Raw genomic sequence first — 57,671 nt, 5'->3', positions numbered from 1 at the left:
GCAGAGGCGGCTGGTGTGACGATGTACCTCACGGGCACCCGCCACTTCGCTCACTGACCGGAAGTGCTCGCGTCCTGAGCGCCCGGTTCCCTTCCCAACGAGGCCTAAGCTCCTTCGCTTTGAGGCCGCTCAAAGCGAAGAAACTTAGGCCTCGTTGAGGTTGAGGACGCGGGCACCGAGCGTCACGGGCTGACCGTGGTCGTCGTAGAGTCCGGGTTTCCAGCCGGCCTCGTGCAGGATCGGGGACACTGTCGCGACCATCCGGCTCCGGATGTCCCTGGCCGTGAACCGGAGGACGCGGGCTCCACCCGCCGACATCAGGTCGTTCTGGCGGCTCCGGTCCCGGAACACGGCCTCGGGGGTGCTGTGCACATCGGCGCCGTCTATCTCGACGAGCAGCCACGTGCCGTCCGGTAGCCGCCACGCGAGGTCGATCCGGCCGAGGTGCTTGCCCGCCGGATCCCGGACGACCAGCTGCAGGGCATCCGGCGGAATCCCGGCATCGAGGCACGCCATTCGCGCGGCGGACTCGAGCGGCGACTCCGCTCGGCCGGTCGCCATCCGCCACCAGGGATGCGTCGTGTCGACACCCCGGTGCCCACGTGCCAGGTCGTGCGCGCGGGCGAGGTCGTCAACCGTGGCGGTCCGCGTGTGGAGCAGATCGTCCATCACAGCGACGGCGTCGTCCCGGCCCATCTGCGCGACGCCGAGAGCGAGGGCATCGGTGATGCTCGCGATCCGGAAGTCACCACTGAACCGACCGGTCACCATGCCGCCGAGCTTCCGGAACACGATGCCGTCCCGGGCCGGCCGCCATCTGCCACCCGGCGCCACCACCTCGGGCCGGATGGTGCGCGGCAGACCCTTGACCCTGTACAGCGCGAGGGCGCACAAGCCGACCGCTGTCGAACCAGGGCCGCCCGCGAGCAGGCCGACCCACGCCGGTCGGCGGCGCAGATGGTCCAGGAGGTCGGTGCGTGACCGCTGGTCCGGAGGGACGAGATCGATGTCGTACACACCGTGCGTGACCCGGATCAGACGGCACTGGCGGACGAGGCGGTGCCGCCAGGCGGCGTCGACCCCCATCTCGTCGAGCTGTACGGAGGACACCAGGCCCTCTTGCCGGGACGTGACAATGGCGAGCTGGGGAGGCAGTGGCTTCAGCGGTCGCATGCGCCAATATCACCACCCAACCGGCACCAACACAGATGAAACCACATGGTCCTGTGGATAACGTCCCCGTCCGCGCTTTTCGAGGTCTAAGTTTCTTCGCTTTGAGGGGCCTCAAAGCGAAGAAACTTAGACCTCGTTGACGAGGTCGGACGAGGTCGGCTCGGCCCCCAGGGGAGGGGATCAGACCACGGCGTCCTTGAGCTTGATCGTCGGGTCCAGGGACCGGGTCAGGTCCAGCCTGAGGGGCTCGTCGCGGTTCATCAGCTTGCGGACCTGCCCCACCTCGCGCGGGGAGTCGACGAGCAGCGCCGCCCGGACGGTCACCACCCGGTGGCCGTCCGGGGTGCGGCGCGGGTGCCGGTCCAGCGCGTTCTCCAGGTAGAGCGCGGCCCAGCCGCCCGACGCCGCCGGGTCGCCCCGCAGCACCACCTCGTCGAACGGGGACGGCACGCCGAACAGCGCCAGGTCGTGCGCCAGCTGCTGGGAGAAGACGTACGGCGCGTGCGCCGGGATGGGTGCGAGCCCGAGCCGCGCCCGCACGTGCTCGGGTTCCGCCGCGCGCTCGTCGAGGCCGAGGAGGGCCCGCACGGTGACGTCGGGGTCGTGCAGCGCCGCAGACCAGTGACCGCCGGGGACCGCCCCGAACACTGGGTGCTCCCGCGTCGCGAGGTCGCCCACCACCCAGACGCGCCGGAGGGCGTCGAGGTGCAGCCTGCCCGCCGGGTCGGTGGGGTGGCGCACTCCCATGAACCGGCCGGCGCGGTTGACCCGCAGCCCGCCGTTCGCCTCGCGCGGCAGGGAGCCGGCGAGCCAGCCCGACGCCGGCCGCGCGCCCACTGCGGCCAGCACCAGGTCGGCCTCCAGCACCCTGCCGTCGGCGAGTGTCACGCGCGCGCCGTCCGGCGAGCCCTCGTGCGAACCGGGCAGCACCTGGTCGACGGCGACGTCCGTGACCAGGGTGACCCCGGCGGCGTCGTACCAGGGGGCGAGGAGGCTGCCCACCCTGCGGCCGAGCTGCCGCTCCAGCGGCACCGGACCCGCTTCGACGACCGTGACGCGTGCGCCGGCGCCTGCCGCGACCCCTGCGACCTCCGCGCCGATCCAGCCGGCGCCCACCACGACGAGCCGCATGCCCGGCACGAGGGCGGCGCGCAGCCGCTCCGCGTCGGCGGCCGTGTGCAGCGTGACGGCGGAGTCCCAGCCTGCCGGGCGGACGGGTTCGCTGCCGGAGGCGAGCACCACGGCGTCGGCCACGACGTCGTCGCCCGACGCCGTCCGCACCACCACGCGCTCCCTGTCCACCTCGAGGCGGACCGCCGGGTCGGCGAGCCGCAGGTCGTCGACGAGGGCGGGCAGGTCGACGCCGAGGTCGTCGGAGAGCCATACCGGCTCGGTCCGTTTGAGCAGCTCCTTGGACAGCGGCGGGCGGTCGTAGGGCGGCAGTCCTTCCGCACCGAGCACCGTCACCCGGCCCTCGAAACCGTGCTTGCGCAGCGCCGCGGCGGTTTGCGCTCCCGCGAGTCCAGCACCCACGACGACGACGCTGCTGAGGACCTGTGCTGAGGGCGTGGGCATGGACCTCACGGTAGCTCGCAGGCCGCCAACCTGGGAACGTGCTGGTATTCAGGTTGCAAGCAGGTCACGGCCCTCCAGGATCGCGACGTTTCGGCTGTACCCTCATCCCGTGGACCTCAGTGAGACGCGGACTGCCCCCGGCGCACCGGGTGGCGCTACGACGCTCCTCGAGCCGGGCTCGGCCGGAACGGCTACGCTCGAACGCACCAGAGAGGCCCGTCTGACCACGGCCACAACGACGACCAGCCAGGAGCTCGACCGCAGTGAGCCACTCAGCGGCGAGGGCCCCGACATGATCCCGGAGCTGCAGCGCAGCAACCTCGCCATCTGGCTCGTTCTTGTCGGCGTCGTCATCTCGGTCCTGCTCGGCATGACCGTGGGCGCGCGGGCGGGTGCGATCGGGATCGGTGTGGTCCTGGTGGTCTGCGCGATCTTCCGCGCGGTGCTCGACCGCCCGGTAGGTCTCGTCATCCGGACAAGGACGGTGGACATCGTGCTGTACGGCGCCACGGCGGTCATGATCGGCGTGCTCGCCGTGGCGACGCCCAGCATCTGACGGCGGGTCGCCGTCAGCGCTCCGCGCCCTCGAGGGAGCCCGTCACCGGCTCCTCCGACTCGACGACGCACAGGACGCGCCGGTCGCCGTCGGCCCAGCTCTGCTCCGACGGCGCGATCGGCCAGTACTGCAGCTCGGACCTGGCCCAGCGCATACCGACGAACTTCGTGAACTGCGGGTAGCAGTACGCGTCGGCCGCGTCCCACAGCTCCTGCTGGGTGGGTGTCTCGCCGTTCTTCGCGAGGCTGTCCGGCGCCGTCGTCTCCGCGTAGATCTCGCCGCCGTGCGCCGTGGTGCATGCCACCACCGGGATCCGGTACAGCGTGGTCTGGCCCGCCGTCGCCGCCGTGTCGAAGCAGTCGCCCACCTCCAGGTCGGGGATCTCCGCCCCGGCCGTGGCCGGGTCCGACGGAGAGGTCGGATCGTCGGACGGCTCCGTGTGGTCCCCGATCTCCGGCCTCGGCAACGCGATCGGGCCGTCAGCCTCCACCTCCGGCTCCGGGGCTTCCGGGTCGGCGGTCGCATACGGTTCGTCGCTCGGGGTGGGGGACGACGTCGGTGCGGTGAGCTCGGCGCCGTCGTCGGGCTGCGTGATGCCGAGCGGCCCCGCCAGGGCCGGCGGGACGAAGGACCTGACCGTCGAGACGAACCCCGCGGGGAGCGATGACGCGTACGTCGGCGCGGCCGCGATGCCGACCGCGAGCCCGACGACGCCGACCGCGCCGAGGACGACGGCGCCAAGGGCGAAGTCGAGGGCATGCACCGAAGACTTCTTCGCGCGCCGCGTGTTCCCCGTGCCGTTGGCCTCGGCCGTGCGCATCGACAGCACAAGTGCGGGGATGGCGAGCGGCCAGAAGAACAGGAACGCGGCGACCACCCAGCCCACCCGGGTCGGATAGGGGCCGGCTGGTGCGTCGTCGGCGGCGTCGGCGGAGTCAGAGTCAGAGTCGGAGTCAGGCTCAGAGTCAGAGTCGGGCTCGGAGTCGGCTGACTCAGGCGCGTCGTCCGCGTCGGCTGACTCAGGGTCGCCGTCCGGCTCCTCGGGGGTGGCCTTGTCGGCCTCCGGGGCAGTCTTCTCGGATGCTGATCCGGTGGCCGGCTCCGCTGTGATCGCAACGGGTTCCGGTTCCTCCCCGGGTGTCTGTTTCGTGTCGGCCATGATGCGGGATCGTATCGCCGCGGGGTGGCGCTCCGGCAAACGGTGGCCGATCAGCGCACGGTCTACGCAAGCGGGACACAGCGCCCGCACGACGTCGGGGCCGCACCTCCCGTACGGAAGGTGCGGCCCCGACGTCGTGCGGACGCTTGCCGGCGGTCAGGCCTTGTCGCCGGTCTTCTTCGCGGTCTTGGGCTCGACAGCCGCATCGGGGCCCGCGACGGTCGAGGCCGGCTCCGTGGACTCGGCCTCGGCGGTCTTGACGTCGGCGGTGCCGGCCTCGGGGGTCGACGCAACGGGGGTCGACGCGACGGCGGCGGGTGCCTTCTCGTCGTCCTCGTCCTCGTCCTCGTCGTCATCGTCATCGTCCTCGTCGAGGTCCTCGAGCTCCTCGGCCTCGGAGGCGAACGCGCGGTAGAACAGGGCTGCGAGGGCGGCGCCGATCAGCGGGGCGAGCCAGAACAGCCAGAGCTGGCGGCCCGAGCCGTCGCTGCCCCAGTCGTTGGCGAAGATCGCGGCCGCGGTCGAGCGGGCCGGGTTCATGCCGGCGTTGGTGACGAACCACGACACCAGGGTCAGCGCGGCGATGGCGCTACCGACGGCGACGGGGCCGTAGCCGGTCCTGCGGCGAGAGTCGTACGCACCCAGGTACACGCCCACGAGCACCGCGGAGATGATGATCTCGACGAGCAGCGCGGGCAGCCAGTCGAACTGCGCGCCACCCTGCGTCTGCAGGTAGAGCGGAGACTTCTCCGAGAAGCCGTTCACGGCGGAGTCGAAGACGTCCGAGACGTTCTGCAGGGCCGGGTTCTGGCCCTGCAGCAGAGTGACGAGCGTCCTGGGGAAGGTCGCGAAGAGCACGGCGCCGGCCAGGAGGGCGCCGACGAGCTGTGCGCCCCAGTAGCTGAACATGCTGCTGACCGAGATACGCCCACCGAGCCAGGTGCCCAGCGAGATCGCCGGGTTGAAGTGCGCGCCGGAGACACGGCCGACCGCTGCGGCGGCAGCGATGTACGCAAAGGCGCCACCGAGTGCGACGCCGAGCGCCTGAGCCGAGTTCAGCGGGCTGTAGACGAGCATCCCCACGATCACGAGCGTCAGCAGGAACGTGCCGAAGGTCTCGGCGAGCAGGCGGGAGAGCAGGCTCGAAGACCGCTCTTCGACCTCGGAGACGCCGCGGGTCGCGGCGAGGTCCTGGGACATGAAGTCAGATCCTTTCAGTGGCGCACCATTCGGCGCGCGTGGTGGCGGCATGCGTACGATGTCGCGCACATCCTGCCATTACCTGGCTGAGCAAAACCTGAATACGCGCGGGTAGTTTCTTCACCGTACTCGCGCTGATGTCGATGGCATTGTCTTGGACCGGTCTTCGCTGGTCGCAGGGGCCCTGTGCACGGATATCGCGTAGGGGCTGGGCGAGGCGGGCCGGTCGATGCAAGAGTGGGCCCATGACTGAACCCGTAACCGTCACCGTCACCGGAGCCGCTGGCCAGATCGGGTACGCGCTGCTCTTCCGCATAGCCGCGGGCGAGATGCTCGGCGCGGACACGCCAGTACGGCTCCGCCTCCTCGAGATCCCCCAGGCCGTCGCCGCCGCAGAAGGTACGGCGATGGAGCTCGACGACTGCGCCTTCCCCACCCTGGCCGGCGTCGAGATCTTCGACGACCCGGTCAAGGCCTTCGACGGGGTCAACGTAGCGCTCCTCGTCGGTGCCCGCCCGCGCGGCCCTGGCATGGAGCGCGCCGACCTCCTGGAGGCGAACGGCGGCATCTTCGGCCCGCAGGGCCGCGCCATCAACGACGGCGCCGCCGCCGACGTCCGGGTGCTCGTGGTCGGCAACCCGGCCAACACCAACGCGCTGATCGCGGCGTCGAACGCGCCGGACGTGCCGGCCACCCGGTTCACCGCGATGACCCGCCTGGACCACAACCGCGCACTCTCGCAGGTCGCCGCAAAGACGGGGACCGCCGTCGCGGACATCAAGAAGCTCACCATCTGGGGCAACCACTCCGCCTCGCAGTACCCCGACCTGTTCCACGCGGAGGTCGGCGGCCGTCCCGGTGCCGAGATCGCGGCGGACACTGCCTGGCTCACCGACGACTTCATCCCGACCGTGGCCAAGCGCGGGGCGGCGATCATCCAGGCGCGCGGGGCCTCGTCGGCGGCGTCGGCCGCTAGCGCGGCGATCGCGCACGTGCGCGACTGGACGCTCGGCACGCCCGAGGGGGACTGGACGTCCGCCGGGCTCTGGTCGTCGGGCGAGTACGGGGTTCCGGAGGGGCTCGTCTCCTCCTTCCCCGTGACGTCGGACGGCAGCGGCGAGTGGAAGGTCGTCGAGGGCCTCGAGATCGACGAGTTCTCCCGCGGCCGGATCGACGCGAGCGTCGCCGAGCTGTCGGAGGAGCGCGACGCGGTCCGCACCCTGGGCCTCATCTAACCCGCCCCCTTGGTCGTGGGCGTGACCGGTGCGCCTAGAACGGGCGTGCAGTCGCAACGGTCGCGCTCACAACCAGGGGGTGGTTCTCGCGATTCTGGAGGGTGCGGGGGTCTCAGGTATCTTGATGTCGAGAGATCGGCACATTTCCAACACCCGGGGAGTCAGCCACACCCATGTCCAAGATCATCTATACCCATACGGACGAAGCCCCGCTTCTTGCGACGTACTCGTTCCTGCCGATCGTCTCGGCGTACGCGGCCAAGGCCGGTGTGGACGTCGAGACCCGCGACATCTCGCTCGCCGGCCGCATCATCGCTCAGTTCCCGGAGCGGCTCACGGCAGAGCAGCGTCAGCCTGACGCCCTCGCCGAGCTGGGCGAGCTGGCGCACGACCCGTCGGCCAACATCATCAAGCTGCCCAACGTCTCCGCGTCGCTGCCGCAGCTGAAGGCTGCCGTCGCGGAGCTGCGGAGCCTCGGCTACGACCTCCCGGACGTCCCGGAGAGCGTCAAGACCGACGCCGAGAAGGACGCGCGCGAGCGGTACGGCCGCGTCATGGGCTCCGCCGTGAACCCGGTGCTGCGCCAGGGCAACTCCGACCGCCGTGCCCCGGCGTCGGTCAAGAACTACGCGAAGGCGCACCCGCACCGCATGGGCGCATGGTCGCCGGAGTCGAAGACGGCCGTCGCGACGATGGGCCACGACGACTTCTTCTCCAACGAGAAGTCCTTGGTCATGGCAGCCGACGACACCCTGCGCATCGAGCACGTCGCCGCTGACGGCACCGTGACCGTGCTCAAGGAGTCGCTGCCCGTCCTCGCGGGCGAGGTGGTGGACGGCACGTTCATCGACGGCGCCGCGCTGGACGCGTTCCTGCTCGAGTCGATCGAGCGGGCGAAGGCGGAGGGTGTGCTGTTCTCCGTGCACCTCAAGGCGACGATGATGAAGGTCTCCGACCCGATCATCTTCGGCCACGTCGTGCGGGCCTTCTTCAAGCCGGTCTTCGAGAAGTACGGCCAGGACCTGGCTGCTGCCGGCCTTTCGGCGAACGACGGCCTCGGCGGCATCTTCGCCGGCCTCGCGTCCCTGCCGAACGGCACCGAGATCCGCGCCGCGTTCGACGCCGCGCTGGCGGACGGCCCGAAGATGGCCATGGTGAACTCCGACAAGGGCATCACCAACCTGCACGTGCCGTCCGACGTCATCGTCGATGCCTCGATGCCCGCCATGATCCGCATCGGCGGCCACATGTGGGGGCCGGAGGGCGAAGAGGCCGACACCCTCGCGGTGATCCCGGACTCGTCCTACGCAGGCATCTACCAGACCGTCATCGACGACTGCCGCGCCAACGGCGCCCTCGACCCGGCCACGATGGGCTCCGTGCCGAACGTGGGCCTCATGGCGCAGGCCGCCGAGGAGTACGGCTCGCACGACAAGACGTTCGAGATCTCCGCTGATGGCACCGTCCGGATCGTCAACGGCGCCGGCGACGTCGTCATGGAGCACGCGGTCAGCGTCGGCGACGTCTGGCGTGCCTGCCAGACCAAGGACGCCCCGATCCGCGACTGGATCAAGCTGGCCGTCACCCGTGCCCGCGCCTCCGCGACCCCGGCCGTGTTCTGGCTGAACTCGCGCCGCGAGCACGACGCCAACCTGATCCAGAAGATCGAGCAGTACCTGCCGGAGCACGACACCGAGGGCCTCGAGATCCTCGTCATGGACCCGGCGGAGGCGACGGCGTACTCGCTGGCCCGCATCCGCAAGGGGCTGGACACCATCTCGGTGACCGGCAACGTGCTGCGCGACTACAACACCGACCTCTTCCCGATCCTCGAGGTCGGCACGTCGGCGAAGATGCTGTCGATCGTGCCGCTGATGAACGGTGGCGGCCTGTTCGAGACGGGCGCCGGCGGCTCGGCGCCGAAGCACGTGCAGCAGCTCGTCGAGGAGGACTACCTGCGCTGGGACTCGCTCGGTGAGTTCTTCGCGCTGGCCGCGTCCTTCGAGCACCTCGCGACCAGCGAGGGCAACGCGCGCGCCCAGGTCCTTGCCGACACGCTCGACCGCGCGACCGGGACGTTCCTCGCCGAGGACCGCTCCCCGGGCCGCAAGCTCGGCACCATCGACAACCGCGGCTCGCACTTCTACCTCGCCCTGTACTGGGCCCGCGAGCTGGCCACGCAGTCCGACGACGCCGAGCTGGCCGCCACCTTCAAGCCGCTCGCCGAGGCGCTGACCACGGGCGAGCAGGCGATCGTGGAGGAGCTGCTCGCGGTCCAGGGCAAGCCTGCCGAGATCGGCGGGTACTACCGTCCGGACGACGCCAAGGCGACCGCGGTGATGCGCCCGAGCAAGACGTTCAACGAGGCGCTCGCGTCCCTCTGACGTCCCCCTGATGCGTCAGACCCCCAGCTCACCGGAGTGACCTGGGGGTCTGACCTGTCCTGGGCAAGGCGTGAGGTTGGTCGCTCCGTGGAAAAAGAGGCGGGGACTGTCGGTGTCTCGACGTAGCCTCAGAAAACGATGATCGACGCACCGCAGACCCCCGAGACAGCGCCCGTTCCTGAGGCGTTGCCTCGCCCTGCACACCTCCTGACGGACGACCCGGCACGCCGGCTCGACTGGCGCAGGCTGCGTGGTCCGGCCGCCGTCGTGGCCCTCCTTGCCCTCACCGCTGGCGCCATCGGCCAGGCCCTCGGCACGGTCGCGGCCGGGCAGCTGGCGGCGGGCGCCACCGTCGTCGGGCTGATGCTGCTCGCCGCGTGCGTGGTGGGCGGCGCGCTGTTCGACGGTGTCGGTCAGGTGGTCTGGGCCAGTGTCGTGGACCGCGCCGAGGGCAGGCTCCGGAGCGACCTGCTCAGCGCGGCACTGCGCCAGCCGCTGGCGACGCTCTCCGAGCAGGCGGTCGGCGAGGTCCTCGACCGGGTCGACGACGACACGCACGCGGTCGGCACCCTGGTGCGCCGCCAGCTGTGGGGCGCCGGACGCACGGTCGTCGGTGTCGTTCCCATGTGGATCATCGCGGGCATCACCTGGTGGCCGGCCTGGTTCCTGTTCCCCGTGCTCGGCGGGGTCGTCGCACTGCTCACCCGGCCGCTGCTCGGCGAGATCTCGCGCCGCAAGGTCATCGAGGAGGCCGCGTGGACCGACCACGCCGCTGCCTTCGAGGAGGCCGTGGCCGCCCGGAACGACCTGCGTACCAGCCTGGGGCAGGCGTTCGCCGTGCGCCGGGTGGCGCAGCTCTCGGCGATCGTGCACGACAAGTTCCGTGCGGTGGTGCGCGTCGAGGAGCGCCTGCTGCGGCGGGCCGGACTGGTGATGTACGCCCTGCTGGCCGGGACCGTCGTCGTCTGCGCGGTGGTCGCTGCGGACGGTGGCCTGTCGGTGGATCAGCTCGTCACGCTGTTCCTGGTCACCGCGATGTTCGTGGGGCAGATGGACAACCTGGTGCATCACCTGCCGGACATCCAGGAGGGCCTCGGCGCCGTGCTGCGCATCCGGCAGATGCTGGCCGTCGAGCCGGAGCCCGACGGCGGCGACGACCTGCCGGACGGGCCGCTCGGACTCGAGCTGCGCGACCTGACCTTCGCCTACGCGGAGGGCACGTTCGCCCTGAGCGACGTCGACCTGACGGTCCCCGCCGGCGAGACGATCGCGCTCGTCGGCCGCACAGGATCGGGCAAGTCGACGCTCGCCGCGCTGCTGTCGCGCGCGGTCGAGCCGGAGCGCGGGTCGGTGTTCCTCGGCGGAGCCGACGTGCGCGACCTGGACCTGCAGAAGCTGCGCGGCGCCGTCGGCGTGGTGACGCAGCGCACCGAGATCATCGCGGGGACGCTCGCGGAGAACATCGCACTGTTCTCCGACGTCCCGCGCTCGGACATCGAAGCCGCCGTGCGCGAGCTCGGGCTGACCGACTGGGCAGCCGGCATGCCCGACGGCCTCGACACGCTCCTCGGCCCTGGCGGCACCACGCTGTCGGCGGGTGAGGAGCAGCTCGTCGCGTTCGCGCGCCTCCTCGTGCGGCACGTGCAGCTCGTGGTGCTCGACGAGGCGACCGCGCGGATGGACCCCCTCACCGAGGCGCGTGTCGTCGCGGCGTCGGACCGGCTGCTCAGCGGACGCACGGGCGTACTGATCGCACATCGGCTCGGCACCATCGAGCGGGCAGGCCTCGTGGCGGTCCTCGACCACGGCCGCGTGGTGCAGCAGGGCTCGCGCGCGGCCCTTGCCCGCATGCGGGGCCCCTTCCGCACACTGCTGGAGGCCGGCGCGAGCGACGGGTCGCTGGACGACGCGGCGGTCGGGCCGGGAACCAGCGACGCGGCCGAGGCACGTGCCCAGTCGGTGACGGCTCCCGCCGCGGACCGGTCAGCGGCTGCCGAGCGCGGCGCCACGGAACTTGGCACCACCGAACGAGGCACCACCGAGCCCGATGCGGTCGGCGGCCGTCGTCGGTCCGGGACTCCGCCCGACCTGACCCCGCCCGGCGACGGGCCGAGCCTCGCGCGTGCCGTGCTGCACGCACTGTTCGTGCGCCCGAAGTGGGGCCTGTTCGGCGCGGTCCTCTTCCTCCTGGCGAGCCTCGTCGCCGCCCAGGGTGCGGTCAGCGGGTTCCTGTGGGGTCGCACGGTCGAGGAGGTAGGCACGGGCGAGCTGCCCGTCGGGCTGCTCGTCGCGCTCGCGGTGCTGCTGCTGATGCAGCCGCTGTTCATCTCCCGCGCGCTGGGCGTGTACCCGCGCTGGTGGGTCGAGGTGCTGCTGCGGATCCGGATGTCGGTCATGCACGGGCAGACCCGGCAGTACCGGCTGCCCGCCACGCCGCCCGGCGAGGTGGTGGCCCGGTCGATGGACGCCGACCGGTTCGTGCGGTACGCGGACCGCTGGGTCGACTTCGTCAACGGGCTCGCGATCGTCGCGGTCACGGCCCTGATCAGCGGGACCTGGACCGCGGGTGCGGTCCTGCTGGCGGTCATGGTGGTGTCGGCGGCGGCCTCGGCGATCGGCCGGCCGATCGCGGGCCGCTCGGCCGCCGGCTCCTCGGCGGCACGCGCCCGGTTCGGCCGCGCCCTGGTCTCCGCGCTCGACTCGGCCCGCACGGTGAAGCTGGCCGCGCGGACCCCCGACGTACGCAGGCACCTCGGCGAGGTCGACTCCGGTCGCGTCAAGGCTGCGATCTTCGAGCACCGGGTGCAGGCGGTGCTCGACTCGGTGCCGCTGGTGGCCCTTTACGTGGGCGTCGTCGCCGCGTGGGCGTTCTTCCTGACCGAGAGGTGGGACCTGGCCACGACGCTGCTCGTCTCGAGCGCCGTGATGGGTTTCGCGTGGTTCGGTGTCGTCGCGGGCGCAGTGGTCACCGAGGCACCCGGAACCCGGGCCTGGCAGGTCGCCACGGCCCGCTTTGCGGGCGGCGTCGACCTCGTCTCGCGAGAGCCCGGCGTGGACCTCGTGGAGGGCACTGCCCCCGCACCCGAGTCGACCCGACGTGAGCCCTTGGACAGCCTGGAGCTGCGTAACCTGACCGCCGTGCACGACGACGGCACGATCGGCGTCTCGGACGTCGACCTCGAGATCCGTCGTGGCGAGCTGGTGCTCCTGCTCGGGCAGGTCGGGTCGGGCAAGTCGTCGCTGCTGTCCGCGCTGGCCGGGCTCATGGAGCACACCGGAGAGGTCCGCTGGAACGGGACCGAGGTGACCGATGCCCAGGCGTTCCTGCGTCCCGGCCAGGTGGCCCACGTGGCCCAGGTGCCGCGGGTGCTGTCGGGCTCGTTCGCCGACAACGTCCGGCTCGACCACGCGCGCGACATCGTCGGCCCGGTGCAGGGCGCACGCCTCGCGCAGGACATGGAGGAGGCCGGCGGCCCGCACGCGCTCGTGGGGCACCGCGGCGTACGCCTGTCCGGCGGCCAGGTGCAGCGGCTCGCGCTCGCCAGGGCGCTCGCCGCGGACACGGAGCTCCTGCTGGCGGACGACGTCTCCAGCGCGCTCGACGCCTCGACCGAGATCGAGCTGTGGGCCGCCCTGCGCGAGCGGGGCACCACGGTGGTGGGCGCGACGTCGAAGCGCGCGGCACTCGCGCGCGCCGACCGCGTCGTCGTGCTGGTGGACGGCAAGGTGGCCGACGTCGGTCCGTGGGCCGTCATCGCGCCGAGGTGGAGCCACCTGGCCGGCTGACGATCTCTGCCGGCCGGCGAGGTTCGCCGGCCGGCGATCGATGAGTTTGCCGCGCGCCCGTGGTCAGAACCGGGTAGAACCGAGCGACAACACTCCAGGGAGATCATCATGGCCAAGCTCAGCTCCAGCATGTTCATCTCGCTCGACGGCGTCGTCGAGGTCGGCGAGGGCGAGTGGCACTTCCCGTACTTCGACGAGCCCATGGGCGAGGCGGTGACCCGGACGCACGCACCCCCGCGGATGATCTTCGGGCGCGTGACGTACGACAGCTTCGCCGGCGCCTGGCCCGAACGCGAGCAGGCCGGCGAGGACGACGCGCAGATGGCAAAGGACCTCGGCGACAAGCGCAAGTACGTGCTGTCCCGCTCACCGCTCGAGTTCACCTGGCGCAACTCCGAGCAGCTCACGGGCGACTTCGTCGACGCGGTCACGGCGCTCAAGCAGGAGGAGGGCGACATCTTCCTGTCGGGATCACCGTCGGTGGTGCGCCAGCTCCTGCGGCACGGCCTGCTGGACGAGCTCAACCTGTTCGTCCACCCGGTGCTGGCGGGCAAGGGCGAGCGGCTCTTCCCTGTTGACGGCCCTACGACGCACCTGAAGCTGGTGTCGTCGGAGGCGTTCCCCAGGGGTGTGCAGCTCATGGTGTTCGAGCCGACCGAGGGTGCACCCGACGAGGTGGCCTACGAGGAGGTCAGGGAGCACCTCGCCAACGACTGATCCGGCGGACGGCGTCGACGACATCCGGCGGACGCCGTCGACAGGGCCCCACGCGATCGACCTGGCCCCGCGCGGGGCCAGGTCAGTCGAGGTGGCGCAGCTCCGGCCACAGCGTGGCCCAGCCGCCGACGGGGTCCCGGCACACGAGGATCGACACGCCCTGCTCCTCGTTGTCGACGCCGACTCCGTTGTCGAGCTGCCCCTTGGCCGTGCACTCGGCGAAGCGGTCGTCCCAGGCGCCAGGGCTCTCCGTGAGCACCAGGGCTACGGTGGCCGAGTCCGGCGGCGGCCCGTACTCCCACAGCTGGTTGTGCCCGGAGTACGCGGGAGGAAGCCCGAGGTCAGGGCCGAACCGGTCGACAGCGCCGGCCTCGCCGTAGTTCTGGGTCAGGATCACCGACTGCTCCCGGTCGGCCTCCGGGAGCGCGGCGTGCACGTCGGTGATCTGCCGCACGTACTCGGGCCAGCCGACGGCGTCCTGGGCCGAGGAGTTGATGTCGGCGATCGGCGTCCTGCCCAGCAGGCCGACCGGTACCAGCGGCAGGCTGATGACGAGGCAGGCCACGGCGTTGCCCAGCACGACGGCGATGATCGTGCCCCGCCGGACGCGGTTGGCCACCGGCACGCACCCCGCCGCGAACAGCACCGACAGCAGGCCGGTCGTGTAGTACGTCTGGGACCCGGCCGCGTAGGTGAACAGGAGCAGCACCGGGTACGCGACCACCAGGAACCGCAGCGTCGGCCGACGTCGCCAGACCCACACCAGCCCGACGACCCAGACCAGAGCCAACGGCGGGCCGAGCGTGAGCAGCTGGAAGAGCCACATCTCGGAACGGACGTCGGCGGCGTTGTTCTCGCCGAGGGCCGCGCCCATCGCGAGCTGCGGCCACCCGTTCGTGGCCTGGTAGACCAGGTTCGGCAGCCCCACCAGCAGCGCGAGCACCACGCCGGCCCAGGGCCAGGGCGTCGCGAGCGGCCACCGGGTGGCGGCAGCCGAGGCGCGCAGCGCCCGCCACGGCCAGGCCACCAGCAGGCCCAGCAGGATCCCGGCGAGCAGCGCCACCACGAGCAGCTTGTTGTACAGCGCGACGCCCGTGACCAGCCCGGCCGCGAGCCACCAGCGGGGGTCGCGCTGCACGGCCCGGATCATGCACAGCAGCACCGCTGGCCACACCACCAGGTCGAGGCTCGCGGTGAGGAACGTGTGCCCGAACGCCAGCGGGATCGCCGCCGTCCCGTAGCCCCAGGCCGCCAGTGCCTGCGCTCCGGCGCGTCCGCCCAGCTCACGGGCGACGAGCGCGATCACGACGATCGCGGCCAGGTGGGCCAGCGTCGCCGGGACCCGCATGACCAGCAGCGTGTCGCCGAACAGCTCGGCGAACGTCCGTGCCAGCCAGGGGGTCAGCGGCGGCTGGTCCACGTACCCCCAGGCGGGGTCGAGCATGCGGAAGTACAGCTCGTCCCGGTGGTATCCGTACCGGGTGCTGGTCGCCGTGAGCAGCATGCCAAGGACCAGCACCGCTGCGCCCACCGGACCCCACGCGACGGCTGGCCGGGCGTCGGCGAGCTTGCCGTCGGCACGGTGCGCCGACGTCAGGTCAGGGTCGGGTGGTGCGGACGTCTCCGCCATGGTCCGGAAGGTATCGGCCGCTCGCGGTGGTGCGCCAGGGGAGGTGCGGGTGGATTCTTGAGCCCGCTGTCCCGGCATCGAGGTCGACGTCGTCGAACGGATCGCCTTCGACGGGCCGCTGCGCCATGTCGAGGCGTTGGCGCTCGACTTCCGCCGTGACGTGCTCGCGGCTCGGTTGAAACACTTCGACGAGCTCCCCGAGCATCCCGGATCCGCTGCTGGCGGTGGCCGGGCTGAATGTCGGCTCCGCCCGGCGTCGGGCGCGGCCACGGACGTCGTGCTGGACGGCGAGCACGACGAGGGAACTGATGACCAGCACAGTCACCACCGTGACGAGCAGGTTCTCCATCCGTGCAGGCTAGCCGATGCCTCCGACCCCTCTACCGCGCCGGGGCCGCCCGCCGCGGCAGCGCGAAGACCAGCAGGAACGCCGCCACCGAGAGCGCGGCGCTGGTGCCCATCGCCATGGTCGCCGCGTGGGCGAAGGCGTCGGCGACCACCTCCGGCGTCGGGCGGCCGGGCGGGAACGACAGCGACCCGAAGAGCACGGAGCCGATGACGGCGATCCCCGCGGCCGACCCGATCCGCTGCATGGTGCCGATCACGCCGGAGGCCGCCCCCGCCTCGGCTCGATCGACGGTGGCGACGATGAACTGGGCGTTGGGCGCGATGAACAGGCCGCTGCCGACGCCGCCGACCAGGAGCGGTGCTGCCAGGGTCCAGTGCGTCAGGTCGCCGGCCGGCACCAGCCAGAGCACGAGCCACAGCGACACGAGGCCGACGGCGACCATGCCGGTGCCGATCACGAGCACGAGCCGGCCCAGGCGGTGGGCCAGGCGCTCGCTCTGCGTCGCGCCGACGATCGACCCGATGGCGAACGGCACCGACACGATCCCGGATGCCAGCGCCGAGTGACCGAGCCCGGACTGCCAGAAGATCGAGATGGTGAAGAAGATGCTGGTGAACGCCGCGAAATAGACCAGCGCGAGGATGACGCCGCCGGTGAAGGCCGCGTGCGAGAACAGGTGCGGCGGGACGAGCGGGCTGTTGCCGCGCGCCACGACACGGCGCTCCCAGAACGCGAACGCGACGAGCAGCAGCAGGCCAGCCACCAGGGACACCCAGGTCCACCACGGCCAGCCGGCGTCCTCGCCCTCGATGAGCGGTACCAGCACGGCGACGAGCGCGACGGTGACCAGCAGCAGCCCTACGCCGTCGACCCCGCGCGAGGTGGCCCCGACGACGATCCTCGGCAGCAGCACGACCGCCGCGGCGACGGCGATCACCCCGAACGGCAGGTTGACGAAGAAGATCGAGCGCCAGCCCTCTGTCTCGCCGAACGCCTCGATGAGGAGCCCGCCGACGATCGGCCCGAGGGCCGTGGAGAACCCGATGGCGGCGCCCATCACGGCGAACGCCTTGCCGCGCGTGCGGCCGGCGAACATCAGCTGGATCAGCGCCGTAACGGCCGGGAAGAAGATGCCGCCGCAGAGGCCCTGGGCCACGCGGGCGACGATCAGCTCGGTGGAGCCGTCCGCGAGGCCGCACCAGAGGCTGGCGAGCGTGAACCCGGCCAGGCCCACGACGAAGACCCACTTGTGGCCCACGCGGTCACCTATCCGGCCGGCGGGGATGAGGGCCAGGCCGTAGGCGAGCGCGTAGCCGGAGATGATCCAGGACAGGGTGCTCTCGGACGCGTCGAGCGACGTGCGGATGGTCGGCAGCGCGACGTTGACGATGGTCGTGTCGAGGAGGGCCATCGAGACACCGAGGATGAGCACCGCGAGCGCGATCCACGAGCTGCGCGGGGTGGCGTCCGGGGTGGCGGGCGCGGGGGAGCTGGTCACAGAAAGTGCGCCTCTCGGGGGACGGGTGAACCCCAAGATCGTATGCGCACCAACCAGGGGGTTGCTCCTTAGGGTGAGCGCATGGACCTGATCTTTCGCGAGGCGAACCTCGACGACCTCGAACGCGTTGTCGAGCTCATCGCCGACGACGCCGTCGCCGCCCGCCGCACCGGCACGTACGGCGAGCCGCACCTGCGAGCCTTCGAGGCCATTACCGCGAGCCCGGACACCGAGCTGGTCGTCGCGGAGTCAGACGGTGTGGTGATCGGCGTGATGCAGCTGACGTTCATCCCCGGCATCTCGCGCAACGGCGCCTCCCGTCTGCTCGTCGAGGCGGTGCGCGTGAGCAGCGAGCTGCGCGGCCAGGGCATAGGCCGGCTCCTTATGGAGCACGCCCACGAGCGCGGCCGGGAACGGGGCTGCGTGCTGGCCCAGCTCACGTCGGACAAGCAGCGGCCGAAGGCGCACCGGTTCTACCGCGGCCTGGGCTACGACCAGTCGCACGAGGGCTTCAAGCTCCCGCTCTGACTCTCGCACCGCGAAGGTCCGCCTCCACCAAGCACGTGCGCCTGCTCCCGGGCCGCGCAGCAGGCCCAACGGCATGGTGGAAGCGGACCTTTCCGCTGCGCCGCCTGGTGGCGGCAGATTCGACCTCGGTGACCCTTGCTGCAATGTTCTGCAAGCGTTACAGTCGCGTTCGGCTCACACTGGGTTCCGGACGACGAAGGGGTCATCCATGTCTCGCACCGCGCGCCCGCGCCCCACACAGCTCGGCGCGGCCGTCGTCTCGATCGCGCTCGCGGCCTCGGTCGGGCTCGCCGCTTCGGCGTCGGCGGCGCCCGGCACGACCGGCACGCCCGTACCCGCCGCGACCGCGAACGAGGCGCAGGATCGCACCGCCGCCCTCGTGGGCAGCCTCCAGGACGAGCTCGGCTGCGCCGCCGACTGGGACCCGGCCTGCGCGGACACCGAGCTGGTCGCCCAGGGTGACGGCACGTTCAGCGCGGAGCTCGAGCTGCCGGCCGGCACCTACGAGTACAAGGTGGCGCTGAACGACTCGTGGGACGAGGCCTACGGCCGCGACGGCGGCCAGGACAACGCCCCGCTCCACCTCGAAGCTCCGGCCACCGTCCGTGTCACCTACGACGACACCACCCACCGCACCGCCCTGACCCCCCTGACGCTCGCCGGCGAGTACACGGAGCCGGACGAAGCCCTGGTGCACGAGCCCGTCCGCCAGCCCGGCAGCGACGAGCGCTTCTACTTCGTGATGACCGACCGGTTCGCCAACGGCGACCCGTCCAACGACGAAGGAGGCCTGACGGGCGACCGGCTCGACACCGGCTTCGACCCGGAGGACAAGGGCTTCTACCAGGGCGGCGACCTCGCCGGCCTGCGCCAGAACCTCGACTACATCGAGGACCTGGGCACGACGGCGATCTGGCTCACCCCGAGCTTCCTCAACCGGCCGGTGCAGGGCTCCGGCGCCGACGTGAGTGCCGGGTACCACGGCTACTGGATCACCGACTTCACGCAGATCGACCCGCACCTGGGTACCAACGCCGAGCTCGAGGCCCTGATCGACGACGCCCACGCGCGCGGCCTCAAGGTCTACTTCGACATCATCACCAACCACACCGCCGACGTCGTCGACTACGCCGAAGGCACCTACGACTACGTGGACCAGGCCACCAGCCCGTACCAGGACGCCGCAGGCAACCCGTTCGACCCGGCCGACCACGCCGGGACGGGCAGCTTCCCCGAGCTCGACGCCGCGACCAGCTTTCCGTACACGCCGGTCATCGACCCGGCCGATCAGGACGTGAAGGTCCCGGCCTGGCTCAACGACCCGACGCTGTACCACAACAGGGGCAACTCGACGTGGGCCGGCGAGTCTGTCACCTACGGCGACTTCAGCGGCCTGGACGACCTCATGACCGAGCACGGAGACGTGGTCGACGGCTTCGAGGAGATCTACAAGGCCTGGATCGACCTCGGCATCGACGGATTCCGCATCGACACGGTCAAGCACGTGAACTTCGAGTTCTGGGAGGAGTGGTCGGCCGAGATCGAGGAGTACGCGCACGCTCAGGGCAAGGACGAGTTCTTCACGTTCGGCGAGGTGTACGACGCCGACGCCGCCAAGACCTCCCCGTACGTGCGGCGCACCGCCATGAGCTCCGTGCTCGACTTCTCGTTCCAGGCCGCCGCCACGAGCTACGCGAGCGGCAACAGCGCGCAGCGGCTCGCCGACCTGTACGCCTCCGACGACCTGTACACGACGCCGCGCAGCAGCGGCTCGGCCCTGCCGACGTTCCTCGGCAACCACGACATGGGCCGCGTGGGCTACCTGCTGGCCGGCTCCGACGACCCGCTCGCCCGCGACGAGCTCGCGCACGAGCTGATGTACCTCACGCGCGGCCAGCCGGTGGTCTACTACGGCGACGAGCAGGGCTTCGCGGGCACCGGCGGCGACAAGGACGCCCGGCAGACCCTGTTCGCCACCCAGGTCGACGAGTATGCGGACCAGCCGCTGGTGACGGGCGAGCAGGCCGGGAGCGTGGACCGGTACGGCACCGACGCGCCGCTCTACGAGCACATCGCGGCGCTCGCCGACCTCCGCGAGGCCCACCCCGCCCTCGCCACGGGCGCCCAGATCGAGCGCCACGCGGACGACGGCGCGGGCGTGTACGCCTTCTCCCGCGTGCACCGCGACGAGCAGGTCGAGCACCTGGTCGCCACCAACAACGCGGGCGCCGGGCGGACCGTCACCCTCGACACCCTCACCCCTGGCGCGACGTTCGCCCCGCTGTACGGCACCGACACCCCGCTGACGGCCGACGACGACGGCGCGGTCACGCTCACCGTCCCGGCGCGCTCCGCGATCGTGCTGGTCGCCGACCGCACTGTAGGAGCCGACACCGCTGGCACCGTCACCGTCGTCCCGGGCACGAGCGCCCGGCCGGGCGCCGCGGTGTCCGGCGTGGCCCCGGTGGCCGCGGGGATCGACGACGCGTGGGCGGAGACCTCGTTCGCCTGGCGTGCGGTCGGCACCGACGAGTGGCACCACCTCGGCACCGCCGAGGACACGTCCCCGCGGGTGTTCCACGACGTGAGCGCCAACGGCGCCGACCTGCCCGACGGCACGCTGGTCGAGTACCGCACGGTCACCCAGGACGCCGACGGCGACCGCGCCGCCGCCAGCTCGTACGCGTCGGTGGGCATCGACGTGAGCGGCGTGGTCTCCGATGGCACCGATCCCGACATCGAGATGGTCACCGTCGCCGGTTCGCACAACAGCGAGATGGGCTGCGCCGGCGACTGGACGCCGGACTGCGAGGCCGCGCGCCTCACCCTGGCCGACGACGGTACCTACACCGGCACGTTCGAGCTGCCCGCCGGTTCGTACGAGTTCAAGGTGGCCCTCAACGGCTCCTGGGCGGAGAACTACGGGGCCGACGGCGCCCGCGACGGCGCCAACGTCCCGTACTCCACCGGCGGCGGCCCCGTCACGTTCACCTGGGACCCGGAGAGCAAGGTGCCCAGCGTGCAGGTCGGATCGCCCGGCACACCAGGGGAGGGCCAGCAGGCCGCGCACTGGGTACGCGGGGACCTGATCCTGGTGCCGGCCGACGGCTTCGGCGCCGGCGACCGCTGGGCGCTCGAGACCGGCTCCGCGGAGGCCCCGACGTCGTACCAGCTGGTCCCGGGCGAGGTGCCCGCCGACGTTGCCGAGAGCTTCCCTCACCTGGCGGGCCATCTCGCCCTGGAGGTCGAGGGCCTGGACCGGGCCGCGGCGACGTCGGCCCTGCAGGGAGCGCTCCGGCTGACCCGGTATGACGGCGAGACGCTCACCGCCGCAACGGGCGTGCAGATCCCCGGCGTGCTGGACGACCTGTTCGCCACGGACCGGGCGCTGGGCGTGACGTGGCAGGGCAGCAAGCGGGCGTCGTTCGCGCTGTGGGCGCCTACGGCCCGTGCGGTGACCCTGCAGGCCTGGCCTGCGCGGACGCCGCTCGATGCCGAGCCCCGAACCTTCGAGATGGCCCGGCAGGACGACGGAGCCTGGACGCTCGACGGGGGGCAGGTCGCCAAGAAGCTGGGTGGCCCGAGGGACGGCTGGCAGGGCGCGCGCTACCGGTACGCCGTCGAGGTGTACGTGCCGAGCACGGGCCAGGTCGAGACCAACGTCGTGACCGACCCCTACTCGGTGGGCCTCACGCTCGACTCGACGCACTCCGTGGCGGTGGGCCTCGACGCTCGCGCCTGGCGGCCGAGGGTCTGGCGGACCACCCCCGCGCCGGTCGTGGAGCGGGCGGTCGACCAGACGATCTACGAGCTGCACGTGCGGGACTTCTCGATCGCCGACGAGACGGTGCCCGAACGGCTGCGCGGCACCTACGGCGCGTTCGGCGCCAGCCGCTCGGACGGGATGAAGCACCTGCGCTCGCTGGCCGACGCCGGGCTCACCACCGTGCACCTGCTGCCCACGTTCGACATCGCCACGATCCCCGAGAGCCGTGCGGAGCAGGCCACGACCGCCGACCTGTCGGGCCTCGCGCCCGACAGCGAGGAGCAGCAGGCCGCCGTCGCGGAGGTCCAGGGGAAGGACGGCTTCAACTGGGGCTACGACCCGTACCACTTCATGGCGCCGGAGGGCTCCTACGCGATCCAGGCCGATGGCGGAGAGCGTGTCGCAGAGTTCCGCTCGATGGTCGGCAACCTCCACCGGTCCGGGCTGCAGGTGGTGCTGGACCAGGTGTTCAACCACACGGCGGCGTCGGGCCAGGACCCCAAGTCGGTGCTGGACCGTGTGGTCCCTGGGTACTACCACCGGCAGAACCCGACCAGCGGCGACGTCGAGACCAGCACCTGCTGCCAGAACGTCGCCACGGAGCATGCCATGGCGCAGAAGCTGATGGTCGACTCGGTGGTCACCTGGGCCCGCGACTACCACGTGGACGGGTTCCGGTTCGACCTCATGGGCCACCACTCCCGCGCCAACCTGGAGGCGGTCCGGGCGGCGCTGGACTCCCTGACCCTGGAGGAGGACGGCGTCGACGGGTCGAGCGTGTACCTGTACGGCGAGGGCTGGGACTTCGGTGAGGTGGCCGGCAACGCTCGCTTCGAGCAGGCCACGCAGGGCCAGCTCGGCGGCACGGGCATCGGAACGTTCAGCGACCGCCTGCGCGACGCCGTCCACGGCGGCTCGCCCGTCGACGGCGCGTCGCTGTTCACGCAGGGCTTCGGTACGGGGCTGTTCACCGACCCGAACGGCAGGGAGGCGCGGCTCGGCGACCCGGCGTCGGTCAACGACGGCGGAGCCGACGAGGCGGCGGACCTGGCCCACCAGAGCGATCTCGTGAAGCTCGGGCTGGCCGGGAACCTGCGCTCCTACGAGGTCACCACCTCATCGGGGGAGCAGGTCAGGGGCGACGAGCTGGACTACCGGGGCTCGCCAGCGGGGTACGCGGACTCGCCCGAGGAGGTAGTCACCTACGTCGACGCGCACGACAACGAGACGCTGTTCGACCTGCTGACGCTCAAGCTGCCCGCGGACACCCCGATGACCGACCGGGTCCGGATGAACACGGTGTCGCTCGCGACGGCCGCACTGTCGCAGTCGCCGTCGTTCTGGCACGCCGGAACGGACCTGCTGCGCTCCAAGTCGCTGGACCGCAACTCGTACGACTCCGGGGACTGGTTCAACGCCATCGACTGGTCGGGGCAGGACAACGGGTTCGGGCGCGGCCTGCCGATGGCGGCGGACAACGAGGACAAGTGGCCGCTCCAGGGCCCGCTCCTGGCCGACGCCGCGCTCAAGCCGAGCCCTGACGACATCAGGTTCGCCGCGGACCAGGCGGCCGAGCTGCTGGAGCTGCGGCACTCTACCGAGCTGTTCCGGCTGGGGTCCGCCGAGCTCATCCGGGAGAAGGTGACCTTCCCCGGCTCGGGTCCGGACGCGTCGCCTGGCGTGATCACCATGTCGGTCGACGACCGGGCGGGCGCCACCGACGTCGACCGGAAGCTCGACGGCGTGCTCGTGGTCTTCAACGCGTCGCCGGAGCAGGCCACCGTCCAGGTTCCTGAGCTCGCGGGCCGTGGCTACGCGCTCTCGCCGGTGCAGGCGCGCGGGGCGGACGCCGTCGTGCGGCAGACCACCTGGGACCGCGCGGCCGGGACAGTCACGGTACCGGGACGCACGGTAGCGGTCCTGGCCGACTCCCAGGGTTGATGCCCCGCCAGGGTTGATTGCCGACTGCAGACTTGGTTGCTGTCGCCAGCTCCGAGTGCAGAGCTGGTTGCGATGAGAAGGGCTCTAACCGCACCAGCTCTGCACTCGGCGGATCAGGCCGCGACCAAGTCTGCAGTCGTGAACAGGGTGCCCCGGTGGTCGTCAGGAGCCGACAAACTGACAGCGCTGACAAATGGTCCGGACAGTCTCTTGACTCGGGCCCGCCAGGGGTGAATCGTGTGCCTCAGCTTGTCCGGCAATGTTGCCGGGCTTCGCACGACGCAAGGGAGCTTCATGCGCACGGCACGATTCCTCATCGCACCCGTCACGGCAGCGGCGCTCGCCCTCTCGCTCGGTGCCTGCGGCTCCGGCGACGGTGGGTCCGACGACGCCACGATCAAGGTGGCCTACCAGAAGTTCGGCAACTTCACGCAGGCCGACGAGCTGTTCAAGGACGTCAAGGTCGACTTCGAGGAGGCGAACCCCGGCGTCACCGTCGAGCTGGTACCCATCGAGGCGCAGCAGAACGACTACTTCACGAAGCTCGCCCTGATGAACCGGTCGCCCAGCACCGCACCTGACGTCATGTACGAGGACACGTACATGATCAAGTCCGACGTCGAGGCCGGGTACCTGCAGCCGCTGGACGACTACCTCGCCGAGTGGGACGAGTGGGACCAGTTCGTCGACAGCGCCAAGGAGGCCGGTGCGGGCGACGACGGCAAGACCTACGGCGTCTCCATGGGTACTGACACCCGCGGCCTCTGGTTCAACAAGGACGTGCTCGCCAAGGCGGACCTGCCGGAGGACTGGGCGCCGACGTCGTGGGACGAGCTGCTCGAGGGGGCCCGGGCGATCAAGGAGTCCGACCCCGACGTCATCCCGTTCAACATGTACTCCGGCAAGCCCCAGGGCGAGGCGGCAGTGATGCAGGGCTTCGAGATGCTGCTGTACGGCACCGGCGACACGCTCTACGAGGACGGCAAGTGGGTGCTCGGCTCGCAGGGCTTCGTCGAGTCCCTCGAGTTCATCGAGACGGTGTTCACCGAGGGCCTCGCGCCCACCCCGCAGCAGGCGCTCGACACCAACATCGGCAACACGGTGCAGGCCGAGTGGCTGCCTGAGGGCAAGGTCGGCATCGCGCTCGACGGCTCGTGGGTGGCGGGCAACTGGCTCGAGTCCGGCGTCGCGCCCTGGCCCGAGTGGTCCGAGACGATGGGCACGGCTCCGATGCCCACCCAGGAGGGCCAGGAGCCGGGTGCCGTGAGCATGTCCGGCGGCTGGACCCTCGCCATGGGCGCCGGCTCCGAGAACCCGGACGCCGCGTTCGAGTTCATCTCCATGGCCCTGAACCGGGAGAACTCCCTCTGGTTCGACGTCGCGAACAGCCAGATCGCCGTACGGACCGACGTCGCCGAGGACCCCGAGTACACCAAGTCGAACCCGACCACCGAGTTCTTCACCGACCTGGTCGACGTGACCCACTTCCGGCCCGCGACCTCGGACTACCCGAAGGTCTCCAACGAGATCATGGTCGCGATGGAGTCCGTGATGACCGGGCAGCAGACGCCGGAGGAGGCGGCCGCCGTCTACGACGAAGCAGTAGCAGGCATCGTCGGCGACGAGAACACGATCCAGGGCTGACTCGATGGCTGTCACATCCCGCGGCGCGGCGCGGGTGGTTCCACTCGCGCCCGCCGTCGTCCTTCTTGCGCTCTTCATGCTGGGTCCCGTGGTCTGGTCGTTCTACGGCTCGTTCACGAATGCCGCGCTCACGGGGCCCGCCGCCCTGAACCCCGAGTGGATCGGGCTCGACAACTACACGGCACTGTTCGGCGACCCCGACTTCCCGAAGTCGCTCTGGCTCACGGTCGTCTTCGTGTTCCTCTCCGCCGTCGTGGGGCAGAACGTGATGGGTATCCTGCTGGCCGGCCTGCTGCGCTCGGCGGTCAAGCCGGTGCGGTCCATCGCCTCGACCGTCGTGGTCGCCGCCTGGGTGCTGCCCGAGATCGTCGCAGCGTTCGCCGCGTACGCGTTCTTCCACTCCGAGGGCACGCTCAACACCATGCTCGCCGGGGTCGGGATCGCCGGGCCCGACTGGCTGTACTCGACCCCGATGCTCGCGGTGATTCTCGCCAACATCTGGCGCGGCACGGCCTTCTCGATGATGGTCTACTCGGCGGCGCTCGCCGAGGTGCCGCCGGAGCTCACCGAGGCCGCCCAGCTCGACGGTGCGAACGGGTTCCAGCGGCTGGCGTGGGTGACCATCCCGGTCATCCGGCGCAGCATCTCGACCAACCTCATGCTCACCACGCTGCAGACCCTGTCCGTGTTCACGCTGATCTACGTGATGACCGGCGGTGGCCCGGGCACGGACAGCTCGACGCTGCCGATCCTGGCCTACCAGGAGGCGTTCAAGTTCGCGCAGGTCGGCTACGGCACGGCCATCGCGACGGTGATGATCATCGTGGGTGCGGTCTTCTCCGTGATCTACATCCGCGCGCTCCGACCGGAGGTGGACTGATGGCCGGCCAGATGACGGCGCCCGCCGTGCAGACGAGACGTGCCGGGACGGCCGGCCAGCTGGCAGGACCGCGCATCAAGCCGACCAAGATGGCGGCGAACCTGGTGCTGCTCGTGATCGCGCTGCTGTTCGTGCTCCCGATGGCGTGGGTGGTCGTCGCTTCGTTCGACGCGCAGGCCACCCTCTCGTTCGGGGTGCCCGACGCGCTGACGACGGACAACTTCGCCGCGATCATGACGCCCGAGCTGACGTGGCTGCCGCTGTGGAACGCGTTCGTGCTGTCCTTCGGCGCGGGAGCCATCACGGTGGTGGTCGCGGTGCTCGCGGCGTACCCGCTGTCGCGGTACCGCATGCGGTTCGGCAAGTACTTCCTGTACTCGGTGCTGTTCGGGACGTGCCTGCCGATCACCGCGATCATGGTCCCGGTGTACTCGCTGTTCGTGCAGCTCAACCTGCTGGACTCGCTGCCGGGGACCATCTTCTTCATGGCGGCGACGTCGCTGCCCATGGCGATCTGGATGACGAAGAACTTCATGGACTCCGTGCCGATCTCGCTGGAGGAGGCGGCCTGGACCGAGGGGGCGTCGGCCATGCAGGCGCTGCGGCAGGTGGTGCTTCCGCTCATGCGGCCGGGGATCGCTGTCGTGTTCATCTTCGTGTTCGTGCAGGCGTGGGGGAACTTCTTCGTCCCGTTCGTGCTGCTGCTCTCGCCGGAGAAGCAGCCGGCCGCCGTGAGCATCTTCGCGTTCTTCGGGCAGTACGGGTCGGTCGCCTACGGGCAGCTCGCCGCGTACTCCCTGCTCTACGCGGCGCCGGTGCTGGGCCTGTACGTGCTGGTCACGAGGATCTCGGGCTCGGCCTTCGCGCTGGCGGGTGCCGTGAAGGGCTGACGGCAGACCGCTAGTGGTCGGCAGAACGTCAGGTGGTCGGTAGCTCGGACTACCGACCACCTGACGTTCTGCCGACCACTCGGGGCTCGGCCGGTGCTCAGCGGAAGACGACCGTGCGGCGCCCGTCCAGGAGCACCCGGCGCTCCGCGTGCCAGCGGACGGCGCGGGCGAGCGTGCGCCGCTCGACGTCCTCGCCGATACCCACCAGGTCCTCGACCGTGCGGGAGTGGTCCACGCGCTCGACGTCCTGCTCGATGATCGGCCCCTCGTCGAGGTCGCCGGTCACGTAGTGGGAGGTGGCGCCGATGATCTTCACGCCGCGTTCGTGGGCTTGCCGGTACGGCCCGGCGCCCTTGAACGACGGCAGGAACGAGTGGTGGATGTTGATGATCTGCCCGCTCAGGTCGCGGCACAGCTCGTCGGACAGGATCTGCATGTACCGGGCCAGCACCACTACCTCGACGTCCAGCTCCTTGACCAGGCCGCGGAGCGTCGCCTCCGCCTCGGCCTTGGTGTCCTTGGTGACCGGGACGTGGTGGAACGGCTTGCCGTAGAACGTGGCGATGTCCTCGAGGTCGCGGTGGTTGCCCACTACCCCCACGACCTCGATCGGCAGGCGCTGCGAGCGCTCGCGGAACAGCAGGTCGACGAGGCAGTGCGCCGCCTTGGACACCATGACCAGCGTGCGGATGCGCCGGCCGACGACGTCGAGCGTCCAGGTCATCCCGAACCGGTCCGCCACCTTCGACATCGCGGTGGTGAGCTCGTCGCTGGACGCCGCCGACTCGACCTGCACGCGCATGAAGAACAGGCCGGACGTCGGATCGCCGAACTGCTGCGACTCGGTGATGTTCCCGCCGTGCTCCGCGAGCATCCCCGCGACCGCGTGCACGATGCCCGGCTGGTCCGGGCAGGACATGGTGAGGATCCAGTGGGTGGCTTCGGTCGCGGCGTTCACGCCGTCAGGCTAACCCGCCGGGTCGCCTGAGCTCTCCCGCGGCACGAGCTCGCGCCGCATCACCCAGCGCCGTCGGCCGCCGCTCACCCCGGCGGTCTCCGCCGCGCGGTGGAAGCCCGCGGCCTCGAACATGCCCACTGTTCCGACATACCCGCTGGTCGTGTCGACACGGTCGGGGCCGACGTCGGCCGGGTAGCCCTCGACCACCTCGGCGCCGTGCGCCCGAGCGTGCTCAACGGCTCCGGCGAGGAGATGATGCATGAGGCCGCGCTTGCGGTACCCGGCGCGGACCACGAAGCACACCGCTACCCACGCGTCCCGGTCGTCCACGAACGGGATGGTGCGGGTGTTCACGAGCCGGCGGTACGTGGACCGGGGCGCTATCGAGCACCAGCCCACCACGACGTCGTCCAGGTAGACGAGCACGCCGGGGCCGGGGTCGGTGGCGCAGAGATCGCGCATGTAGCCGGGGCGGCTCTCGACGGGGACACGGCTGTCCCGGTAGCTCATGCACCAGCAGCCCTTGCCGCCGGGCTTCTTGACCCCCACCACCTCGTAGAAGTCGTCGTACCGCCCGACGGCGGGCCGCACCTCGATTCGCTCACCGATCTCGGCCGGCCGGCGGGCTCCCTGGTCCTCCATGCTCCGAACCTACGCGCCCCCTCTGACACGCCCGTCCGGACCACGACCGCCGTCGACCTGGGCACGCCACCTCTGCGACCATGGACTCATGAGCAACTCCACCACGACGATCGCGCTGGTCGAGGACGACCATGCGGGCGAGCTTCTCACGCTGCGGCGCGCGGCGTTCGTGACCGAGGCCCAGCTGTACGACGACCCGCACATCCCGCCGCTCACCCAGACGCTCGCGGAGCTGCGGGACGACCTGGCTCGGGATGACGTGGTGACGATCGGCGCATGGGAGGGCCACCGGATGATCGGTTCGGTGCGTGTCGAGATCGAGGACGAGAAGGCGACGCTCGGCCGGCTCGCCGTGGCCCCGGACAAGCAGGCTCGCGGCATCGGCACCGAGATGCTCTTCGCCGTGCTCCCGTACCTGCCGGAGCAGACCAAGGAGATCTGGGTCTTCACCGGCAAGGACTCCAAGCAGAACCTCGCGATGTACACGAAGCACGGCTACGAGGAGCAGTACGACAAGGCCGCCGGTGATCTGACGTACACCTACCTGCGCCGGGTGCTCGGCGCGGCGGGTGCGCAGCCGGTGTCGCAGGACAAGTAGGTCAGTAGCCCCTCAGTACCCCTCAGTACCCCCAGGAGTGGAAGGACTCGATCTCCATCCACGCGTCGAACCGCGGGCTGACGCGGTCCGGGTACGGGTTGCCCGTGTAGTGCGTGGAGAGCCGGTCGATGCCGGCGAGGTCCTCGTCGGGCGTGATCGTCACGCGGCCCCGGAGGCTGGTGTGGCGGTACCAGCTGTCGCCGTCGAGCACCGTGAGGGAGACCCGCGGGTCCGCCCGCAGGTGGTCAAGACGCTTGCGGGTGCCGTCGAGGTTGAACAGCACCCGCCCGTCGTCGTACAGGTACCAGGTGGCCACCGAGAGTGGCGCGCCGTCGGGTCGGACGGTCGCCATGACGGCGGGGTTCGGCTGCTTGAGGATCTGCGCGATATTTTCGGGGACCGGGGGCTTGGTCATCGTGTGCTCCTTCGACGTCGGGCGTTACGAGCAGCCAATCAGGCCTCGAGGCTCAGGCCAAGTGCATCGAGCGACCGAAGCAGCGTGTTGCGGCGCCCGCCCTGGTGATCTGCCTGGTCCAGCGCCTGGCGGGTGGCCCGGAGGCCGAGCGCCGCTATCGGCTCCGGCGGGAACGGCAGCGGCGTCCGCCGGACCAGCGCCAGCGCCGTGCGCTCGGTGGCGGGTGAACCGTCGAGGGTGTCGAGGCGGTCCAGCATGACCTGCGCGGCGAAGTGGCTCCCTGCGACGCCGCGGCCCGCGAGGCCGGCCGCGTGCTGCACCCGGCCGCCGGCCGCCTGGCCGAAGAACGCTCCGGACCGGGTCGACAGGTCGACCGCCCCCGACCACCGGTGGGTCAGCCGGATGCCCTCGAGCTGAGGGAAGGTCGTCAGCAGGTGCTCGGCGAGCCGCCGGTGCGTCTCCGGCCCGGCGTCGGGCCCGCCGAAGACTATCCGGTGATCGGCAGTCAACCGGTAGTAGTGGGACCGGTTCGCCAGGTCGGCGAGGCCCTGCCGCCCGCGCCAGCCGATCGCGCCCAGCAGCTCGGCGGACAGCGGCTCCGTCGCGATGAGGTGCTCGCGGGCGGGAACGGTGTGGTGCCGGTAGCGCCGCAGCAGGGACGGGAACGCGCTGGTCCCGAGGAGCACACGGTCAGCCAGCACGGCCGCCTCGCCGGCGGGCGACGTCGTGCGCAGGACGACGGCGTCGCGCGCACCGCGGCCCGCACGGGTCAGGCCGGTCACCCGGGTCCGCTGGAAGATCTCCACGCCGAGCTCGCTCGCGATCCGTGCCAGCTCGGTCGCCAGGCGTGCGGGGTGCACCAGCGCGGCGTCGTCGGGCCGGAGGAGGCCCGCCTCATAGGTGGGGCTCGAGACCTCGGCGCGCAGCTTCGCGCGGTCGAGGAACGTGTGCGTGGCACCGGTGCGGGCGGCACGCGCGGCGGCGTCCTGCAGCCAGTCGATCTGGTACGGCTCGACCGCCAGGTCGATCACGCCGGTGCGTTCCCACTGGCAGTCCAGGCCCAGGTCGCTCACCGCCGACCCGATGGCCGTGAGGTTCTCCTGGCCGAGGCGCGCCAGGGTCTCGGGATCGTCGGGCGGGCGGCCACGGTCGTGACTGTCGCCGCGCGTGAGGCGCGCCCCGCAGAACCCGCCGTTGCGCCCGGACGCCGCCCACCCCACCGAACGGCCCTCCACCAGGACCACCCGAGCGCCGGGGTGCCGCTGCTTCGCGCGCAGCGCCGACCACAGGCCGGTGTACCCGCCGCCGACCACCGCGATGTCGGCCCGGACCGGGTCCGACAGCGCGGGGTAGCCGGCGCGCTCAGCCAGGTCGTCCAGCCAGAACACCACGTGCCGAGCCTCGCCAAGGGCATGGTCGACGACGACCCGGGCCGGGACGTTGCGCTCGAAGACAGTCCGCTGGAGACCGGTCATACCGCGAATCTAGCCAATGTGCGGTGACCGCTGGTTTCGGCCGGATGAGCGGCAGATGACGGTGCAGGTCAGGTTCACTTGCCGAGGCAGATCGTCTCGTAGCTGCGCTGCGCGTCGAAGCCGAGCTTGATCCGGTCGGCGGTCCCGTCCGGGCACTTGCTGGTGCCGATCGTGAGACCGACCACCTCGCGCGTGTCCTTCGACGAGCACTTCGCCTCGCGGCCGTCCTCGGTCACGCAGTCGCCGGTCATGAGCTGGCCGCCGCCCATCCCCGGGTCACCCGGGTGGTCGTCCGACAGGTTGCGGGCACATACCGCCTGGGTCGCGCCGCCGGCGTGGCCATCCTTCTGAAAGACGATGTCGGTACCGGTCGGACAGTGCGCCTGCCCGATGGACACCGCGTCCTGGATGTCGAGGACCGTGACCGTGGCCTCGGCGTCGTCGCAGGCCAGAGGGCGGTAGGTGTCCGTGGCGGCGCCGGCGTCCGCGGCCGTCGGGTCCGGTCCGGCACACGCGTCGACCGCCCAGCTCGCGGTGCTCTCCTCGGTGGCGTCGGGCCCGAAGAAGTGGAAGCCGACGCCGCCGATGACGCCGGCGGCGACCAGGAACGCGACGACGGACCAGATCCAGTCCCGTCGGCCGCCGGTCCTGCGTCCCTTGCCGTCGTCGTCGCTCCTGGAGGGATCCGCTGCCGGCCGGCCAGGGCCGGGCGGCAGATGGCGGGACTGGGCACGGGTGGCGAACTGGCCGGACCGGGGGTGGTCGGCGGGGGCCGGCCGGGGCTGTGGCTGGTTCGTTCGGAAGGGACCGGGCTGTGGCTGTCCGCCGGGCTGGAACTGGCCGGAGGCGGGACGGTCTGGCTGGTGTTCCGGGACACCTGCATCCGGTGACACGGGGTAGGGCATGGGCGGCACCATAGCGACGTACGGGTGAATCGCGAAAGGGTCTCAGGTACGTTCGTTGTGATCACGGGCCTCAGGCGCGAGGTCGGAGTCGACGGTGGAGTCGTCGGGCGGTCGCCGGGTACGGGCTCCGACCGCCGCTGCTACGATCTTCGGGTCGTGACTGGCGTCAGGTGGATCACCACCGGGGAGCGACGAGTCATGCTGACGACGGGTCGTTCGCCTGGGCCCCGGGTCACCTCGTGAAGGGTGTGCGCCCGGGCAGACATGTCACGGTGCGTGTGCCCTCCACCGCCGTCCGACCACTCCCCGTACCGCATGAATCGAGGAACCATGAGCGCTCCCGACCCGCTCTCCACCCCGCTCGCCGAGCTCGACCCCGAGATCGCCGCCGTCCTCGACGGTGAGCTGGCGCGCCAGCGCGACACGCTCGAGATGATCGCGTCCGAGAACTTCGTGCCGCGCGCAGTCCTGGAGGCCCAGGGCTCGGTCCTGACGAACAAGTACGCCGAGGGCTATCCGGGGCGTCGCTACTACGGTGGCTGTGAGCAGGTCGACATCGCGGAGAACCTCGCGATCGCCCGCGCCAAGGACCTGTTCGGCGCCGAGCACGCCAACGTCCAGCCGCACTCCGGCGCCCAGGCCAACGCGGCGGTGCTGCATGCCCTGATCAACGCCGGTGACAAGATCCTCGGGCTCGAGCTGGCCCACGGCGGCCACCTCACGCACGGCATGAAGATCAACTTCAGCGGCAAGCTGTACGACGTCGGCTCGTACGGTGTGGACCCGCAGTCCTACCGCATCGAGATGGACGAGGTCCGCAAGAAGGCGCTGGAGCACCGGCCCGACGTCATCATCGCCGGCTGGTCCGCCTACCCGCGTCAGCTCGACTTCGCCGCCTTCCGCGAGGTCGCCGACGAGGTGGGCGCCAAGCTGTGGGTCGACATGGCGCACTTCGCCGGGCTCGTCGCGGCAGACCTGCACCCGTCCCCGGTGCCGTACGCCGACGTCGTCTCCTCGACCGTGCACAAGACGATCGGCGGGCCGCGCTCCGGCTTCATCCTCTCCAAGGAGGAGTACGCCAAGAAGATCAACTCCGCCGTGTTCCCTGGCCAGCAGGGCGGCCCGCTCATGCACGTGATCGCCGCCAAGGCGGTCTCGTTCAAGATCGCGGGGACCGACGCGTTCAAGGACCGGCAGGAGCGCACGCTGCGGGGAGCCTCGATCATCGCGGAGCGCCTCTCCCAGCCCGACGTCGCAGCGGCCGGCGCGTCCGTCCTGACCGGCGGCACCGACGTGCACCTGGTGCTCGTGGACCTGCGGAACTCGGACCTGGACGGCCAGCAGGCCGAGGATCTCCTGCACGACGCAGGGATCACCGTGAACCGCAATGCCGTCCCGTTCGACCCGCGGCCGCCGCGCGTCACCTCGGGCCTGCGGATCGGTACGCCGGCGCTCGCCACGCGCGGGTTCGGCGACGCCGAGTTCACCGAGGTCGCCGACATCATCGCGACGGCCCTGAAGAACGGCGCCGCGACGGACGTGGACGCCCTCTCCGCGCGGGTGGCGAAGCTGACCGCCGAGTTCCCGCTCTACCCGGGGCTCTGACCTATGACGGCACAGATCTTGGACGGGAAGGCCACCGCCGCGTCGATCAAGGCGGAGCTGAAGGTGCGGGTCACGGCGCTCCGCGAGCGCGGCGTCGTGCCAGGGCTCGGCACCCTGCTCGTGGGCGAGGACCCGGGCTCGCAGTGGTACGTCGCGGGCAAGCACCGCGACTGCGCCGAGGTCGGCATCGCGTCGATCCGGGAGGACCTCCCGGCCGACGCCACGCAGGAGGACATCGAGGCAGCGGTCCGCCGGCTGAACGAGGACCCGGCCTGTACCGGGTACATCGTCCAGCTGCCGCTGCCGAAGGGCATCGACACCAACCGGGTGCTCGAGCTCGTCGACCCCGACAAGGACGCCGACGGCCTGCACCCCACCAACCTGGGGCGCCTCGTGCTGCGGGTCAACGAGGAGATCACCTCCTCGCTGCCCTGCACCCCGCGCGGCATCATCGAGCTGGTGGAGCGGCACGGCATCAAGCTCGCGGGCAAGGAGATCGTGGTCCTTGGCCGCGGTGTCACCGTGGGCCGCCCGATCGGTCTGCTGCTCACGCGGCGCGCCGTGAACGCCACGGTCACCCTGACGCACACGGGCACCACCGACCTCGCCGGCCTGGTCAGGCGGGCCGACGTCGTCGTGGCCGCCGCGGGCGTCAAGGGCATCGTCTCCGGCGACATGGTCAAGCCGGGCGCCGTGCTGATCGACGTCGGCGTCTCGCGCGAGACCGACCCGGAGACGGGCAAGTCGCGCGTCGTGGGCGACGTGTCGCCCGAGGCGGCCGAGGTCGCGGGCTGGGTGTCGCCGAACCCGGGCGGCGTCGGTCCTATGACGCGGGCGATGCTGCTGGCGAACGTCGTGGAGTCGGCGGAGCGGGCGCTGGCGGGCTGAGCGCCTGTTCTCCGGCCGACGCCGGGGCGTGCCCCTGTGGGGAGACGCCCCGGCGTCGGCCGTTGTGCTGGGGCCCGAGGCCCGCACGCCGGGTCGTCGAACGTAGGAGTAGTCGCTGCTGCATCCGCCCAACGTAGGAGTACTAGCCGCATAGGCCCTCATAAAGCGACTGAGCCTACGGTCGGCGGATCGGCACAGCCATGGCCGGCTACTGCCTGGGCTCGTGGCAACCCGTTCGGATCGCGTCGGGCTCCGTATGCGCCTCTACGCCGACTACGGCCGCGCCGGCTGAACGAACGTCAGAGCTCGTGCAGGCCCGCACGCGACGGCCGAATGCCGCCAGACCCCGTGCCGGGGCAGCGCCAGGCTGGACGTATGCACAGGACGATCGACCTCAAGGTCATGTACTTCGGCACGCCAGTGGTGCTCATCTCGACACGGAATCCCGACGGGTCGGCCAACCTCGCGCCCATCTCGTCCGCGTGGTGGCTCAACGACCACTGCGTGCTGGGCGTGGGCGACTCCGCCCAGACATCCGCGAACCTTCACCGGGAACGAGAGTGCGTGCTGAATCTGGTCCCGTCCGACATGGTCGACGCCGTGGATCAGCTGGCGCTCACCACGGGAAAGCCTGAGCCATCGCCGCGCAAGGCGGCGATGGGGTACGAGTTCGTCCGGGACAAGTTCGCCCTGGCCGGCCTCACGGAGCAGGTGTCCGACATGGTCGAGGCGCCGCGTGTGGCCGAGTGCCCGGTGCAGCTCGAATGCGCCCTGGTCCACGAGACCCGGCTCGGCTCGCCGGGATCCGCGGCGGCGGTCTTCCAGGTCCGCGTGCTGCGTAGCCACGTCGCCGAGGAGCTGGTGATCCCCGGGACGCAGCACGTTGACCCCGTGGGCTGGGACCCGTTGATCATGAAGTTCTGCGAGTTCTTCGGCGGCGGCTCCCTGGCCCGGCCGTCGCGCCTGGCCGAGGCGTGGCAGATGCCGCACAGCGGCTTGCCCACGCGCTAAGGCCTGGGCCTCGCCGTGTTGCGGGCCCGTCCTGCCGTGGGCGGTGGCCGATGAGTTTCGCGCGAACGGCGGGTCGGACTGGGGGACGGGGCCGATGGCGCCCCCGACCAACCCAGGAGGACACGATGGTCACTGTTCGAGCGCATCTCTGGTTCGCCAACAACAAGGCCGGTGAGGCCGCCGCGTTCTACGCAGAGCACATCCCCGGCTCGTCCGTCGACAACGTCGTGAAGGCGCCGGAGGACGCGCCGGGTGCCGAGCCGGGCGCGGACTTCGTCGTGGAGTTCACGGTGGGCGGTCTGCCCGTCACCGGGCTGAACGCTGGGCCGCACGTCACGCTGAACGAGTCGTTCTCGTTCTACCTGTCCGTCGAGGGGCAGGAGGAGGTCGACCACTACTGGGACCTCCTGACCGCCGGCGGCGGCGAGCCCGGCGCCTGCGGCTGGCTCAAGGACAAGTTCGGGGTGTCCTGGCAGGTGATCCCCCAGGAGCTCGAGCAGCTCTCCGGCACGTACTCGACGCCTGCGCAGATCGCCACGATGAACGCGATGCTCAAGATGGGCAAGATAGACGTCGCGGCGCTGAAGGCAGCCCACGACGGGGCGTGACGGGATCGGGGCCGGCGGCCGCTGTCAGAGGTGGCCGTTAGGCTTCCCCGGTGCCCCTGATCGTCGCCACTGCCAATGTCAACGGGATCCGCGCGGCCGTCCGCCGCGGCATGGACTCCTGGATCGCCACACGTACGCCCGACGTGCTCCTGCTGCAGGAGGTGCGCGCTCCTGACAAGGTCGCCCGCGAGCTGCTCGACGGCTGGCACGTTGCACATGCCGAGAGCGAGGTCAAGGGACGCGCCGGGGTGCTCGTGGCGTCCCGGCTGCCGCTCGGCGAGGTGCGGACGGGCCTGGCGGCCTACGGCCCCGACGGTGCGGTGGAGTCGGGCCCTGACACCGGCCGCTGGGTCGAGGCGGACATCCAGCTGCCCGACGGCGGCACGCTCACCGCCGTCTCCGCCTACCTCCACTCCGGGTCGACCAAGCCGGGCGAGGAGCACACGATGGTGGCCAAGTACGCCTACCTGAAGAAGGTGTCGGCGCGCCTGGCAGAGCTCTCCGCTGCGGAGGCTCCCGCGGTCGTGGCCGGCGACCTCAACATCGCCCATCAGAACGTTGACATGAAGAACTGGAAGGGCAACCTGAAGAGCGCCGGCTTCCTGCCCGAGGAGCGCGCGTACGTGACGCACTGGCTCGACGAGCTCGGCTGGACCGACCTCGGGCGCGCACACGCCGGCGACGGACCCGGCCCGTACACGTGGTGGTCCTGGCGCGGCAAGGCGTACGACAACGACGCCGGCTGGCGTATCGACTACCAGCTCGCCAACCGGGCCCTCGCGGGTGCGTGCCGCAAGGTCGAGGTCGACCGCGCCCCCACCTACGCCGAGCGCTGGAGCGACCACGCCCCGGTAGTGGCCACCTACGAGCCGTAGACGGGCCGCCCGCCCGTCAGCTCCCCTTCGAGACCTACGTTCCTTCGCTTTCAGCCTGCCCAAAGCGAAGAAACGTAGGTCTCGAAGGGGACTGGCGGGCGCAGCCCTGGCCGCCGGCCGGCCACGCCCGCCGTCAGTAGCGGATCGCGTCGATGACCTTGACGCGGACCGCGTAGATCGCCGGGATCAGGCCCGCCAGGGCACCGATGCCGATCGCGCACGCCATGCCCACCAGCGCGGCGTCGAACGGGAAGCCCGGCAGGTCGTCGATCGGCCGGCCGAAGATGCGGTCGATCGGGATGTTCTTGATGATCGCCACGGCGATCACCACCCCGACCACGCCTGCGACGGTGGTCGCGACCACCGACTCCATGAGGACGCCGAAGAACACGCGGCCGCTCGTCGCCCCGAACGACCGGCGGATGCCGATCTCCCGGATCCGGTAGCGCACCGTGACGAGCGCGATGTTGAGCAGGCCGAGCCCGCCCAGCAGCAGCGCGAACCCGCCCACGCCGAGCACGAGGTACTGCAGCACGCGGTCGATCACCAGCGGGTCCTCCTGCGGCGGCTGCACGTCGAACGGCACGCCGGCCGCCGCCAGGTCGCGAGGCAGCACCGCGGCGAACTCCTCGGCGAGCTCCGGCGGCACCCAGAACCGGTACGCGTCGGCCATGACCCGGTCCGGGAACCAGTGCATCGCCTGGTCGAACAGCAGCAGGGCACGCGGCCCCTCGTCGTTCCACTGCACGGGTATCTCGCCGATCACGGTGGCGGCGACCGGCGTCTCGCCTTCGATCACGACCGTCGGGTGCGTCGTGGCGGAGGCGCCGTCGGCGTACGTGTCCAGGAAGGCCTGGTTGACCACGAGCACGGGAGCCAGCCGCTCGGTGTCGGTGTCGCTGAACCAGCGGCCCTCCTCCATGCCCTGGCGGGTGATGGTCTCGTGGTCGACGTCGACGGCCGACCACTCGACGTAGTCACCGGGCTGGGCGCCACGGACCTTCAGGTCGGCCGTCGCCTGCACGGAGTGGTACGAGATGTCGTGCCGCTCGGTGACTCCGTCGACCGCGGCGTCCACCTCGGCGGGCGACATGTTCCCGCTGCCCATGGACCAGGCCTGGAGGGTGGTGTCCCGGCCGGACATACGCTCGGTCTCCTCCTGCATGGCCTGACCGACCATGGTCACGGCCGCCGTGATGCCGGTGATCGCGGTGACGGCGCAGGCGACGCCGATCAGCGCCAGGAGCACCCGCACCCGGTGGATCCGTAGCTCGTCCCAGGCCTCGAGGACCGCGCCGACGATGCCGGTCATGTGGTCAGCCTCGCCGTCTCGGCGACGGCGATGGTCGCGACGGCCGCGTTCTCGGCCACCGCGGCGGGCGCGTCGAGGTGGATCGGGACCAGGACGCCGTCGGCCAGCCGGAACTGGCGGTCGGCGCGAGCCGCGATCGCCAGGTCGTGCGTGATGGTGACCAGCGCCGACCCGGTCTCGCTCGCGGCGTCGTCCAGGAGGGTCATGATGGCCTGGCCGGTCTCGACGTCGAGGGCACCCGTCGGCTCGTCGGCGAGGATGACCCGCGGCCCGCGCACGAGCGCGCGGGCGATGGCGACGCGCTGCTGCTCGCCGCCGGAGAGCTTCTCCGGCCGGGTGTCGAGCCGTTCGCCCAGGCCGACGCGCGTGAGGGACTGCGTGGCGAGCTTCGTCCGGTTCCAGAACTGCTTGCCGCGTGCGTACAGCAGGGGCGCGGCGACGTTCTCGAGCGCCGTGCGTCCCTGCAGCAGGTTGAACTGCTGGAACACGAAGCCGAAGTCGTCGCCCCGCCGCCGGGCCAGGGCCCGGCTGCGCAGGCGGCCGACCGGCTCGCCCTCCAGGAGGTACTCGCCGGAGGTGGGGGAGTCGAGCAGCCCCAGGATGTTCAGCAGCGTGGACTTGCCGGTGCCTGAGCGGCCGACGATCGCGACGTGCTCGCCCGGGCCGACCGTCAGGTCGACTCCGCGGAGGATCTCGAGGGTGCTGCCGTTCGGCAGCTCGACGTGCCGGGTGACGCCCTGCAGGTCGACGAGCGGAGTGGCCGTCATCCGAAGCACTCCTCCTCGAACGCCTGCATCGTCTCCATGTCGCCGTCCATCGACGCCTGGTCGTAGGCGGCCATGTCGTCGCAGTCGACGCCGCCCTCTGTACCGTCGTCGACGGGGATGAACTCCAGGATCTCCTCGCCCGGCTTCAGGCCCTTGGTGATCTCCACCTGCAGGCCGTCGGTCAGACCGAGCGTCACCTCGCGGGGCTCGGCCTCCGCACCCTCCTCGGCGACCGTCCACACCTTGCCGGTCTGCGAGGTGCCGAGCACCGCGCTGATCGGGACGACCACGACGCCCTTCGCGTTGCCGTTGGTGATCTCGATCTCCCCGCCGAGGCCGGAGAACGCCTTGATCTTGGACGGGATGGAGCAGCTGACGGCGCCGGTGGCGGCATCGGTGGGCGCTTCCGCCATGACCTCGTCGCCGCCTTCGCCGCCCGCGCCACCAGGTGCCTCGCCGATGGTGAGCCCGGTGCAGGTGAACGGTGCGGGGCCGCCCTTGAGCGTCACCTGCGCCCTCCCGGCTGCGCCGACGAGCCGGTACTGCTGGTCGGCGGTCAGCGTGCCCGAGACGGACAGCGTGCCGGGGGAGACGGTGCCGAGGACCTCGCCGACGGTGACCGCCTGGTCCTTGAGCACCGTGATGTCGACGGTGCCGTCGACGGGCGCGAGGGCCGAGGTCCAGATGACCTCCGGCTCCTGCTCGGTGACGGTCTCCTCGCCGGTCTTCTCGTCGACCTCGACGACGGGCTCGACGAGCTCCTCGGTCTTGATCCACAGGACGCGGGTGTCCGTGCCGACCTCCGCGTCGTCCACCTCGATCTCGGCGATGACACCGTCGGCGGTGGCCTTGATCTCGACGGGCGGGTCGGAGACCACGGAGGCAGGCACCGTCACCGCGTTGGTGACGGAGCCCTTCTCGACGGCGATGACCGACTCGCTGATCTCGCCGGTGGGCTGGAGCGCGTCCGGCGGGTCGAGCTCGGCTCCCTTGAGGGCGAGTGCGACGAGCGCTGCGGCGATCACCGCCCAGATGATGATCCTGGCGGTGGGGAAGACGTACTGGCGGACGGCACCCATGTGGGCTCCTCGCGGCGGGGACATTGGGGGCTGCGGACTGGCAGCCCGGCGGACATTAGCGCAGGTCCAGGGCGGGACGGGATGAAAATACGGGGTGAAGCCAACATTTTGCGTGGAGCGGGCGACCTGCTGGGGCACCGGCCCGCAGCCGCGCGACACACACTACTCCGCGATGCGCGATACCGCCGGAAAGCCTGCTTCGTCGTGAGCGTGATCGTTGCGACCTGGCGTCCGTCACAGGCGCAACGATCACGCTCACAGCAAGACGGGCTATGCCGCCGGGGCGGAGGGCGGGGCCAGGAGGAACGCCGGGGGCGTCAGGTGCGCCTCCGCGAAGGCCTCCGCGACCACCTGGGCGACCATGTCGACGTCGGCCAGGCGGACCAGCGCGATGGCGCTCCCGCCGAACCCGCCGCCGGTCATGCGCGCGCCGAGCGCGCCCGCCGCCATGGCGGAGTCGACGACGAGGTCGAGCTCACGGCAGGAGACCTCGTAGTCGTCACGCAGCGAGGTGTGCGAGGCCAGCATGAACGGGCCGACGTCGGCGGCGCGGCCCTCCCGAACCAGGTCGGCGAAGCGCGCGGTGCGGTCGATCTCGGACACGACGTGCCGCACGCGGCGGCGCAGCACGCCGTCGGGGTCGTGCGGCTCGAGCTCGGCCAGCGCGCGGTCGATGCCCATGCCGCCGAGGGTCGGGGCGATCTCGCGGAGGGAGTCCAGCCCGAGCAGCTTCGCGGCCTGTTCGCAGGTGGCGCGGCGGGCGCCGTACTCGCCGTCGACGTGCGAGTGCTCGGCCCTTGTGTCGACGACCAGCAGCGTCAGGCCGGCCGTGGCCAGGTCGAACGGTACCGGCACGCCGGACTCCAGCGGGTTCAGGCCCGGCCGGAAGTCGAGCAGCAGCGCGTATCCCTCGCGGCAGCGCAGCGACGCCGACTGGTCGAGGCCACCGGTGGGCGCACCGGCGATCTCGTTCTCCGCGCGCCGGCTGGCCTCGACCAGCTCGGCTCGCCCGGCGTCGGACGCCGCGAGGCCGAGCCCCGCCACCGCGTCCAGGGCCACCGCCGCCGCTGCCTCCAGCGCCGCCGACGAGCTCAGCCCGGCCCCGAACGGCACGCACGAGTCGACGGCGGCGTCGAAGCCGCCGATCTTGTGGCCGGCCTCGGCCAGGGCCCAGGCGACGCCCGCGACGTAGGCGCCCCAGCCGCGCACCGCGCCGGGCGCGACGTCGGACAGGCGGGCCTCCCACACGCCCTCTGCCTGCGCTGACACCAGCCGGACCTGGTCGTCCTCGCGCGGGCGCAGCGCGATGTAGGTGCGGTGCGGCAGGGCGGTGGGCAGGCAGAGCCCGGCGTTGTAGTCGGTGTGCTCGCCGATGAGGTTGACCCGGCCGGGGGCGGACCAGACGCCCTCCGGGGGGCCGTCGAACGAACGGGTGAAGAGCTCGTCGACCCGGCGCGCGCCGTCCTCGGCGGTCCAGGCCTCGAGCCACTGCGGTTCAGTCATGGGGGACATTGTCTCTCGGCATCAGCGGGTGGTGGTGCGCAGCACCCGGACCGCGCCGGCCGGCACGTCGACGTCGTCCGTCACCGCGTCGCCGGTGAGCAGGTCGGTGGCCGGCGAGCCGAGGGGGAGCCTCGCAGGGCCGTCGGTGTGGTTGATCGCCACGGTGTAGGTGCCGCCGTCCCCGGTGCGGTGCACCACCTCCAGTCCCGCCACGGTGTCCGACGGCGCCAGGCCAGCGCCCGCGTACACGTCGGCCATGACCGTGGCCAGGGTCTCGACGTCAAGGCTCGTCGAGACGTACCAGCCGGTGCCCGCGCCGTGGCGGTGCCGCGTGATGGCGGCGCCACCCGGCTTGGGGCCGTCCGTGTAGGTGCCGACGGGCTCGGCGCCGTCGAGCACGAGGTCGTCGGCCCAGACCGTGCCGGTGAGCGCCGTGGAGTCCATGCTCGCGCTGCCGGCGGACGCCGCCCCCGCGCGGTACGAGACGGTGATCGAGTCGTCCTCGCGGAGCGGCAGGAACTCTTCGACCCGTACGCCCAGCGCGTCGCGCAGCGGGGCCATGAGACCGCCGGGGTGCACGGCGTCGTGCTGGTCGACGATGCCGCTGAAGTAGCTGACCAGCAGCGTGCCGCCGGCCTCGACGTAGGCGGTGAGGTTCGCGGCGTCGTCTGCTGTGAGCAGGTACGACGCCGGCGCGACGACCAGCTTGTACCCCGAAAGGTCCTGGCTCGGCCGCGCCAGGTCGACGGTGTGGCCGTCGCGCCAGAGGCGGTCGTAGTAGGTGTCGACGCGCTCGCGGTGACGTGCGCCCTGGCTCGGCCGGAACTCGAGGTCCTGCGCCCAGAACGACTCGTAGTCCCACAGCAGGGCGACGTCCGCGTGCACCCGGGAGCCGGCCAGCTCGGTCAGCCGGCCGAGGTTCGCGCCCAGCTCGGTCACCTCGCGCCAGACCCGCGAACCGGTGCCGGCGTGGGGCAGCATCGCCGAGTGGAACTTCTCCGCGCCGGAGCGGGAGGCGCGCCACTGGAAGAACATGATCGCGTCCGCGCCGCGGCCCAGGTGCGAGAACGAGTTGCGGGCCAGCTCGCCTGGCCGCTTGGCGACGTTGCGGGGCTGCCAGTTCACCGCCGACGTCGAGTGCTCCAGCAGGAGCCACGGCTTGCCGCCGGCTACCGACCGGGTCAGGTCGGCGGCCAGCGCGAGGCCCACGTACCCGCGTGGGTCCGCCGCCTGCAGGTAGTGGTCGTTCGAGACGATGTCGACCTCCTTGCCCCACGCGAACAGGTCCGTGGCCGGGCAGCTGGCCGCCATGAAGTTCGTGGTGACGGGCGCGGTGGAGTGCTCGCGGACGGCGTCGCGCTCCGCGACGAAGCAGGCGCGCAGGGCGGCGTCGGAGAACCGCGCGAAGTCGAGCTGTTGCGCAGGGTTGGCCGGGGTGGTGGTCGCCGCCGGTACCTGCACGTGCTCCCAGTCCGCGTAGTGCTGGCCCCAGAAGGCGGTGCCCCAGGCGGCGTTCAGGCTGTCCAGCGAGCCGTACCGCTCGCGAAGCCACTCGCGGAACGCGCGCTGGGCGTGGACGGAGTAGTCGAGCGCCACCGGCGTGCCGTACTCGTTGTGCACGTGCCACCCCACGACGGCCGGGTGCTTGCCGTACCGCTCGGCCAGCTCGGTGGTGATGCGCAGCGCCGCCTCCCGGTACGCCGGCGCGGTCGGGGCCATGAGGCCGCGCCCGCCGGGACCCATCGGCGTGCCGGTCCGGTCGACCACCCGGGCATCGGGGTGGGCCGCGTACAGCCACGCCGGCGGGGCCGCTGTGGGCGTGGCGAGCAGCACCCGCACGCCGCCGTCGTGGAGCAGACCGATCACCCGGTCGAGCCAAGCGAAGTCGAACTCGCCCTCGCGCGGCTCCAGCAGCGCCCAGCTGAAGATGCCGAGGCTGACGAGGTTCACGCCCGCCTCGTTCATCAGCCGGACGTCCTCCGCCCAGACCTCCTCGGGCCACTGCTCCGGGTTGTAGTCGCCGCCGTAGCCGATCTGCTCGACGCCGGTCAGCCACCCGTCGTACTGCGGTCCGGGAACGAAGGGGGTCTGAGACATGTGCTGGGTCCTTTCACGGGTACATCTCGAGAAACAGCACGACGTCCACGACCCATCGGTCGGGGACTTCCTTGCCCGGTCGGGAGCGTTCGTGCGGAGTGTCCGGGGAATACGGTATGTCCTCGACGCGCGGGTGGGAATACGCTTCCCGGTCGCTGACGGGTCGTGATTTCGGTCCTCTGCATCGTGGCGCCGCCGGCGGGCCTGCCCGTATGCCACGCGATGATTCGCCAGGAGCAGATCCACGTGCCTAGCCGGCCGCTATGCGGTTCGGTGGGACCATGCGAATCCTGCTTCTCGGTGGAACGGTCTTCCTGTCCCGCGCTGTCGCGGAGGCCGCGCTGGCCCACGGGCACGACGTCACGTGCGCGGCACGCGGCGTGAGCGGCACGGTGCCCGACGGCGCGACGCTCGTCCCCTGGGATCGCGCCGACGCGGTGCCAGCGGAGCTCACCAGCACCCCGTTCGACGCCGTCGTCGACGTCTCGCGCATCCCCTCGCACGTGCGCAGCGCGGTCGCGGCGTTCCCGGACGCCCACTGGACGTTCGTCTCGACCATCAACGTCTATGCGGACACCGCCACGCTGGGCGGCACGCCGGCGACGCTGCCCCTGCTCGACCCGATAGAGACCGACGAGGACCCTGGTGACGGCCCGGATGTCTACGGCGCCATGAAGGTGGCGTGCGAGAACACGGTCCGCACCGGCGTCGCGGCCGCGCTCGTGATCCGGCCGGGCCTGATCGTCGGCCCGGGCGACCCGAGCGGCCGGTTCACGTACTGGCCCGCCCGGTTCGCGGAGGCGGCACAGGACGGTCTGCCGGTGCTGGTCCCCGAGCCTACGGACGCCTCGGTCCAGCTCGTCGACGTCCGCGACCTCGCGGAGTGGATAGTGACGGCGGCGGAGGTGGGCACCGTAGGAGACTTCGACGCCGTCTGCCCGCCGCTGCCCCGGTCGGAGCTCCTCGCCAAGGTGGCCGACGGCGCGGGGGCGCTCCCGGAGCTCGTCCCGGTGTCCCCGGAGCTGCTCGCCGAGCACGAGGTCGTCCCGTGGTCGGGCCCTCGCTCGATCCCGTTCTGGGCCGCCGACCTGGTCGACTCCGGCTTCATGGCGCACGACGTCACATCGTCGCTGGAAGCGGGCCTGACGATCCGGCCGTTCGCCGAGACCACGCGCGACACGCTCGCGTGGCTCGGTGCCACGCCGGACGTCAAGGTCACGGGCCTGACCCGCGAGGAGGAGCAGGCAGTGCTGGCGGCCGTCCGCGGCTGAGCGTGTCGGCTATGACGCATTGACGCAATGATTGCGTCATTACTAGGATGGCGTCATGCTCTTCCCGACCCCGGAACTCTCGCCGGACGACGCGCGCGTGCTCGCCGACATCGATCACGCGCGCGACGACCTGCGCCTGCAGGTCCGGTCGACACCTACGAAGTGCACCGACGACCTTCGCCGCTTCCTGACCGCCGACGCCGTCGCCGCCTCGAACTCGATCGAGGGGTTTCAGGTCTCGACCGTCGACGCCGAGGACCTCATGGACGGTGAGCGCGACGTCGACGTCTCGGAGGTGAACCGCGAGGAGACGCTCGCGTACCAGCGGATGATGACCTACATCCAGTCGCTGCACGATGCTCCGGACTTCGGTTACAGCAAGGGTCTTCTCAACGGGCTCCACTGGATGCTCCAGGGGCACCACCACACACCACCGCGTCCAGCTGGACAGTGGCGCAAGGGCTCGGTGTACGTCACCGACACCCGCGACCCGAGCATCGCCGTCTACACCGCGCCCTCGGTGGACAAGGTGCCCGGTCTCATGGCCGAGCTGGTGGACTGGCTCAACGACGATGACGACACCCACCCCGTGGTCCGGGCGGCGATGGCGCACCTGCACCTGGTCTCCATCCACCCGTGGTCGGACGGGAACGGTCGCATGTCGCGCTCGTTGCAGACGCTGGTCACGGCACGGTCGGGCGTCCTGGCCCCCGAGTTCTCGTCGATCGAGGCCTGGCTGGGCAGACCGGGTAACACGTGGGAGTACTACCGCCAGCTCGGCGCCTGGGGGGCCACCTATCTGCCCGACCAGGACGTCTCCGAATGGGTCAGGTTCAACCTTGTGGCGTCCCACCAACAGACCCAGTCCGTCCGGCTGCGGCTCGAACGATCCACCCGGGTGCTCCAGCGGCTGGACACGTTCGTGGAGTCCGTGGGCCTCAGCAGCCGTGTCGTCAGCGCGCTGCACGATGTCGCACTCTCGGGCCGGGTGCGCCGCAGCCGGTACGAACGCTCGGAGAACCTGCGTCTTCAGCAGGCACAGCGCGATCTGCGCGACCTCGTGGCGGCGCGGGTGCTGGAGCCGGTCGGCCGGACCCGTGCCCGCTACTACGTCGCCGGCGAGCAGTTTCCGCAGGCTGCGCTGGAGGAGGCCCGTACCCCGTTCACGCTCACGGACCCGTACGCGCAGTAGTTCATCAGGCGACGGCGATATCCCGCACCGTATGGTTCCGGTCCTGGATATTGCCTGGTCAGGCCGAAACCGGCCCCCTAGGGTCCTGAATCGACAACAGAATCGCGGAAGCACGGGCGGGCCGGAGACGGTCGGTTATCGGATCTCAGGGTGCGGGTTCGACTCCCGCCACTGCCCAAGGGCGGTGTAGCTCAGTGGACAGAGCATGAGACAAAGCTCGGCCGTCGTACACACGCCCACCCGTGCTTCCACGCTCGAGAGCGGTGGCGGGCACACGCCCGCCACCGCTCTCTTCTGCCCGTCACCGGTACGACCCACCCCGAGAGGAGCTTCGCCATGGACATCCTGCGCGCCATCAATCGTCGTCGGACCCCCCAGAACCAGCCCGCCGACCCGCGCCAGGAGGCGAACTCCGCCGGCGGCTACACCTTCGTGCTCGATGATGCCGCACGCCTGCGCCGCTTTCTCACGCTCGGCGTCGACGGCGGCACGTACTACGCAGCGCCCGGCACGCTGGCGCGCGAGAACGCCGAGGTCGTGGCCCGCATGGCGGCCGCCGACCCGGTCACCCTGGTCGACACGATCGTCGAGGTGTCGACCAGCGGCGCCGCGCCCAAGCAGAACCCGGCCCTGTTCGCGCTCGCGTACGCGGCGTCGGTCCCCGAGTCGGCGGCGCTCGCGCTCGCCGCGCTGCCCCGGGTCGCGCGCACCGGCACGCACCTGTTCCTGTTCGCCGGCTACGTCGAGCAGTTCCGTGGCTGGGGCCGCGGGCTGCGCCGCGCCGTCGGCGGGTGGTACACGGCCAAGGACGCCGACGCCGTCGCCTACCAGGCGGTCAAGTACCGGCAGCGTGAGGGCTGGTCGCACCGGGACCTGCTGCGTCTGGCGCACCCCGTCACGGCTGACTCCGCGCTCCGGGCAACCTTCGACTGGGTGGTCCGTGGCGCGACGGGCGAGCAGACTCCCGCCCTGGTCACGGCGTTCCTCAGGGCGCAGGAGGCCACCGCTCCGGCGGCCTGGTCGGCGCTCGTCCGCGAGGCCGGCCTGACCTGGGAGATGCTCCCGGACGCGGCGCTCGCCGAGCCCGCGGTGTGGGACGCGCTGCTCGACGTCGGTATGCCCGCGACGGCGCTGATGCGTCAGCTCCCGCGGCTCACCCGGCTCGGGCTGCTGCCCGCCGTCGGCGGGCGCACCGACGAGGTCGCGAGCCTGCTCGCGGACCCCGAGCGGCTGCGCCGTGCCCCCGTGCACCCGGTGAACGTGCTGGTGGCGCGGCGGACCTACGCGTCGGGCGTCTCGGCCCGGGGCACGGGTACGTGGGAGCCCACGCAGCGCATAGTCGACGCGCTCGACGCCGCGTTCTACGCGGCGTTCGGCGCGGTCGAGCCGGCAGGGAAGCGGATGCTGCTCGCCGTGGACGTGTCGGGTTCGATGGGCACCTCGATCGCCGGTATGCCGCTCACGGCTCGTGAGGCCTCGGCGGCGCTGGCTCTCGTCCAGCTCGCGACCGAGCCGGGCTCGTCTGCCGTAGGGTTCACGACCGGCCCAGGCCAGGGCTGGCGCGAGTCGGTGCTGAAGCCGCTGCGGATCTCGCCGCGCCGTCGGCTCGACGACGCCCTGCGTGTGGTCGACGAGATGCCGATGGGCGGCACGGACTGCGCACAGCCCATGCTGTACGCGCTGGCCAACGGCATGGAGGTCGACACGTTCGTGGTCTACACGGACAGCGAGACCTGGCACGGCGACGTCCACCCGCACCAGGCGCTGCGGCAGTACCGGGAGCGCACGGCTATCGCGGCGCGGCTCGTGGTGGTCGGCATGACCGCCACCGAGTTCTCGATCGCGGACCCGACCGACCCGGGGATGCTCGACGTCGCCGGGTTCGACGCGGCCGTGCCGTCGGTGATCTCGCAGTTCGCGCGCGGCCTGTGACGGGGTGTGACCCTCGCGTGACTTCGATATCGACGTCAAGTTGCTTGACGTCGAAATCGAAGTCACGTAGGCTGACGTCGGTATCGACGTCAGGAGGATGGTAGTGCGAAGCGTTCGGACCGAGATCGACAGCCCCGAGATGCTCGGCTTCGCGTTGCAGCAGGGGCGCCTGGTCCAAGGCCTGAGCCAGCGCGAGCTGGCGGCGCAACTCGGCATCGGCCAGAAGTGGGTGTGGGAGATGGAGGGCGGTAAGCCCGGCATCCTGACGACCCGACTGTTCGCCATGCTCAAGGCGACCGGTGTCCGGCTGTATGCGGACCTGCCGCTGCCGGACGACCCGGCGAAGGGGGGCAGTGATGTCTGAGCTTCATGTCGAGCTGTACGGGCACCTCGTCGGGCACCTGTACGCGTCAGGCGATCGAACGTTCGACTTCCGTACTGACCACGCAGCCTTCGAGCACTTCAGTCCGGCCTCCATGGCTCTCTCGGTGTCCGTGCCGTTGAGCGTGGTGGACAGCCGAGGAAGAGCAGGGCGACGCAGGGTCTTCTTTACCGAGCTGCTCCCCGAGGGGAACATGCTCGTCGACCTGGCTCGCAGAGCAGGCGTGGCCGAGCACGACGTCGTCGGATTCCTGGCTCACTACGGACGCGACGTGGCCGGCGCCGTCCAGATCTGGGACCCGGATCGCCCGGGTGAGCCACGGGCGCCGCGTCTCACCGCGGTCACCGACGATGAGGTCGGGACGTTGCTGCAGGACACCCGGTCCGCGCCACTGGGCAATTCGCCGGTGTCCGGGAAGTCGTCGCTCGCGGGTGTGCAGGAGAAGATAGTTCTGGCGCGGGTCGACGGCGGATGGCACCGCGTGCACGACGGTTATCCGTCCACGCACATCGTTAAACCAGAGACCCGTGAGCATTCGTCGCTGATCTACGACGAGGAGTACGGGACACGCCTCGCCCGCGCGACCGGTCTGACCCGTCACGCCTCATGGATCGAGGACTTCCCCGGCCGGCCGGGCCTGGTGATTGAGCGCTACGACCGGTCACCAGACGCGCCGCAAGGGCGGATCCACCAGGAAGACATGAATCAGGCGCTCGGCGCAATCGGAAACCAGAAGTACCAGGAGTACGGCGGAAAAGTGAGCCTGGCACGCGTCGCGGAGATGCTCGCACGTGTGACGGGCGACGACTCGCAGGAGCGACTGCTTCGTATGACGGCGTTCGCCCTAGCCATCGGCAATCTCGACATGCACGCGAAGAATATCTCGCTGATCCACAACCCGGACCAGACCACGACGCTCGCGCCGGCCTACGATGTCGTGCCCTTGCGGCAGCACCCGACCGATGGCCGGATGGCGCTCGCTGTGAACAAGAAGTACGTGCACGCGACGATTACGGCCGAAGATGTGGTGGCAGAAGGTGCGGCTTGGGGCGTGTCCGATGCCGAGGGGGTTGTGCGGAAGACTCTCGAAGCGACTCTGACCGCCATCGAGGCCGATAAGCCGGATCGGAGAGCGGACCCGAAGCTCCGAGAGACGATCCTCGCATTCACGCGTAACCTGCTGGCCGGCGACCCGGTGTCGTAGGACCCGGCACCGTCACCCGACCAGCACCGTCCGCTCCTCCTTCAGGAAGTCCGCGCACCGCTCGCCGATCATCATCACCGTGATGTTCGGGTTGACCGACGTGATCTCCGGCATCACCGACGCGTCAGCGACGCGCAGCCCCGTGACGCCCTTGACCCGCAGCCGAGGGTCGAGGGGGGAGCTGTCGTCGTCCGGCGCACCCATCCGCACCGAACCGGTCGGGTGGTAGACCGTGTTGTGGGTGCGGGAGATGTAGTCCGCGATCTCCTCGTCGGTCTGCACGTCCGGCCCCGGGTACAGCTCGGGGCCCGCCCACTCGGTCATCGCGGGCTGGGCCACGATCTTCCGCGCGAGCTTGATGCCCTCGACCATGACCGTCATGTCGTGCGGGTCCGTGAAGTAGCGGGGGTCCACCATCGGCTTGTCCCGGAAGTCCAGGGAGCGCAGCCGGACCGTGCCACGCGAACGGGCGTGCGTCACGTTCGGGGTGAGGCAGAACCCGTTCTCCGTGGTCGGGTAACCCTGCCGCGCCGTGTGCATGTCGAACGGCACCGAGCCGTAGTGCATCATCAGGTCCGGCCGGTCCAGGCCCGGCTCTGTGGCCGCGAAGATGCCGATCTCCCACCACTGCGTGGAGGAGGTGACCATGGGCTGCTTCGCCTCCCACTGGATCACCCCTTCGGGATGGTCCTGCATGTGCGAGCCGACGCCGGGCGAGTCGACCAGGACGTCGACCCCCACCTCCGCGAGGTGCTCCGCCGGGCCGATGCCGGAGAGCATGAGCAGCTTGGGCGAGTCGATGGCGCCGGCGGACAGGATCACCTCCTGCCGAGCGGTGAACGTCCGGTGGTGGATCAGGTCCGGGCCGAGCACCTCGACACCGGTGCAGCGGGTGCCCTCGAAGATCAGCCGCTTGGCGCGATGCTCCGTGAGGATCGTCAGGTTCGGCCGGTCGAGGATCGGGTGCAGGTAGCTCACCGACGACGACGAGCGGACGCCGTCCTCCCGCGCGTTGATCTGGAAGAAGCTCGCGCCGGTCACGACGGTGGAGCCGTCGTTGAACTGCACGCGAGGGATGCCCGCCTGCTCGCAGGCGTCCAGCACCGCCACGCCGCACGGGTCGGTCGGCGGGACCTGCCGGATCCGCACCGGGCCGTCATGGCCGTGGTGCGCGCCGGCCTGGTCGTTGTTCTCGAGCTTCGTGTAGTACGGGCGGGACTCCTGTGCGCGCCAGCCGGCGGCGCCCATCGCCTCCCACTGGTCCAGGTCCTCCGCGGGCGCCCAGAACGCGATGCAGGAGTTGTGCGAGGAGCAGCCGCCGAGGACCTTGGCACGCGCCTGCCGCATGAACGAGTTGCCTGCTGTCTGCGGCTCGATCTGGTAGTCCCAGTCGTAGCCCGACTCCAGCAGCCCCATCCAGCGGTCGAGCCGCAGGATCGCGTCGTCGCCGACGTCGGACGGGCCCGCCTCCAGCAGGACGACCGAGACCTCAGGGTCCTCGCTGAGCCGGGCCGCGACGGCGGCGCCGGCGGAGCCGCCGCCGATCACCACGTAGTCGAACGTGGCCTCGCTCGTCCGCGTGTCCGCCTGCTTGGTCGGCCGCTTCGCGGGCAGCTCAGTCATCGGTGCCTCCGAACCACCCGGTCACGGCCGGGCGCAGGTTCTGGTAGATGTGCTTGGACTCCTGGTACTCGGCCAGGCCGGCCAGCCCGAGCTCCCGCCCGAACCCGGACTGCCCGTAGCCGCCCCACTCCGCCTGCGGCAGGTAGGGGTGGTAGTCGTTGATCCAGATCGTGCCGTGCCGCAGCCGGTTCGCCACCCGCTGCGCCTTGCCCGCGTCCTGCGACCACACGGCACCGGCCAGGCCGTAGAACGTGTCGTTGGCGATCTCGACGGCCTCGTCCTCGCTGCTGAACGTCTCGACGGTGACGACGGGACCGAACGCCTCGTCGATGACCGCCGAGCTGCCGCGCCGGACGCCGTCGAGCACCGTGGGCAGGTAGTAGAAGCCCTGCTCCAGCTCGCCGGTGCCCCACTCGCCGCCGCACCGCACGACGGCGCCCTCCGCGACCGCCTGCGCCACGTACGCCGTGACCTTGTCCCGGTGCGCGGCCGAGATCAGCGGACCGGTCTCGGCGGACTCGTCCCACGGGCCGCCCAGCCGGATCTCCCGGGCACGGCGCACCAGCTCGTCGACGAAGCGGTCGTGGACGGACTCCTCGACGACCAGCCGCGCCCCTGCGGAGCACACCTGCCCCGAGTGGACGAACGCCCCGTTGAGCGCGTTGTCCACGGCGGCGTCGAAGTCGGCGTCCGCGAAGATGACGTTCGGGTTCTTGCCGCCCAGCTCCAGCGCGACCTTCTTGACCGTTGCCGCTGCGCTCGCCGCGATGATCCGGCCCGTGGCGAGGCCGCCGGTGAACGACACCATGTCGACGTCGGCGTGCGACGAGAGCGGTGCGCCCGCCTCGGGCCCGGCGCCGAGCACCAGGTTGGCGACGCCGGCGGGCACCCCGGCGTCGGACAGCACCTCCATCAGGAGGACCGCGGTGTGGGGTGTGAGCTCGCTCGGCTTGAGCACGAACGTGTTGCCCGCCGCGAGGCAGGGTGCCACCTTCCACACGGCCTGCAGGAGCGGGTAGTTCCAGGGGGAGATGAGGCCGCAGACCCCCACGGGCTCGTGCACGACGCGGCTGAGCACGTCCGCGCTGCCCGCGTCGACGATGCGGCCGGCGTCGACGCCCGCCACCTTGGCGTACCAGCGGAAGCAGGCGATGCAGTCGTCGATGTCGATGCGGCTCTCGACGAGGCGCTTGCCCGTGTCGCGGGACTCGGCGAGCGCGAAGTCCTCCGCCCGCTCGGTGAGCAGCTCCGCCACACGGTGCAGCAGCTCACCGCGCTCGGGCGCGGTGGTGGAGCGCCACGGGCCGGTGTCGAACGCGCGCCGCGCCGCGGCGATCGCCCGCTCGGCGTCGGCGGCGGTCGCCTCGGACACCTCCGCGACGAGCGAGCCGTCCGCCGGGCAGCGGATCTCACGGGTGCCGCCGGCGGCCGCTGCCGTCCAGGTGCCGTCGATGTACAGGGTGGTCGGTGTGCTCATGGTGGTGCTCCGGGTCGGGGCGTACGGGATCTGCGGGCGTGCGGTGGTCAGCCTTCGATCTGTTCGGTGTCGTGCGTCGGCGAGCTGCTCGCGTGCAGGAAGAGCAGGTGCCGCTCGTACTGGTCAAGGACGTCGGCGATGAGCTGCTCCTTGGCGTAGTCGGTCACGTCGTAGCCCTGCGTGCCCTCGGCGAGGAGCACCTCGACGCGGAAGTACGTGTCGTCCTGGTCCGAGGTGTTCATGCGGAACGTCGGCGTGGGGTGCGCCTGCGGCCACAGCGTGTACGTGAACTGGTCCTCGTCGCCGTGCTCGGCGGTGAGCGTGATGGCGGGCAGCCCGCTGTCGCCAACGGGGGCCTCGGTGCAGGAGGTCGAGATGCCCTGCTCCTCCAGCGCTGCGGAGACCTCGGTCAGCGCGGGGCGGACCGTCCTGTCGATGAACCGCAGGGCGTGCCGCCGGTCCGGGAAGCTGACGAGCCGCGTGAGGCGCTGCCGCCAGCCGGGGGTTCCGGCCGTTCCGTGCCCGATCCGGCCGGACAGGCTCGAGGGCAGGGCCGTGCGCAAGGTGTCGAACTTCTTTCCCTCGGTGCGCAGCACCTTGTAGAGCGCGAACATCACGCCGAACATCACGAGCGAGAACGGCAGGCCCATGATGATCGTGCCGGACTGCAGCGTCGAGATGCCGCCAGCGAGCAGCATGCCCATGGTGAGCAGGCCCGTGGCCGCCGCCCAGAAGACGCGCAGCCAGATCGGTCCGTCGTCGCCCGCCCGGTGCAGCTTGGAGGTCAGGTTGGACAGGACGAGCGCGCCGGAGTCGGCCGACGTCACGTAGAAGAGCAGGCCGATGAAGATGGCCAGACCGATGGTCGCCGGCGCGGCAGGGAACTGCTCGAGCAGGGCGTAGATGCCCGACGCCGGGTCGTTCATCGCGGCGTCGCCGAACGCGGCGCCCTCGGCACCGCCGTTCCGCATGTAGTCCAGCGCGCTGTTGCCGAAGACGGACACCCACAGCAGCACGAACACGAACGGGATGGTGAGCGTCCCCACCACGAACTGGCGGATGGTCCGGCCCCGCGAGATGCGCGCGAGGAACAGGCCGACGAACGGCGCCCAGGCCACCCACCAGGCCCAGAAGAACAGCGTCCACGCGTTCATCCAGTCGGTCGGCGCGTCGAACGCGTAGGTGTTCAGCGTCATGCCGGGCAGCCGGGACACGTAGTCGCCGACGTTCATCACCAGCGCGTTGAACAGGAACGTCGTCTTGCCGGTGACGACGAGGAACAGCACCAGCAGCAGGGCGAGCACGACGTTGAGCTCGGACAGCCGCCGCACACCACGCTGCACGCCGGAGACCACCGACAGCGTCGCCATCACCACGGCGAGCGCGAGCAGCGCGACCTGGGCGCCGACGCCGATCGGCACCCCGAACAGGTTGGCGAGCCCGCGGTTGAGCATCTCGACGCCGATCCCGAGCGTGGTGGCGAGGCCGAAGATGGTGCCGATCACCGCGGCGATGTCGACCGCGTCGCCCAGCTTGCCCCAGACGCGGTCGCCGAACAGGGGGTGCAGCACCGAGCGGATGCTCAGTGGCATGTTGCGCCGGTAGGCGAAGTAGGCGATGGCCATGCCCATCAGGGCGTACATGCCCCAGCCGATGATGCCGTAGTGGAACAGCGTCCAGACGATGGCCATCCGGGCGGCCTCGACCGTGCCGCCGTCGCCGACGGGTGGCGCAAGGTACTGCGACGCCGGCTCGGCCACCGAGTAGAACATCAGGTCGGTGCCGATGCCGGCGGCGAACAGCATCGCGGACCAGGTGAAGAGCCCGAACTGGGGCTTGGACTGCTCAGGGCCGAGCTTGATACGGCCGGCCCGGGACAGAGCGACGCCGATGACGAACACCAGGAACGCGGCGGCGGCGATGAAGTAGTAGGCACCGAACCAGTCGGAGATCCAGGCGACGACGACGCCGATGTACTTCTCGGTGCGCGCCGGCCAGATGATCGCGACCAGGCCGACCACGAGGATCAGCGTCGCCGAGCCGAAGAACACCGTTGGATTGATGCCGCTGTGCCGTCGCGGTTCGGGCGCGCTGTCGGCTGCTGCGGTCGGGTTCTCGGTCTTCGCCGGGGTGCTCATGTCTACCTTCGTCGATGGTCTGGGCGCTGCCCACCGTACAACTACATGAATATTCACCTGCTGCCGACCCGGGGCGCACCGGAGCTGCCCCGCCTGAAGCCGAGATTACGCCCGCCGCCACCTGGTCGCGCGCTGCTCCGCCCAGCCCGCGGTGTCAGACCGGTGCGAGCCCCAGGCTGCGGCCCGCCAGGCCGCGACGGCGCTTCGAGAGCCCGCGGGCGACGTCGGCCAGCACCCGCGCGCCCGGTGAGTCCGGTGCGGTCAGGACGACCGGCGTGCCGTCGTCCCCGCCCTCACGGACGGCGACGTCGAGCGGGATCTGGCCGAGCAGCGGCACGTCCTTGCCCACGAGCTCGGTGAGCCGGGCCGAGACCTTCGCGCCACCGCCCGCCCCGAAGATCTCGACGCGGGTGCCGTCGGGCTGCTCCAGCCACGACATGTTCTCGATCACGCCCACCACACCCTGCTGTGTCTGGGTCGCGACGGCGCCCGCGCGCTCCGCGACCTCGGCGGCCGCGGCCTGCGGCGTCGTGACGACCAGGATCTCGGAGCTCGGCAGCAGCTGTGCCACGGAGATGGCGATGTCGCCGGTACCGGGCGGCAGGTCGAGGAGGAGCACGTCCAGGTCGCCCCAGAACACGTCGGCCAGGAACTGCTCCAGCGCGCGGTGCAGCATGGGTCCGCGCCAGACGACGGGCTGCCCGGCCGGTACGAACATGCCGATCGAGACCACCTTGACGCCGTGCGCGATGGGCGGCAGCAGCATGTTGTCCACCCGCGTGGGCTGCCGGTCCACGCCCAGCATGCGGGGGATCGAGAAGCCGTAGATGTCGGCGTCGATCACTCCGACCGACAGGCCGTCCGCCGCCAGCGCCACCGCGAGGTTCGCCGTGACCGACGACTTGCCCACACCGCCCTTGCCGGAGGCCACGGCGTACACCTTGGTCATCGAACCCGGCTGCGAGAACGGGATGACGGGGTCGCCCGCGCCGCCGCGCAGCATCGACCGCAGGGAGGAACGCTGCTCCGGCGTCATGACGCCCAGCTCGACATCGACGGCCGCCACGCCCTCGACGGCCGTCGCGGCGGCCGTCACGTCCTTGATCAGCGTCGACTTCATGGGACAGCCTGCAACGGTCAGGTCGATGCCGACGGCGACGTGCCCGCTTGTCGACACGTCCACCGACCGAACCATGCCAAGGTCGGTGATGGGTCGCCGGATCTCTGGGTCGAGCACACCGGTCAGTGCGTCACGCACCCGAGCCTCGAGTGTGGGGGAGTCGACTGGGGTCATGGATCGATCTTATGGGCGAGGTCCAGGGGTACCGGAATCCGGGTGGTCTTCCATGACTTTGCAATGAAGGTACGTTGAAAACGGTACGCTGCGTCACCACCAAGGGTGAGGAGGCCCCATGACCGAGCCACGCGTTCCCACGCGAGTTCGGCGTGTCGCCTCCGAGGACCAGGCCCGCGAGCTCGCCGCCGCTCTGCAGCGGCCGGGCCGCAGCAGCCCGGTGGTGGTCATCTCGACGCCCGCCGGGCACGACGTCCCGTTCGTCGACCCTCAGCGGGTGCTCGACGACGTCGCAGGGCTCGCCGAGGTGGTCGTGATCCCGACGGGTGACGTGTCGTGGGCGTTCTCGTCGGGCATGCCGCCGGACACCCAGGTCTACGGTGGTGCGTCCCGCGTCTACGGCACGGACCTGGAGTGGGTGCACCACCCCCGCCGGTCGCCGCTGCACTTCGCCTACTCCGCGGACGAGGACGTGCGCGTGCGCGACCGCCTGGTCAGCGACGTCATGCGGTTCGCGGTCCGTGCGGGGATCGTCGGCTCCGTGCGGTCCGCGCCGGACGTGGCGCCCACCGGCGGGAAGGTGCTGGGGGTGCTCGGCACGCGTGCCCTGATCAGCACCGAGGACGGCGGCCAGGCCACGATCGCGGAGGAGCTCGTCTTCGCCGACGTCGCGCTGGCGCGGTTGCTCGCACCGGGCATGCGGGTCACCGGCGTGCTCGACCCGGCGCGTCGCCTCCTCGACGTCCGCCGCATGGTGCCCGACGTCGACGCGCTGCGCCGGGCGGTGAACGCCGCCTACCGCGTGGGCCAGGTCGTGCTCGGCCGGGTCGAGGCGGTCGAGCACGACGCCGTGCGCATCGCCCTGGCTCCGGGCGTCCTCGTGCGGGTGCGCCGTGCGGAGATCACGGGCAACGACCTGGACCTGCTGAGCGACCTCTTCACCGCGGGCGAGGTGGTCGCGGCCCGCAGGGTGCCGGCGCCGCTCGACGGCCTGGCGCTGCGGCTGGACGACGTCGACGAGTCCGAGGACCAGCCGGTCCCGGCCATCGCTCTGCTGGACGGTGGGCCGCCGTGGCTCGAGCCGCCGCTGCCGCCGGCCGAGCACGTCGGGACCCGCCCCTCGCTGGTCGAGCCCGTCGAGCCGCGGCTCCCCGTGGCTGAGCCCGTCGGGACCCGCACCGACGACACCCCGCCCACGCCCGCCGACCTGTTCGGGGTGCGCCCCGCAGAGCCCGGCACCGACCGGGCGCGCGCCGAGCGCCCCGCCCCGGGCCCCGACACCGGGCCCGTCCTGACGCCTCCGGGCGGCCAGCGGGCCCCGACGCCTGGTGACGTGGCCGCGTGGCACGCGGGTGGGCACGAGGCCCTGCCCTCGCCCGCGGCGTCCGAGTCCCCTGCGGAACCGGCAGGCAAGGCGGCACGCGACCTCAGCCTCTCCCTCGACGCGGCGAAGGCCCAGGTGTCGGTGCTCGCGAAGGAGCTGCTGGACGACAAGGTCAAGCGACACCA

The 57,671-nt window shown here is 71.1% G+C and carries 44 protein-coding genes and 1 riboswitch (2 of these 45 only partly in view); of the genes, 23 read left to right on the top strand and 21 right to left on the bottom strand.

Annotation, left to right across the window (positions count from 1 at the left end):
* On the top strand, positions 1-57 hold the 3' portion of the coding sequence (purH, locus tag APR04_RS07075) for a bifunctional phosphoribosylaminoimidazolecarboxamide formyltransferase/IMP cyclohydrolase (protein WP_253868864.1). 1,596 nt of this gene lie to the left of the window's left edge; 57 of the gene's 1,653 nt are visible here — the last part of the coding sequence; the start codon falls outside the window, past its left edge; its stop codon occupies positions 55-57.
* Positions 58-144: 87 nt separating this feature from the next.
* Here the strand turns inward: purH and APR04_RS07070 are convergent, their stop codons facing one another.
* Both APR04_RS07070 and APR04_RS07065 read right to left on the bottom strand, forming a co-directional pair.
* Entirely contained in the window at positions 145-1,110 is a 966-nt protein-coding gene (locus tag APR04_RS07070) for a putative endonuclease domain-containing protein (RefSeq protein WP_253868861.1), read from the bottom strand.
* A gap of 243 nt (positions 1,111-1,353) precedes the next feature.
* Entirely contained in the window at positions 1,354-2,748 is a 1,395-nt protein-coding gene (locus APR04_RS07065; protein ID WP_253868859.1) for an NAD(P)/FAD-dependent oxidoreductase, read from the bottom strand.
* A gap of 109 nt (positions 2,749-2,857) precedes the next feature.
* Here APR04_RS07065 and APR04_RS30950 point away from each other — a divergent pair, with 109 nt between their 5' ends.
* Positions 2,858-3,304, top strand: a complete 447-nt coding sequence (locus APR04_RS30950; RefSeq protein ID WP_253868857.1) for a DUF3017 domain-containing protein — start codon at positions 2,858-2,860, stop codon at positions 3,302-3,304.
* A 13-nt stretch (positions 3,305-3,317) separates the two neighbouring features.
* Here APR04_RS30950 and APR04_RS07055 read toward each other — a convergent pair whose 3' ends face one another.
* Both APR04_RS07055 and APR04_RS07050 read right to left on the bottom strand, forming a co-directional pair.
* Complete coding sequence (locus APR04_RS07055) at positions 3,318-4,463, bottom strand: septum formation family protein (RefSeq protein WP_253868856.1); 1,146 nt, start codon at positions 4,461-4,463, stop codon at positions 3,318-3,320.
* Between the two features lie 156 nt (positions 4,464-4,619).
* Positions 4,620-5,663, bottom strand: coding sequence for an MIP/aquaporin family protein (locus APR04_RS07050; protein ID WP_253868853.1), 1,044 nt, complete (start codon positions 5,661-5,663; stop codon positions 4,620-4,622).
* Positions 5,664-5,908: 245 nt separating this feature from the next.
* On the opposite strand from APR04_RS07050, the gene APR04_RS07045 reads away from it, so the two are divergent.
* From APR04_RS07045 to APR04_RS07030, 4 genes are all read left to right on the top strand, one after another.
* A complete protein-coding gene (locus tag APR04_RS07045; RefSeq protein WP_253868851.1) occupies positions 5,909-6,898 on the top strand; it encodes a malate dehydrogenase in 990 nt (329 codons plus the stop codon).
* A gap of 173 nt (positions 6,899-7,071) precedes the next feature.
* The gene (locus tag APR04_RS07040; protein WP_253868848.1) at positions 7,072-9,282 is read left to right on the top strand and encodes an NADP-dependent isocitrate dehydrogenase; all 2,211 of its coding nucleotides are present in this window, start codon (positions 7,072-7,074) and stop codon (positions 9,280-9,282) included.
* 138 nt (positions 9,283-9,420) lie between these two features.
* The gene (locus APR04_RS07035) at positions 9,421-13,068 is read left to right on the top strand and encodes an ATP-binding cassette domain-containing protein (protein WP_253868845.1); all 3,648 of its coding nucleotides are present in this window, start codon (positions 9,421-9,423) and stop codon (positions 13,066-13,068) included.
* A 108-nt stretch (positions 13,069-13,176) separates the two neighbouring features.
* On the top strand, positions 13,177-13,785 hold the full coding sequence (locus APR04_RS07030) for a dihydrofolate reductase family protein (protein WP_253868842.1): 609 nt from the start codon (positions 13,177-13,179) through the stop codon (positions 13,783-13,785).
* An 82-nt stretch (positions 13,786-13,867) separates the two neighbouring features.
* Here APR04_RS07030 and APR04_RS07025 read toward each other — a convergent pair whose 3' ends face one another.
* From APR04_RS07025 to APR04_RS07015, 3 genes are read right to left on the bottom strand one after another with little or no spacing between them, the layout of a single operon-like run.
* Complete coding sequence (locus APR04_RS07025) at positions 13,868-15,415, bottom strand: glycosyltransferase family 39 protein (protein WP_253868839.1); 1,548 nt, start codon at positions 15,413-15,415, stop codon at positions 13,868-13,870.
* Complete coding sequence (locus tag APR04_RS07020) at positions 15,384-15,764, bottom strand: hypothetical protein (protein ID WP_253868837.1); 381 nt, start codon at positions 15,762-15,764, stop codon at positions 15,384-15,386. The genes APR04_RS07025 and APR04_RS07020 overlap by 32 nt, the downstream gene beginning before the upstream one ends.
* A 31-nt stretch (positions 15,765-15,795) precedes the next feature.
* On the bottom strand, positions 15,796-17,262 hold the full coding sequence (locus tag APR04_RS07015) for an MFS transporter (RefSeq protein ID WP_253868835.1): 1,467 nt from the start codon (positions 17,260-17,262) through the stop codon (positions 15,796-15,798).
* Between the two features lie 81 nt (positions 17,263-17,343).
* Between APR04_RS07015 and APR04_RS07010 the strand changes: the two genes are divergently transcribed.
* The 5 genes from APR04_RS07010 to APR04_RS06990 all read left to right on the top strand — a co-directional run bounded on the left by APR04_RS07010 (position 17,344) and on the right by APR04_RS06990 (position 26,911).
* The gene (locus APR04_RS07010; protein WP_253868833.1) at positions 17,344-17,790 is read left to right on the top strand and encodes a GNAT family N-acetyltransferase; all 447 of its coding nucleotides are present in this window, start codon (positions 17,344-17,346) and stop codon (positions 17,788-17,790) included.
* A gap of 208 nt (positions 17,791-17,998) precedes the next feature.
* Positions 17,999-23,497 (top strand): pullulanase-type alpha-1,6-glucosidase, encoded by a 5,499-nt coding sequence (gene pulA / locus APR04_RS07005; RefSeq protein ID WP_253868831.1) that lies wholly within the window; start codon positions 17,999-18,001, stop codon positions 23,495-23,497.
* 294 nt (positions 23,498-23,791) lie between these two features.
* Entirely contained in the window at positions 23,792-25,141 is a 1,350-nt protein-coding gene (locus tag APR04_RS07000; protein ID WP_253868828.1) for an extracellular solute-binding protein, read from the top strand.
* 4 nt (positions 25,142-25,145) lie between these two features.
* The gene (locus APR04_RS06995; protein WP_253868825.1) at positions 25,146-26,021 is read left to right on the top strand and encodes a carbohydrate ABC transporter permease; all 876 of its coding nucleotides are present in this window, start codon (positions 25,146-25,148) and stop codon (positions 26,019-26,021) included.
* On the top strand, positions 26,021-26,911 hold the full coding sequence (locus APR04_RS06990) for a carbohydrate ABC transporter permease (RefSeq protein ID WP_372496069.1): 891 nt from the start codon (positions 26,021-26,023) through the stop codon (positions 26,909-26,911). Before APR04_RS06995 ends, APR04_RS06990 begins: the two co-directional genes overlap by 1 nt.
* A gap of 97 nt (positions 26,912-27,008) precedes the next feature.
* On the opposite strand, the gene purU is transcribed toward APR04_RS06990, so the two are convergent.
* Both purU and APR04_RS06980 read right to left on the bottom strand, forming a co-directional pair.
* Positions 27,009-27,869 (bottom strand): formyltetrahydrofolate deformylase, encoded by an 861-nt coding sequence (gene purU, locus APR04_RS06985; RefSeq protein ID WP_308292327.1) that lies wholly within the window; start codon positions 27,867-27,869, stop codon positions 27,009-27,011.
* Positions 27,870-27,878: 9 nt separating this feature from the next.
* On the bottom strand, positions 27,879-28,511 hold the full coding sequence (locus APR04_RS06980; RefSeq protein WP_253868822.1) for a GNAT family N-acetyltransferase: 633 nt from the start codon (positions 28,509-28,511) through the stop codon (positions 27,879-27,881).
* An 88-nt stretch (positions 28,512-28,599) separates the two neighbouring features.
* Between APR04_RS06980 and APR04_RS06975 the strand changes: the two genes are divergently transcribed.
* Entirely contained in the window at positions 28,600-29,109 is a 510-nt protein-coding gene (locus APR04_RS06975; protein ID WP_253868819.1) for a GNAT family N-acetyltransferase, read from the top strand.
* 22 nt (positions 29,110-29,131) lie between these two features.
* On the opposite strand, the gene APR04_RS06970 is transcribed toward APR04_RS06975, so the two are convergent.
* The 3 genes from APR04_RS06970 to APR04_RS06960 all read right to left on the bottom strand — a co-directional run bounded on the left by APR04_RS06970 (position 29,132) and on the right by APR04_RS06960 (position 31,904).
* Positions 29,132-29,524 carry a PPOX class F420-dependent oxidoreductase gene (locus APR04_RS06970; RefSeq protein ID WP_253868817.1) on the bottom strand — a complete coding sequence of 131 codons (393 nt, stop codon included), beginning with the start codon at positions 29,522-29,524 and terminating at the stop codon, positions 29,132-29,134.
* A 38-nt stretch (positions 29,525-29,562) separates the two neighbouring features.
* Positions 29,563-30,999, bottom strand: coding sequence for an NAD(P)/FAD-dependent oxidoreductase (locus APR04_RS06965; protein WP_253868815.1), 1,437 nt, complete (start codon positions 30,997-30,999; stop codon positions 29,563-29,565).
* 74 nt (positions 31,000-31,073) lie between these two features.
* Positions 31,074-31,904 carry a hypothetical protein gene (locus APR04_RS06960; RefSeq protein WP_253868813.1) on the bottom strand — a complete coding sequence of 277 codons (831 nt, stop codon included), beginning with the start codon at positions 31,902-31,904 and terminating at the stop codon, positions 31,074-31,076.
* A gap of 146 nt (positions 31,905-32,050) precedes the next feature.
* A riboswitch (ZMP/ZTP riboswitch) is annotated at positions 32,051-32,137 on the top strand.
* A gap of 97 nt (positions 32,138-32,234) precedes the next feature.
* Between APR04_RS06960 and glyA the strand changes: the two genes are divergently transcribed.
* The 5 genes from glyA (at position 32,235) to APR04_RS06935 (ending at position 36,891) form a co-directional block, all read left to right on the top strand.
* On the top strand, positions 32,235-33,509 hold the full coding sequence (gene glyA, locus APR04_RS06955) for a serine hydroxymethyltransferase (protein WP_253868812.1): 1,275 nt from the start codon (positions 32,235-32,237) through the stop codon (positions 33,507-33,509).
* Between the two features lie 3 nt (positions 33,510-33,512).
* Complete coding sequence (locus tag APR04_RS06950; protein ID WP_253868810.1) at positions 33,513-34,397, top strand: bifunctional methylenetetrahydrofolate dehydrogenase/methenyltetrahydrofolate cyclohydrolase; 885 nt, start codon at positions 33,513-33,515, stop codon at positions 34,395-34,397.
* A 375-nt stretch (positions 34,398-34,772) separates the two neighbouring features.
* Positions 34,773-35,408, top strand: a complete 636-nt coding sequence (locus APR04_RS06945) for a flavin reductase family protein (protein ID WP_253868808.1) — start codon at positions 34,773-34,775, stop codon at positions 35,406-35,408.
* Between the two features lie 125 nt (positions 35,409-35,533).
* Positions 35,534-36,016, top strand: a complete 483-nt coding sequence (locus APR04_RS06940) for a VOC family protein (protein ID WP_253868806.1) — start codon at positions 35,534-35,536, stop codon at positions 36,014-36,016.
* Positions 36,017-36,066: 50 nt separating this feature from the next.
* A complete protein-coding gene (locus tag APR04_RS06935; RefSeq protein WP_253868804.1) occupies positions 36,067-36,891 on the top strand; it encodes an exodeoxyribonuclease III in 825 nt (274 codons plus the stop codon).
* A gap of 133 nt (positions 36,892-37,024) precedes the next feature.
* Here APR04_RS06935 and APR04_RS06930 read toward each other — a convergent pair whose 3' ends face one another.
* The 5 genes from APR04_RS06930 to APR04_RS06910 all read right to left on the bottom strand — a co-directional run bounded on the left by APR04_RS06930 (position 37,025) and on the right by APR04_RS06910 (position 43,649).
* On the bottom strand, positions 37,025-38,203 hold the full coding sequence (locus APR04_RS06930) for an ABC transporter permease (RefSeq protein WP_253868802.1): 1,179 nt from the start codon (positions 38,201-38,203) through the stop codon (positions 37,025-37,027).
* Positions 38,200-38,970, bottom strand: coding sequence for an ABC transporter ATP-binding protein (locus APR04_RS06925; protein WP_253868800.1), 771 nt, complete (start codon positions 38,968-38,970; stop codon positions 38,200-38,202). The genes APR04_RS06930 and APR04_RS06925 overlap by 4 nt, the downstream gene beginning before the upstream one ends.
* Complete coding sequence (locus APR04_RS06920) at positions 38,967-40,049, bottom strand: permuted SH3 domain-containing protein (RefSeq protein WP_253868798.1); 1,083 nt, start codon at positions 40,047-40,049, stop codon at positions 38,967-38,969. The genes APR04_RS06925 and APR04_RS06920 overlap by 4 nt, the downstream gene beginning before the upstream one ends.
* 270 nt (positions 40,050-40,319) lie before the next feature.
* Positions 40,320-41,552, bottom strand: coding sequence for a galactokinase (gene galK, locus APR04_RS06915; protein ID WP_253868796.1), 1,233 nt, complete (start codon positions 41,550-41,552; stop codon positions 40,320-40,322).
* Positions 41,553-41,573: 21 nt separating this feature from the next.
* The gene (locus tag APR04_RS06910) at positions 41,574-43,649 is read right to left on the bottom strand and encodes a beta-galactosidase (protein WP_253868794.1); all 2,076 of its coding nucleotides are present in this window, start codon (positions 43,647-43,649) and stop codon (positions 41,574-41,576) included.
* 281 nt (positions 43,650-43,930) lie between these two features.
* Here APR04_RS06910 and APR04_RS06905 point away from each other — a divergent pair, with 281 nt between their 5' ends.
* The 5 genes from APR04_RS06905 (at position 43,931) to APR04_RS06885 (ending at position 49,630) form a co-directional block, all read left to right on the top strand.
* On the top strand, positions 43,931-44,920 hold the full coding sequence (locus APR04_RS06905) for an NAD-dependent epimerase/dehydratase family protein (RefSeq protein ID WP_253868793.1): 990 nt from the start codon (positions 43,931-43,933) through the stop codon (positions 44,918-44,920).
* Positions 44,921-44,975: 55 nt separating this feature from the next.
* Positions 44,976-46,112, top strand: a complete 1,137-nt coding sequence (locus APR04_RS06900; protein WP_253868791.1) for a Fic family protein — start codon at positions 44,976-44,978, stop codon at positions 46,110-46,112.
* Positions 46,113-46,448: 336 nt separating this feature from the next.
* Positions 46,449-48,044, top strand: coding sequence for a TROVE domain-containing protein (locus APR04_RS06895; protein ID WP_253868789.1), 1,596 nt, complete (start codon positions 46,449-46,451; stop codon positions 48,042-48,044).
* Positions 48,045-48,147: 103 nt separating this feature from the next.
* A complete protein-coding gene (locus tag APR04_RS06890) occupies positions 48,148-48,408 on the top strand; it encodes a helix-turn-helix domain-containing protein (protein WP_253868787.1) in 261 nt (86 codons plus the stop codon).
* Complete coding sequence (locus APR04_RS06885; protein WP_253868786.1) at positions 48,401-49,630, top strand: type II toxin-antitoxin system HipA family toxin; 1,230 nt, start codon at positions 48,401-48,403, stop codon at positions 49,628-49,630. The genes APR04_RS06890 and APR04_RS06885 overlap by 8 nt, the downstream gene beginning before the upstream one ends.
* A gap of 12 nt (positions 49,631-49,642) precedes the next feature.
* On the opposite strand, the gene APR04_RS06880 is transcribed toward APR04_RS06885, so the two are convergent.
* The 4 genes from APR04_RS06880 to APR04_RS06865 all read right to left on the bottom strand — a co-directional run bounded on the left by APR04_RS06880 (position 49,643) and on the right by APR04_RS06865 (position 56,162).
* The gene (locus tag APR04_RS06880) at positions 49,643-51,253 is read right to left on the bottom strand and encodes a GMC family oxidoreductase (protein WP_253868784.1); all 1,611 of its coding nucleotides are present in this window, start codon (positions 51,251-51,253) and stop codon (positions 49,643-49,645) included.
* Entirely contained in the window at positions 51,246-52,730 is a 1,485-nt protein-coding gene (locus tag APR04_RS06875; protein ID WP_253868783.1) for an aldehyde dehydrogenase family protein, read from the bottom strand. Before APR04_RS06875 ends, APR04_RS06880 begins: the two co-directional genes overlap by 8 nt.
* Positions 52,731-52,777: 47 nt before the next feature.
* Complete coding sequence (gene betT, locus APR04_RS06870) at positions 52,778-54,868, bottom strand: choline BCCT transporter BetT (RefSeq protein WP_253868781.1); 2,091 nt, start codon at positions 54,866-54,868, stop codon at positions 52,778-52,780.
* Between the two features lie 154 nt (positions 54,869-55,022).
* Positions 55,023-56,162, bottom strand: coding sequence for an Mrp/NBP35 family ATP-binding protein (locus tag APR04_RS06865; RefSeq protein ID WP_253868780.1), 1,140 nt, complete (start codon positions 56,160-56,162; stop codon positions 55,023-55,025).
* A gap of 118 nt (positions 56,163-56,280) precedes the next feature.
* On the opposite strand from APR04_RS06865, the gene APR04_RS06860 reads away from it, so the two are divergent.
* Positions 56,281-57,671 carry the 5' portion of a hypothetical protein gene (locus APR04_RS06860; protein WP_253868778.1) on the top strand. Its footprint extends 583 nt past the window's final position, so the window shows 1,391 of its 1,974 coding nt (coding positions 1-1,391); it begins with the start codon at positions 56,281-56,283; its stop codon lies off the right edge, out of view.

Origin of the sequence: Promicromonospora umidemergens (assembly GCF_024171995.1) — a bacterium.
Lineage (GTDB): Bacteria > Actinomycetota > Actinomycetes > Actinomycetales > Cellulomonadaceae > Promicromonospora > Promicromonospora umidemergens.
The sequence above is the reverse complement of the archived record's forward strand: the minus strand, read 5'-3'. Positions and strand labels throughout refer to the sequence as shown.

Excerpts from the sequence above, each read along its gene's own strand:
- APR04_RS06930 (WP_253868802.1), bottom strand. The coding sequence starts at position 38,203 with ATGACCGGCATCGTCGGCGCGGTCCTCGAGGCCTGGGACGAGCTACGG.
- APR04_RS06970 (WP_253868817.1), bottom strand. The coding sequence starts at position 29,524 with ATGACCAAGCCCCCGGTCCCCGAAAATATCGCGCAGATCCTCAAGCAG.
- APR04_RS06950 (WP_253868810.1), top strand. The coding sequence starts at position 33,513 with ATGACGGCACAGATCTTGGACGGGAAGGCCACCGCCGCGTCGATCAAG.
- APR04_RS06965 (WP_253868815.1), bottom strand. The coding sequence starts at position 30,999 with ATGACCGGTCTCCAGCGGACTGTCTTCGAGCGCAACGTCCCGGCCCGG.
- APR04_RS06865 (WP_253868780.1), bottom strand. The coding sequence starts at position 56,162 with ATGACCCCAGTCGACTCCCCCACACTCGAGGCTCGGGTGCGTGACGCA.
- APR04_RS06880 (WP_253868784.1), bottom strand. The coding sequence starts at position 51,253 with ATGACTGAGCTGCCCGCGAAGCGGCCGACCAAGCAGGCGGACACGCGG.
- APR04_RS06960 (WP_253868813.1), bottom strand. The coding sequence starts at position 31,904 with ATGCCCTACCCCGTGTCACCGGATGCAGGTGTCCCGGAACACCAGCCA.
- APR04_RS06975 (WP_253868819.1), top strand. The coding sequence starts at position 28,600 with ATGAGCAACTCCACCACGACGATCGCGCTGGTCGAGGACGACCATGCG.
- APR04_RS07025 (WP_253868839.1), bottom strand. The coding sequence starts at position 15,415 with ATGGCGGAGACGTCCGCACCACCCGACCCTGACCTGACGTCGGCGCAC.
- APR04_RS06940 (WP_253868806.1), top strand. The coding sequence starts at position 35,534 with ATGGTCACTGTTCGAGCGCATCTCTGGTTCGCCAACAACAAGGCCGGT.
- APR04_RS07050 (WP_253868853.1), bottom strand. The coding sequence starts at position 5,663 with ATGTCCCAGGACCTCGCCGCGACCCGCGGCGTCTCCGAGGTCGAAGAG.
- APR04_RS07030 (WP_253868842.1), top strand. The coding sequence starts at position 13,177 with ATGGCCAAGCTCAGCTCCAGCATGTTCATCTCGCTCGACGGCGTCGTC.
- APR04_RS06910 (WP_253868794.1), bottom strand. The coding sequence starts at position 43,649 with ATGTCTCAGACCCCCTTCGTTCCCGGACCGCAGTACGACGGGTGGCTG.
- APR04_RS06980 (WP_253868822.1), bottom strand. The coding sequence starts at position 28,511 with ATGGAGGACCAGGGAGCCCGCCGGCCGGCCGAGATCGGTGAGCGAATC.
- galK (WP_253868796.1), bottom strand. The coding sequence starts at position 41,552 with ATGACTGAACCGCAGTGGCTCGAGGCCTGGACCGCCGAGGACGGCGCG.
- APR04_RS06885 (WP_253868786.1), top strand. The coding sequence starts at position 48,401 with ATGTCTGAGCTTCATGTCGAGCTGTACGGGCACCTCGTCGGGCACCTG.
- APR04_RS07000 (WP_253868828.1), top strand. The coding sequence starts at position 23,792 with ATGCGCACGGCACGATTCCTCATCGCACCCGTCACGGCAGCGGCGCTC.
- APR04_RS07040 (WP_253868848.1), top strand. The coding sequence starts at position 7,072 with ATGTCCAAGATCATCTATACCCATACGGACGAAGCCCCGCTTCTTGCG.
- APR04_RS07020 (WP_253868837.1), bottom strand. The coding sequence starts at position 15,764 with ATGGAGAACCTGCTCGTCACGGTGGTGACTGTGCTGGTCATCAGTTCC.
- APR04_RS07045 (WP_253868851.1), top strand. The coding sequence starts at position 5,909 with ATGACTGAACCCGTAACCGTCACCGTCACCGGAGCCGCTGGCCAGATC.
- APR04_RS07010 (WP_253868833.1), top strand. The coding sequence starts at position 17,344 with ATGGACCTGATCTTTCGCGAGGCGAACCTCGACGACCTCGAACGCGTT.
- APR04_RS06875 (WP_253868783.1), bottom strand. The coding sequence starts at position 52,730 with ATGAGCACACCGACCACCCTGTACATCGACGGCACCTGGACGGCAGCG.
- APR04_RS07055 (WP_253868856.1), bottom strand. The coding sequence starts at position 4,463 with ATGGCCGACACGAAACAGACACCCGGGGAGGAACCGGAACCCGTTGCG.
- APR04_RS06990 (WP_372496069.1), top strand. The coding sequence starts at position 26,021 with ATGGCCGGCCAGATGACGGCGCCCGCCGTGCAGACGAGACGTGCCGGG.
- APR04_RS06895 (WP_253868789.1), top strand. The coding sequence starts at position 46,449 with ATGGACATCCTGCGCGCCATCAATCGTCGTCGGACCCCCCAGAACCAG.
- APR04_RS06905 (WP_253868793.1), top strand. The coding sequence starts at position 43,931 with ATGCGAATCCTGCTTCTCGGTGGAACGGTCTTCCTGTCCCGCGCTGTC.
- APR04_RS06945 (WP_253868808.1), top strand. The coding sequence starts at position 34,773 with ATGCACAGGACGATCGACCTCAAGGTCATGTACTTCGGCACGCCAGTG.
- APR04_RS06920 (WP_253868798.1), bottom strand. The coding sequence starts at position 40,049 with ATGGGTGCCGTCCGCCAGTACGTCTTCCCCACCGCCAGGATCATCATC.
- glyA (WP_253868812.1), top strand. The coding sequence starts at position 32,235 with ATGAGCGCTCCCGACCCGCTCTCCACCCCGCTCGCCGAGCTCGACCCC.
- APR04_RS06900 (WP_253868791.1), top strand. The coding sequence starts at position 44,976 with ATGCTCTTCCCGACCCCGGAACTCTCGCCGGACGACGCGCGCGTGCTC.
- APR04_RS07065 (WP_253868859.1), bottom strand. The coding sequence starts at position 2,748 with ATGCCCACGCCCTCAGCACAGGTCCTCAGCAGCGTCGTCGTCGTGGGT.
- APR04_RS06995 (WP_253868825.1), top strand. The coding sequence starts at position 25,146 with ATGGCTGTCACATCCCGCGGCGCGGCGCGGGTGGTTCCACTCGCGCCC.
- pulA (WP_253868831.1), top strand. The coding sequence starts at position 17,999 with ATGTCTCGCACCGCGCGCCCGCGCCCCACACAGCTCGGCGCGGCCGTC.
- betT (WP_253868781.1), bottom strand. The coding sequence starts at position 54,868 with ATGAGCACCCCGGCGAAGACCGAGAACCCGACCGCAGCAGCCGACAGC.
- APR04_RS07035 (WP_253868845.1), top strand. The coding sequence starts at position 9,421 with ATGATCGACGCACCGCAGACCCCCGAGACAGCGCCCGTTCCTGAGGCG.
- APR04_RS06925 (WP_253868800.1), bottom strand. The coding sequence starts at position 38,970 with ATGACGGCCACTCCGCTCGTCGACCTGCAGGGCGTCACCCGGCACGTC.